The following is a 57,671-nucleotide window of genomic DNA, read 5'->3' as shown; positions in this document are numbered from 1 at the left end:
CAGATCTTCGTCCACCGTTTCATAATTCGAATAAACCAAAATCGGCGTTTGACTGCCCCACCGCTGCTCGGCCTCCGTCATGGCTTTTCGCATCTTTTCCGCCTTCTCCGGATACCACACGTCGTCCTGATCGCAATACATCACATAATTGGCCGATGCCACCCGGGTCAGCGCCATAAAATTGCCTACCGGCCCCTTTGCGGCGGCCGACGCCGAAACAGCTTCAACTTTCCCCAGATAACGCTGAACATAATCCGCAATCATCTCCGGCGTCCGATCGGTTGAGCCGTCATCGCGAATTAAAATCCGGATATCCTTTTCCGTTTGGCCAAGCAGCGAATCCAGCTGTGCGCTCAAGTAGCGTTCACCGTTATAGGTTGCCACCAAAATATCAATCATTTTAAATGCTCCATGACCAAACTCAGCGTGTTTTCAAAAATCTCCGTTGTGAAATGCCGATTGTAAAATTGCTGAACGGCATCATGATCCACCTGTGCCGCCTGGACTGACAAAATTTGACAAACGTTTTTCAGATCATTGCGTTCAACGTTGACGCCTACCCCTTCATCTTTAACAAATTGCCAGGTATCTCCGCGGATATTGTTAATCACCGGCAAGCCGTAATACCAATAATCAATGGACTTGGTTGTCAGGCCGACTTTTACAGTGTCAATCATCAAATTAAAACCAAAGGTGCACTGTTCGAAAATCTGTTTTTTCTGATCGTCATTATAAATCGGTCCGTAAAACTGATAATCAATTCCTCTTTCTCCCAGCAAATCAAGTAATCTTTGTCGGTTTTCGCCTTCCCCGACAATATGCAGTTTCACCGATTTTAATGGTTTAAGTTGTTCGAGAATCGACACCATCAAGTCGATATCTACGATGTGGTTGAGCGACCCTAAATATGCCAGATGAAGCACGTCGCGCTGTTTTTCATGGCGCATTTCCGGAGCATCCGGGCCTTTGATCCAGTGGAGCGTCCGTGCTGACGCCGACAACGCAATGATCTCACGATACAGGTCACATTCGGTGATCACTCGATCCGCCTCGGGCAAATAGCGATCCCGCAAATTGCGCCAATAGCGCAGCGGCGGCCAATTTTTGATCCCTTCAATCGGGAGAGATTCAGGCCAAAGATCGACAATATCCACCACCAACGAACATCCCGTTTCTTTTTTGACCTTTACCATTTCCGGCAGCAATGAATTTGATGGGATCATCACATACAGCAAATCAAAAGGATGCGTCTTAAGATAATGCCTTACGTCTCGCGCAAAACGATGATGAGACCATAACCGGGCCAAAGATAAATTTTTCTGATACGGCTTTGTCGGTATATAAATATGATCAGGCTTATGTTCCGACACCCGTTCTTTGGTTAAATGAAAAAAATCTGAAAGGATCCATGCGACTTCGCCGCCTTGTTTCTGAAAGAAATGTCCGACAGCCTCTGCCCGATCATAATCCCCTGATAAATTGGTTATTACTGCAATTTTCATCCCTTTGTCTTCACCTTTGCTCATCGCTCAAAAGCCTATCATTTATCTATCAAATAGAAAATGAACATAACAAAAAACTCCGAAGTCCGAAGACTCCGGAGCTGACTGTCGAAAATTATTCGCCCATCTGTTTTGCAACTTCTTCCGCGAAGTTTTCTTCTTTCTTTTCAAGGCCTTCACCCATTTCAAAGCGGGCAAAGCGACGAATTTTAACATTTTCACCAATGTTCATGATCTGTTCTTTCACCAGATCGTTGATGGACTTGTCCGGATCCTTAATAAAGGGCTGTTCCATCAGGCAAATTTCACTGTAGAACTTTTTCAATCGCCCCTCGACCATCTTTTCGATGATTTTTTCCGGCTTGCCTTCGTTCTGTGCCTGAATGGTCAGAATTTCTTTTTCGTGTTCCATTTCTTCTGCCGGCACGTCTTCCGGAACCAGGTATTTTGGGTTGGCCGCGGCCACATGCATCGCAATGTCTTTTGCAAAGTCGTGAAAGCCATCCGTCTTGGCCACGAAGTCGGTTTCGCAGTTCACTTCGACCATGGCGCCGATTTTTCCGCCCATGTGAATATAGGAAACAACGATGCCTTCCGCTGCAATGCGGCCAGCTTTTTTAACCGACTTGGCCATGCCCTTTTCGCGCAGAATTTCGACAGCCTTTTCAACGCTGCCATCCGCTTCTTCAAGAGCCTTTTTGCAGTCCATCATCCCGGATCCGGTTTTTTCTCTGAGTTCTTTCACTAATTTTGCTGAGATCGCCATATTTTCCTCCGCTCCGCTAAAATTTAAGCTTCTTCTTCCGCTTCGGCTTCGGCAGCCGACACCGGCGTTTCTTCCGCTTCGGCATCCGAGATCTGTTCGCCCTGCTTGCCTTCGAGCACGGCATCTGCCAAAACGCGCAGAATCAGCGCAACGGCACGGATGGCATCGTCGTTCCCCGGAATGATATAGTCCACATCATCCGGATCGCAGTTGGTATCGACGATGGAAATGATCGGAATGCCGAGCTTGTGCGCTTCCTGAATCGCAATGCGTTCTTTCTTGCAGTCGATGATGACCATGGCACCGGGCATCCCGTGCATGTCTTCGATCCCGCCGAGGAATTTTTCGAGTTTTTCCCGTTCGCGGCGCAGACCGATCACTTCTTTTTTCGGCAGCAGGTCAAAAGTGCCGTCTTCTTCCATGCGCTTCAGATCTTTCAAACGATTGATACGCTTGTTGATGGTTTCCCAGTTGGTCAGAGTCCCGCCGAGCCAACGGTGATTCACATAAAAAGAACCGGAGCGCTTGGCTTCGTTTTCGATGCTGTTCTGCGCCTGTTTTTTAGTGCCGACAAAGAGAATATCCTTGCCTTCCGTCGCCAGATCGCGCACAAAATGATACGCATCACCGATCATCTTCACCGTCTGCTGCAGATCGATGATATAGATGCCGTTTCTTTCGGTGAAGATGTAAGGTTTCATCTTCGGATTCCATCTTCTGGTCTGATGACCGAAGTGAACGCCAGCTTCCAAGAGCTGCTTCATTGTAACAATTGCCATTTTTTACCTCCTGGTTTTTCTTCCATTTTCCTCTGCAAACGCCGAGACCCGATCCCGGGCACCAGGCCGTTCTCCGAAAATGTGTATAATAACTTTTATAATATAGCATAATCTCCGGGCGGATGCAAATTTTTTCTCGTCTTTCGTCATCAAATCAAAAACTGATCGTATGAACGCCCCTTTCCCTGGGTTTTAAAGACCGAATCAACGTAATTTTTGTCGATAACAAATGCGTCTTCGTCATAATCGCTAGCATAAAATGAAATCTCTTCGAGCAATTCTTCAAAAACAGTGTGTAGTCGTCTCGCACCGATATTTTCGTCTTCTTCATTCTTTGCGTAAGCAATCGATGCGATCGCTTTGAGCGCTTCTTCTTCAAATCGCAATTCAATGCCCTCCGTCTGAAGCAAATACGCATATTGTTTCACGATCGCATTTTCCGGCTTCGTGAGAATTTCCACGAAATTTTCCTCTGTCAGGCTTTCAAGCTGCACCGAGACGGGAAATCGTCCTTGCAGCTCGGGAATCATGTCCTCGATGTTCGCGACGTTAAAAGCCCCGGCACCGATGAACAAAATAAAATCTGTTTTGACCGGCCCGTATTTGGTATTGACCGTGCTCCCCTCAACGATGGGCAGAATATCCCGCTGGACACCTTCGCGCGACACGTCCGGACCGCCGCGACGGCTCCCGCTGTCGATGATCTTGTCAATTTCATCGATAAAAATAATGCCATTTTGTTCCGCCTCGCGCACCCCGATCTCCTGGACTTCATCCATATCAATCATCTTCTGCGCTTCCTGATTGGTAATGACCTTCCGCGCTTCAGAAACTTTCATTGTGCGTTTTTTCTTCTTTTTACTGCCGCCGGTCAGCCCCTCAAAAATATTGCCGATTTCAATGCTCATATCTTCACTCATACCGGCCATGATGCCGATGGATTTGGCGCCATCATCATCGAGCATCACGTCAATCATTTCGTCTTCCAATTTGCCGTCGGCCAGCTCCTCGGCGATCGCCGAGCGTTTTGTTTCGATTTGATGCTTTTCTTCTGGCGAAAGCTCAGGCTGTGCCTCTTCGGCAGTCGCCGGCGATTTGTTTTGACTCAGCAAGTCAAAGGGGTTGATCAGCTTTTCCTGCTTCTGCGCTTTTTTGCGTCTCGGCACCAATGCGTCCAAAATAATCCGATTGGCTTTTTCTTCCGCCTGTGTCTTGACATCGTCCATCCTTTCCTGCTTGACCATGCGAATCGATGTCGTCACCAAATCGCGGATCATCGATTCCACATCGCGCCCAACATAGCCCACCTCGGTAAACTTGGTCGCTTCGACTTTAATAAAAGGCGCCGACACAAGTTTAGCGATGCGCCGGGCGATTTCCGTCTTTCCAACGCCCGTCGGCCCCATCATAATGATGTTCTTTGGTGTGATTTCCTCCCGAATTGCATCTGGCAGAAGTGATCGGCGGTAGCGATTGCGCAGCGAAACCGCTACCGCTTTCTTCGCCTTTTCCTGGCCGATGATATAGCGATTGAGTTCGTCAACAATCATTCTCGGCGTCAGTTCTGACATTTCCCGTTTCATGCTTCATCCTCCAGGGTTAACACACGAATATTGTCGTTGGTGTAAACACAGATCTGCGACGCGATCTTCAGCGCTTCGTGGGCAATCTCCTTTGCCGAAAGATCCGAATGCGCTTTCAATGCCCGAGCCGCCGCCAGCGCATAATTGCCGCCGGAACCGATAGCCGCGATTTCGTCATCCGGTTCAATCACTTCGCCCGTTCCGGAGATAACAAGCAGGGTATCTGCGTCCATCACGATGAGCAAAGCTTCCAGCTTGCGCATGATTTTATCCTGGCGCCAGTCTTTGGCCAGTTCTACAGCCGCGCGTTTTAAATTCCCGTTATAGGTTTCGAGCTTGTGTTCAAACAATTCGCAGAGCGTAAACGCATCGGCCACCGATCCGGCAAAACCCGCCAGTACCTTTCCATTATAAAGGGTGCGTACCTTTTTGGCCGTCGCCTTCATGATGACCGCTTCGCCCATGGTCACCTGCCCGTCGCCGGCAATGGCCACCTCGCCATTATGGCGAATACCGACAATCGTCGTTGCTTTTAACATAGATCCTCCTTTATGATTGCTTCTGTTTGGTATTTCGTTTTTTCGGCTGCGGTTCACACTGTGCGCAGTAAAGGCGCTTGCGTTTGCCAAATCCCTTTTGGAACATCGTGTGGCCACAAGTCGGGCAGCGATCCGCCACCGGTTTATCCCAGGAGGTGAAATCACAGTTGGGATAGTTCACGCAGCCATAAAAGGTCCGTCCTCGCTTTGACATTCGCTTGACAAGATCGCCGCCGCACTTCGGGCAGATACCCGGCGTCTTTTCAAAATAAGGTTTCGTATTCTTGCACTCCGGGTAACCCGGACAGGCTAAAAATTTACCGTAACGTCCATTTTTGATCACCATGTGCCGGCCGCACTTTTCACAGACGATATCTGTTTCTTCGTCTTTGATTTCAACTTTTTCGGCTGTTTCCTGGGCATGATCCAGCTCCTTCTTAAAGGGGCCATAAAATTCATCCATGAGTTTTACCCAGTTTTGCGTTCCGCTGGCCACGTGATCCAGGCCGCTTTCCATTTTCGCCGTAAATTGCGGATCGACAATATCGGGAAAGAAAACTTCCATCATCTCCGTGACCGTGACGCCAAGTTCCGTCGGCCGGAAGCGTTTGTCTTCCACCTCTACATAGTTGCGGCTTTTAATCGTCGCAATCGTCGGCGCATAGGTACTCGGTCTTCCGATCCCCATATCTTCAAGCAATTTGATCAGCGACGCCTCGTTGTATCGCGGCGGCGGATTGGTAAATTTCTGTTCTTTGTGAATTTTGACCAAATCTACCGCATCCCCTTTGACCAGTTCCGGCAGTGGATTGCTCTTTTTTACCGCAGAGCCCAACACTTTTGTAAATCCCGGGAAGAGCAGCGTATCCCCCTTCACTTTAAAAATCAAAGTATCGCAGGCAACATCCGCCTTGATCACATTGTAGGTTGCCGCCGCCATCTGGCTGGCCACCATTTGTTTCCATATCAAATTATAAAGCTTATATTGATCGGCATCCAGCGCGTCACAAATCGAATCCGGTGTGTCCAACACGGATGCCGGACGGATCGCTTCATGGGCATCCTGCACATTTTTATTGCTGCGCTTGGCCGTCCGTTGCTTGCCCAGAAAGGTCTCGCCAAAAGTTTTTACAATAAAATCCTTGGCCTGTTCGATCGCTTCCGGCGCCAGCCGGGTCGAGTCCGTTCGGATATAGGTGACCCGGCCGCTTTCATAAAGCGCCTGTGCCACGCGCATCGTCCGCTGACTGGTGAATCCCAGTGCACGGTAGGCTGTCTGCTGCAGCGTGCTCGTCGTAAACGGCAGCGGCGGCTTCTGGCTTGACTTCTTCTTTTCGACCTTGACCACCTGCATGGCCGGACAGTTTTTAACAATTTGTTCCAACCGATCGGCTTCTTCGGCATTTTCAATCTTCAGGCGTTTGCCGTTTTCCGAATAGAACGTCGCCAGAAAAAGCATCGGACCGCCTTGCTTGCGTAGATCCAAATTTAAATTCCAATATTCTTCCGGGACAAACGCTTCGATTTCCTTTTCGCGGTCGACAATGATTCGCGTTACCACCGACTGCACACGCCCGCCAGAAAGCCCGCGTTTGACTTTCTTCCACAAAAAGGGACTGACAGAATACCCCACCAGGCGGTCCAGCACCCGCCTGGCCTGCTGGGCCTGCACCAAATCCATATCCACTGAACGCACATGGTCAATAGCTTCATTGATAGCGCGCTTGGTGATTTCGTGAAACTCGATGCGGCATTCACTGCCGGGATCCATGCCCAACGCATTGGCCACGTGCCAGGAAATGGCTTCGCCTTCCCGGTCCGGGTCTGTCGCGAGTAAAACCGTATCGCTTTTTTTCGCCTGCTGTTTAAGCTTTGTCAGCAGTTTTCCCTTGCCGCGGATGGTGATATAGTCCGGCTCAAAGTGATTCTCTACATGAATGCCGAGCCGGCTCTTGGGCAAATCGATCACATGGCCCATGGTTGCTTCGACTTCATAACCTTTCGGCAAATATTTTTTGATGGTTTTGGCCTTTGCCGGTGATTCGACAATGACTAATGTTCTCATCGCTGATCTTCTCCTGCGTTCATTTCGCCTCGTTTGCTTCCGCCCAGGCTTTGCCCACCGCTTCGGCTACCCGTTCAGTCACCCGTTTATCAAAAGGACTGGGAATAATGTGATCTTCATCCCGTTCATCCTCGGTGATGATGCCGGCAATAGCATAAGCCGCAGCCGTTTTCATGGCCTCGGTGATGCGCTTGGCTCGAACGTCGAGCGCCCCCCGGAAAATCCCCGGAAAAGCCAGCACATTATTGATTTGATTGGGGAAATCCGAACGCCCGGTGCCAACGATGCGCGCCCCGGCGCGCTTGGCCGCGTCCGGCATGATCTCCGGAATCGGATTGGCCATGGCAAAAATCACAGCATTTTCAGCCATCGAAGCGACCATGGCTTCGCTGACAATATTTGGCGCCGAAACGCCGATCAACACATCCGCACCGGCCATGGCATCCGCCAAATGGCCGCGGCGCCGTGTTCGGTTGGTGTGTGCTGCCAGCCACTGCATATAGGGATTGAAGCCTTCTTTATCCCGCGTCAATATCCCATTGATATCCGACATGATGATGTCCCCGACGCCGAGAGTCATCAGCATTTTGGCAATGGCCGTTCCTGCCGATCCCGCGCCGTTAATCGCCACGGTGATATCGGCCAATTCCTTGCCGACCACTTTCATCGCGTTGATCAAACCGGACGCCACCACGATGGCCGTTCCGTGCTGATCGTCATGAAATACCGGAATATCCAGTGCTGCTTGCAGCCTTTCCTCCACTTCAAAACACTTCGGCGCCGCGATATCCTCCAGGTTAATCCCACCGAAAGTCGGCGCAATGTTGATCCCCGTCTGCACAATGACGTCCGCGTCCTGGGTCGACACGCAGATCGGAAACGCATCGACATCGCCAAATGCTTTAAAAAGAACCGCTTTGCCCTCCATCACCGGCATCGCTGCATACCCGCCGATATTGCCGAGGCCCAGCACGGCCGACCCGTCGGAAAGCACCGCCACCAAGTTGCCCTTTGCCGTATAGGCATAAACCGCGTCCCGGTTTTCCGCAATTTTGCGACAAGGCTCTGCCACCCCCGGCGTATAGGCAATGCTCAGTTCCTCTTGATTGGTCACCGGCAGTTTTGAAGCAATCGCCACCTTCCCCTGATGTTTTTGATGTGCCGCCAACGCGGCCTTGTTGTAATCCATTTTTCCTCCTATCGATATTCTCTGCTCGCGAATTTTCAGTGCTTTTTACTTAATATCTTTGCTGTGTTTTCATTCACAATTTGATTTCTACAATTATAACCATAAAGCGAATCGCTTCACAATAGGCCGGTTGTTAGTATAATCATCGATTCTTAATTAATTATTTTTCTTTCCTTCGCTTCGTGTTATAATCCCCATCGGAGGTATTTTTATGAAATGGAACCGAAATGTCGCAGCGTTTGCTCCGTCGGCACCCTATCTTGTAGATCGGGCGGAAACTACCTGGGATGAAATTCCCCAAACGCAAAAGCGCGGACAAGCTTATATTTATGTTTCCGTAATGGACAACTCGATGTATGATCGTTATACCAAAGGAGATCTGGTCATCATCAAGCTGACAGATGATTTATCCGAAAACTTAACTGGCGATGCGCTGGTTCAATTGCCCGATGCGTCTGTGTGTCTGAAAAAAATTGAAGTGACCAGCCGCAGGATCAAACTCATTGACCGCAATGAGCTCGATCCGCAAAGCCTGAGTTATCCCAAAGCAGAAGTAACTGTCCTCGGTTTCCCGACTTCTGTGATCCGGGCATAAAAAAAACAGACGCAACGTCTGCTTGTTTTTTAATATGGTGCGAGAGACGGGAGTCGAACCCGTACGTACGAAGTACACACGCCTCTGAAACGTGCTTGTCTGCCTATTCCAACACTCTCGCAAACACCTTGTCTGCTGAGCACTTATTTATATTAAGCTTTTTTTTATTCATTGTCAAGTATAATTTTTGCATTATTTATTTTTTGAAAGGCATCCTCATGACAAAGACAGAACTTAAAATCATCGGCGGTTTGATTATCCTTGCACTGCTGATCCTTGCCGGTTACTTTATTTATCGACAGATCGACAATCGACAACTGGTTTTAAAGGTGACCGCGCAACACAAGACCGTTGCTGTTCTCCCTATGAATCAGGACTACCGACACACCTTTAAAACCAAAGCCGGCCAAAATACAGTCGTCATCAAAAACGGTCGCGCTTATGTGAGCAAGGCAGACTGCAAAAATCAAATCTGTGTTCACAGCCATCCTATCTCTGAAAACGGCGAAACCATTGCGTGCCTGCCTCATCGTTTGATTTTAACCATTACCACGAAAGGAGGAACTCTTTGATGCCTTCCATATCCCGCACTCACCGCCTCGTTTTAATTGCTCTGCTGACCGCGACCGCTGCGATCTTGGGTTATCTGGAATCGCTGCTTCCTTGTTTTATCCCGATTCCCGGCGTCAAAATTGGTCTCCCCAACATCGTCACCATGATCGGTCTTTCCCTTTTCAACACGCCGATTGCACTGGGGATCTCCATCGTTCGCGTTCTCCTGACCGGTTTTATGTTCGGCTCTCTTTCTTCCATTCTTTATGCGCTGGCCGGAGGTGTTATCAGCTGCAGCGTCATGGGCGCGCTGACTCATATCAACCATCAGCGACAGATCCAAGGGCAGGCTGCTCCCTTTTCGTTTATAGGCATTTCCATTATCGGCGCCATGACTCACAATATCGGACAGCTTTGCATCGCCACCATTATCGTCCAAAATCTGCGGCTGATGCTTCTTTATCTGCCGTTTCTTCTGCTGATCGCCATTCCCATCGGCCTGCTTACCGGGATCATTGCCCGTCGACTGCTGCCCTATTTAAATCGGAGCCTCCCACAAAAATCACATAGCAAAAGCCCCAGGTGAGTTTATGGTCACCCGGGGCTTATTTTATGGCTCTCTTGTTTCTTCGCTTTAATCTTCTTTTTCCCGATTGCGAATCAACAGACGAAAAGGCGTTCCGTCAAAATCAAAGGTCTCATTGATTTTATTCTCAAGATAACGCTTATAGGAAAAATGCATCAAGGTATCGTCATTAACAAAAACCACAAAGGTCGGCGGCGCAATACCTACCTGCGATCCGTAAAACAATTTCAGCCGGCGTCCGTTTTTAGATGGCGGCTCTTTCAAACTGACAAAGTCAATCAACGCCTCGTTGAGTTTTGCCGTGGGAACGCGTTTGCGGCTTTGCGCCACCACGTATTGGATCTTATCGTATATTTTTTCAGCGCGCTTCCCGGTTTTTGCCGAGATAAACAGCATCGGCGCATAAGGCATAAAGGCCAGTGAATTGCGAATATCCTTGGTCATTTCCTGCATGGTTTTGGTATTCTTTTCGATCAGATCCCATTTATTGACCACGATAATCGTTGGAGTGAAGCGGTTGTGGGCAATGCCGGCAATTTTACTATCCTGCTCGGTAACGCCGGTCTGCGCGTCTACCATCATCAGTACTACATCGGCCCGATCCACTGCGGCAACGGCGCGAATGATGCTATAACGTTCCACTTCGTCGGCAATTTTACTTTTGCGCCGAAGCCCGGCCGTATCGATAAAGGTGTACGCCACACCGCCGCGCTCAATCTTGCTGTCGATGGCATCTCGGGTCGTGCCCGGGATATCCGAAACGATCATTCGATTTTCACCGATAAGCTGATTGACCAAGGTGGATTTGCCAGCGTTGGGTTTGCCCACCACGGCAATGTGCAGACTGCCGTCTTCGTCGTCCGCCATTTGATACAAAGTCGCCGTATTGTTCACGATCACATCCAGCAGATCACCCAGACCGAGGCCCTGCTCGGCAGAGATGGGCAGCGGATCCCCCAAGCCGAGATTATAGAATTCGTAAAGTCCTTCTTCCAACTTGACCGAATCGAGTTTATTCACAACCACAATTACTTTTTTATTCTGCTTTTGAAGCATAGCGGCGACATCTTCGTCAGCCGTGGTCATTCCCTCTCTCCCGTCACACAACAATAAAATCAAATCGGCTGTTTCAATGGCGATCTCCGCCTGCACGCGCATTTGATGCATGATGGTGTTGTCGTTCTTAAGTTCTATCCCCCCGGTGTCGATCAGTGTGAACCGATGGTTCTGCCACTCGGCATCTGCAATGATGCGGTCTCGCGTCACGCCGGGCGTATCTTCCACAATGGCGATCCGTTCACCCACCAATTTATTAAAAAGTGTCGATTTGCCGACATTTGGTTTGCCGACAACAGCAACAATTGGTTTCATTTGCTTCTCCCTTTTCTATCATCACAATCGCTTTAACACCTGATCTGACATCAGGCTTCCGGTTCATAACCGGAAGCCGCTCCAAAAGCTTCGTCCGTCGGATCCGACACGCCGAGAACCCGGTTCACAAAAGCCCGTCCGTCCACCGGTACAATTGTCACCGGTTTTCCCCACTTGGCGCTCAGACTCTCTGTGGTGACCTCGTCCAAAAATAAATGGGTGCCGAATTTGACCATATTTTCCGGCAAAAAATACTGATCGCAGGTATTTCCGTCAATTTGAGATAGAATATCTCGGCCGGTAACCAGTCCAGCCACCGTGATGGCTTTGCCAAAAAAACGATTTTGAATGGCCGTCACTTCAAATGTAATATTGGGAAACGCCACATGAATGGCTTCACACGCTTTTTGCAGCATGGGTTTCGCCAATACGCCGGTGATGATGCCGATCTTTTTCGCCGTTGCATTCTGCACTGACTGGGCCGACGCTGTCAAACCGCTTCGCACTTCCTGCTCGAAGGCGGCAAGCATCCCGACTCCGTTTTCCAGTTGGGTAAAATCTTCGTAGTATTTGGCCTCAGGAATTGGCATTTCGGCCAACAGAAAAAATTCATCCGCCGGATAAGCAAAATGGACACCGTGGGCTGCCATCATTTCACGCTGGCAGGCTTCAATAATGGCAATGGTTTCCTGCGCTTTTTCCCGGTCAACCGATTTTAGCGGTGTCAGTCCCTTTCGGAATTTGGTCATCCCCAGCGGCACCACGGATACCGAGCGCATCTGCGGGTAAAGCCCAGCCAGATCCCTCAGCGTGCGCGTGAGCTCTTCTCCGTCATTGACTTCCGGGCACAGCACAATCTGTGAATTCATTGCAATCTCATGTTTTTGAAAGAATTGAAGATCGTCCATCACCGATCCGGCAAAGCGATTATGAAGCATCTGCCGGCGAAGTTTCGGGTTGGTTGTGTGCACTGAGATATTGATCGGCATAATATGATAGCGAACGATGCGCTCTTTCTCTGCCTCGGATAAATTAGTCAGCGTGATGTAATTGCCGTATAAAAATGACATGCGTTCGTCGTCATCTTTGATATAAAGGGTGTCGCGCATTCCCGGCGGCATCTGGTCGATAAAGCAGAAAATACAGTCGTTGCTGCAGCGTCGGATCTGATGAGCAGGCTTTTCGATCAAGCCCAGGTCTTCCCCCGGGTCTTTTTCGATTTCAAGCTCCCATCGTTCGCCGTCCGGCTTTTCAATTTCGACAAGTAAATTTTCGTCTGCGACAAAAAATTCGATATCGAGCTCGTCAAGCACGGGGTTGCCGTTAATCGCAAGCAAAAAATCCCCGGCTTCCACGCCCATTTCTTCTAATATGGAATTGTCCCTTACAGCTTCAATTCTGTATTTCATTGGGACCCCTTTCATCGAGATAACGGCGGCCGCCATCATCTTATTAAAACTATTTTGATCTTGGTGCTTTCATTAAAAAGCTATGCTATAATAACACACAAGAGGTTAATTCCCAATGGAAAATTTTCAGCACAAAACCGAAGACAAACTCATTATATTACATGTTCTGGATAAAATCAAAACGGGACTGACCCGAGAGCAGCTCGCTTTTATCATTCTCCAAAATCTTCAAACGGCTTATCTGGATATCCAAATGTATATCGATGCCCTGATTGCCGAAAAGATGATCTGGGATCATTCCGGCAAACTCATCATCTCCTCCGAAGGGTCAGCAATGATTGCCCAGTTGGTTAATAAAATTCCCGCCTTTACCCGAGAGATGCTCTCGGCTTTTATTGCCGGCAACAAGCAGGCTATCTTTAAAGAAACGCGAACCGATGCCTCCTACGATGAGGCCGGCCCGGGCGATTTTCAGGTGCATCTGGGGCTCAGCGAGAACAATCTCGATTTGATGCAGATCTCTGTAAGCTGCCCCAACAAAGAGGAAGCGCGCGCTCTCTGCGATGCGTGGAAAAACAATACCCAGAAAATCTACGCACAAATCATGAATGTTTTAATCGACGGATAAATTAAACCGCACATAAAAAGGCTCCGGCCGCTTCAATTAGGAGGCGGCCGGAGCCTTTTGTTTTTATTCCGGGCACTGGTATCAGTCATGTTTAAAATGGCGGCCAAGCCACTTGGTCGCCTCCACCACAACCAAGGGAGACAGCGCTGCCAGTGCCACAATCAGCCACTGCATCGGCGCAAGCATCTGCACTTTAAAGAACACGTGCAGTCCCGGTACCAAAATCACAATCAGCTGGACAAACGCCGAAATGCATAAAGCTCCCCACAGATAACGATTCGTGAACAAATTGTGGAATGCCGTTTTACTTTCACTGCGCACGTTAAGCACATGCGTCAGCTGGGAAAGCCCGAGCACGGCAAAAACCATCGTCCGGCCGGCCAGCAAATTATAACGATGGGTGCCATACCAGAAAACCGCCAGAGAAATCAGCGACAGCACAATTCCCTGAAAGACGATGCGCCCGCCAAGACCACCGGCGAAAATGCTTTCATTGCGGCTGCGCGGTTCATAATCCATAATATCGTCGTCGTTTTTTTCGACGCCAAGCGCCAATGCCGGCAGCGAATCCGTCACCAAATTGATCCAAAGAATGTGCACCGGCAAAAGGGGCTGCGCCCAGCCGATGATCGTCGCGACAAAGAGAATCAAAATTTCGGCGATATTGCAGCTGAGCAGGAAATGCACCGCTTTTTTAATATTGTTGTAAATCCCGCGGCCTTCCCGCACCGCCGAAACAATCGTCGCGAAGTTATCGTCCGTTAAAATCATATCGGCCGCTTCTTTGGAGACGTCGGTCCCAGTGATGCCCATCGCACAACCGATATCTGCTTTTTTTAGCGCCGGCGCATCGTTCACGCCGTCGCCGGTCATGGCCACCACGTCTCCCCGCCGCTGCCAGGCATTAACAATCCGCACCTTGTGCTCCGGTGAGACCCGCGCGTAAACGCTGGTCTTTTCAATAGCCTCGTCCAATTCTGCATCTGACAAAGCATCCAACTCCACGCCGGAAAGCGCCTGCGAATTTTCGTCGTAAATATCGAGATCTTTGGCAATGGCCACCGCCGTATTCTTGTGATCGCCGGTGATCATTACGGTTTGAATCCCCGCATGGTGGCACTCATCAATAGAAAGCTTCACCTCTTCGCGCGGTGGGTCGATCATCCCGGTAAGCCCGGCAAAAATTAAATCTGCTTCCACTGTGCCAACTTCCGCCGCAGGTCGCTCCGGATATTGCCGGAATGCATAGCCCAAAACCCGATAGGCGTTGTCAGCCATCTCGGTGTTGGCAACCATAATTTCTCTGCGTGCCCCATCGTCTAACGGCAGTACGTCATAGCCTTTAAGATACTGGGTGCAGCGCGCCAAAAGCACATCCGGTGCGCCTTTGGTAAAGCTCATAAACGTATCGTCGTATGCGTGGATGGTCGTCATAAGTTTTCGATCTGAATCAAAGGGGATCTCCCCGATACGCGGAATTTCATGCATGTTTAGCGCCTTGTCAAACCCCAAATTATCGGCATATGCCACCATGGCGACTTCTGTCGGATCCCCAATTTCCAAAACCTTTTCGTTTTCTTCGATAATGGATGCATCATTGCAAAGCTCACCGATACGCACCACAAATTTTTCTGACGGTATAAAACCATCTTCTTTGATCTTTTCCGCATCGATGATGCCTTCATTGGCATAAACCTTCTTAATGGTCATGCGGTTTTGGGTCAGGGTGCCGGTTTTATCGGTGCAGATCACCGAGGCGCAGCCCAACGTTTCCACGGCAGGCAATTTGCGGATAATGGCATGTTTGGCAGCCAGTCGCGTTGTGCCCATGGCAAGCACCACCGTTACCACTGCCGGAAGCCCTTCCGGAATCGCCGCCACCGCAAGTGAAACGGCTGTCAAGAACATTTCGATGAGATTACCCCCGCGGAGCCACCCGACAGCAAAAATCACAATACAGGCTGCCAAGGCGGCGATTGCCAGGGTTTTCCCCAGCTGGTTGATGCTGCGGGTCAGCGGGGTTGCCGATTTTTCAGAATTTTGCAGCATCCCGGCAATTTTGCCAATTTCGGTATCCATTCCGGTGCCGGTTACCACAAACCGGCCTCGGCCATAGGTCACGGCCGAACTCATATAAACCATGTCGACCCGGTCGCCCAGCGGTGTTTTGTCATCAAAATCGCCGGTAACCGCCTTCTCGACGGGCATCGATTCGCCCGTCAATGCTGATTCCTGCACCTGCAGACCGGCCTCGGCCACAATGCGCCCGTCAGCCGGAACGGCATCCCCGGCATCCAGCACCACAAGATCCCCCGGCACCAAATCTTCCGAACGCACCACCGTCTGCGCGCCGTCCCGAATCACCTTGGCTTCCGGGATGGTCAATTGCTTCAAACTTTCCATAGCCGATTCAGCTTTGCTCTCCTGCACCACACCGATCACCGCGTTGAGCACCACGATCATTAAAATCAGAACCGCGTCGGACACTTCGCCCAAAAACCCAGAAATGATCGCCGCGGCAATAAGCACCACGATCAAAAAATCCTTAAATTGTCCCGCAAAGCGCACAATCAGAGATTTCTTTTTTCTCTCGGCCAATTTATTTTTGCCATAGGCGGCGAGGCGGCGCGTCGCTTCTTCGGCGGTTAACCCGCAAAGGTGATCTGTCTTATAAATTTGCTCCGTCTCTTCAACCGATAACAAATAAGCTGATTTTTCTGTTTCGTTCAATTTTCCCTCCTCAAACGGCAGATATTCCGATGTCCCTTCGTTAAAAAAGACCTTTGTTTCAACACAGTATTGCATTGAAACAAAGGTCTTACTCGCAAATAATCATTTGATATCTGACCGGGGCCATGCCCGAAATGACGATCAGATAAACCCATAGGTGAGTTACTCCCCTTTGAATGTACCGTAGTATAGCAAAGCTTTTGACGAATGTAAAGTTTAAAAAATTCAGCGTGCCGGATTCTTAATTAAGCTTCCAGTGCCCGGATGCGGTCGCACACCAGAGTCAGCTTTTCCCGGTTTTCCCGATCCTTGCCTTTTTCCTTTTCGATCACGGCATCCGGCGCATTGGCCAAGAATTTTTTGTTTTTGAGTTTCCCGCTGGTCTGCTTCAGATCTTTTTCGATCTTGGCCCTTTCTTTGTTTAGCCGGGCCAGTTCCTTTTCTTTGTCTACCAAATCGTTAGGTGCCAAATAAAGGGTGGAATCTTCCACCACCGCCGCGACATAATCCGCCTTGACTTCATCCAAGTCAATGGCGTGCACCGCAGACACGCCGGCCATCTTGCCCAGCATATCCAAAGCGGCTGTCAAAACCGCAATATCCTCTGCATTATCGGTCGTCACAAAAACATCGGCCCGCTTTTTGGACAGTACGCCCGTTTCCTTACGAATCTTCCGGATCGCACGGATCGCGTCCATCAAATAAGTCACCTGTTTTTCTTCGACCTCAAAAATCAGCGCATCGTCGGCCTTCGGCCAAGGCGCTACAATGATGGCCTCATCCGACGCCGGCAAATAATGATAAATTTCTTCGGTGATGAAGGGTGTCACCGGATGCAAAAGCTTTAAAATATTCTGCAACACATAATTCAGCGTGGTCAATGCGGCCTTTTTGCCGACGGCATCATCCGAATTAAAGCGCGGCTTGACCATTTCGATGTACCAGTCACAAAATTCATTCCAGGTAAAATCATAGATCTTAGAAGCGGCGATCCCCAGCTCGTACTTTTCCATATTGGCCGTGGCTTCGGCGATGGTCTGATTGAGCCGGCTCAAAATCCATTTGTCGGTAGGCTCCAGCCGCACATTTTTGACGTCGAGATCCGTGTCTTCTGTCATATTCATCAGCACAAAGCGAGACGCGTTCCAGATTTTATTCAGAAAATTGCGGCTGGATTCAATTTTATCCTGAGTCCAGCGGATGTCATTGCCCGCTGAGTTCCCGGTAATGATGGCAAAGCGCAGCGCATCCGCCGAATAGTCCTCAATCACTTCGAGCGGATCGATGCCGTTGCCCAGTGATTTGCTCATTTTTCGGCCCTGAGCGTCGCGGATGAGCCCATGGATATACACATCCGAGAAAGGCACTTCGCCCATGGCATCCAGCCCCATAAAGATCATCCGAGCCACCCAGAAGAAAATAATATCGTAACCCGTGACCAGCACATTATTGGGATAGAATTTTTTGAGATCCTCTGTATCCTCCGGCCAGCCAATGGTCGAGAACGGCCAAAGAGCCGAAGAGAACCAAGTGTCGAGCACATCCGGATCCTGCGTCAGATGGGTGTAGCCGCATTTGGGGCAACCCGTCGGCGTTTCTTCCGCCACGATCAGCCCGCCGCAATCGTCGCAGGTCCATGCCGGGATACGGTGCCCCCACCAAAGCTGGCGGGAAACGCACCAGTCTCGCACATTTTCCATCCAGTTGAAATAAATCTTCTTGAACCGTTCGGGGATAAACTTCGTCTTGCCCTCCCGCACCGCCACAATGGCCGGCGCCGCTAAGGGCTTCATGTCCACAAACCACTGCTCGGAGGTCATGGTCTCCACCGCGGTGTGGCAGCGGTAGCAATGCCCCACATTGTGCACATGGTCTTCGGTTTTGACCAAATAGCCCTCGGCGTCCAGGTCCGTCAAGATGGCCTCGCGGCAGTCATAGCGATCCATGCCGGCGTATTTCCCGCATTTGTCGTTCATCGTGCCGTCTTCGTTCATGATGTTGATCTCTTCGAGGTTGTGGCGTTTCCCGACGGCGTAGTCATTGGGGTCGTGGGCCGGGGTCATCTTCACTACCCCCGTCCCGAAGGCCATATCCACATAATCGTCGGCCACCACAGGGATGCGCTTGTTCACCAGCGGCAAAATCACTTCCTTGCCCACCAGAACCGTGTAGCGCTCGTCAGCGGGATTCACCGCCACTCCGGTATCCCCGAGCATGGTCTCCGGCCGGGTGGTCGCCACCACCACTTCACCGGTTCCGTCGGCAAAGGGATAACGCAGATGCCAAAGATTGCCGTTTTTTTCTTCGTATTCCACTTCGGCATCGGAAAGGGCCGTTTGGCAATCCGGGCACCAATTGATGATGCGGTTGCCTTTGTAAATCAAACCGGCTTCGTAAAGGCGCACAAAGGTGGATTTTACCGCTTTGGAACAGCCTTCATCCATCGTAAAGCGTTCCCGGTCCCAATCGCAGGATGCCCCGAGTTTGGTGATTTGCCGACGGATGCGTTTGCGATAAAACTTTGCCCAATCCCAGGCATATTCCAGAAATTCCTCCCGGGTTAAATCACTTTTGGATCGGTTTTCTTCTTCTTTGATTTGATTGAGCACCTTGACTTCCGTTGCAATGGACGCATGGTCCATTCCCGGCACCCAAAGCGCCGCATAGCCTTGCATCCGTTTGAAGCGAATCAACGCATCCTGCAGGGTGTCGTCAAAAGCATGCCCCATATGCAACTGCCCCGTAATATTCGGAGGCGGCATAATGATAGTGTAGGCCTCGCCGTCCGGATGAACCTCCGGCTTGAAATAACCGGCATCCCGCCACCAATCATAAATTCTATTTTCAACCTCGTGGGGTTCGTAAACTTTCGACATTTCCTTTTTCATGCATTGATCCTTTCCTGCGCAGCGAACAAACGCTTGTATTGAATGGGGATTCCCTTGATTTTTAATAGCCTTAATATTCTATCGCAAGTATTTTCTTTTTTCAATCACCGACAAAAAGTTCTTCATGACACTGGAGCGCCTTCCTTGCAAAAAAGACCCGAAGGTCTCCCTTCAGGTCCTGTTTTTTTCAATTACTGCCCATCAATAACCGTGGCAAATTTCGCATTCTTCGCGAGATATTCTTCATAGGAAAGGCCGCTGGTGTTCACCTTTGTCGCCAGATCCTTCCCCAGATAACGAATGTGCCAGGGCTCATAGCTGTAGCCGGTGCTCGCCTCCTTCCCTTTAGGAAAGCGAACGATAAAGCCGTATTCGTGGGCATGGGCCGCGAGCCATTTTCCTTCGTTGGTTTGGATAAAGCGCTCCTGCAAATCACCGCTCATCGACCGACAGGTCACATCCATGGCGAACCCACTTTGATGTTCGCTTTGTCCCGCCTTAGAGCTAATGGCATTGGCTTTGGCTCCACCCATCGAGGCCGCGTGATTGTTAAAAATTTTCTGCTGATCGGCATACGAACGGTACCCGGAAGAGCAATACAGATTCACGCCGGCCTTTTTCCCGGCATTAAACATGGTCGCCAAAGCCTGAGCTGCTTCTTTGCGCAGATACACCGTGCGATAACTCGCCGCGTTTACCTTCACCAGATCTTTCGGCACATAAGAAGGCGACAGCATATGCGTTTTATTAATGAGCTGGGCGGTATTACCGGTCTGCGATGCAGCGTTTTTAAGCCTTGTCTGCGGCGACAGGGCCGGCTGCTTTTGGCTTTGAGTATCGGCTTTTGTCTGTTGCTTTTGTACCGTGTGACGCTTTCGACGCGTGCAGGTACGCACGCTTGTCACCACCAAAAAGATAACCAATAATAAAAGCACAATCAACAATATTTCTCGTCGTCTTTTTTTTGTCAGGCTTTTATTAACCACAGCACCCTCCCTGCATTTTCTCTCATTTTATCGCTTATTATTTTATCATCACTCAACCCAGCATAGTGAGAAATGACATCTGATTGGATTCCGGCAATTCCGACAAACAGCCAAAAGCCGCCAGTGCATCCATATTGGCTTTATTCACATGGGCGCGGTTTTGCATATCCTCCTGGGACATGAAAGGTTTCCTTTTGGCCTCTTCATAAATGCTTTTAGCCACCACCTCGCCCATACCGTCCACTGCGGTTAACGGCGGAATCAACGTTTTGCCATCGAGCGTAAAATAACGGTAATGGGATTTATAAATATCGACATTGGCAAAGCTGTAGCCCCGGCAGAACATTTCCCAAGCCAGTTCCAGCGAAGTATAAAGGTTGCTGTCTTTATTACTGGCCTTATTGCCCTGGACCTTGATTTCGTTCATCTTGCGCACGACGGCGTTCTTGCCCGCCTTCATAACGCCGAGATCAAACTCCTTGGCGCGAATGGAAAACCATGCCGCATAATAGGCCGGCGGATAATACACTTTATAATACGCGATGCGAACAGCCATCATCACATAGGCCGCCGCATGGGCTTTCGGAAACATGTATTTGATTTTTTTACAGGAATCGATATACCATTCCGGCACGTTATTTTCCCGCATATAGGGTTCCTCGTCATCGAGTAACCCCTTACCCTTGCGCACGTGCTCCATGATCCAGAACGCACGCTCCGGCGCCAGCCCCATCGAGATGAGCCCGAGCATGATATCGTCACGGCAGCAGATCACTTCCTTCAGCGTGGTCGTCCCGTTTTCGATAAGCGTCTGGGCATTGCCCAGCCACACATCCGTCCCATGGGATAGCCCGGACAGCCGAATCAAGTCGGCGTAAGAATCCGGATGGGCATCGAGCACCATCTGCCTGGCAAAGCTGGTTCCGAATTCCGGAATGCCGCAGGTGCCCAGCGGCACATCAAAATCGTCATCGATCAGATCCAGAGAATCCGTGCCTTCAAACAAGCCGATAATCTTGGGATCATCCAATGCGATCGTCGTCGGATCCACGCCGGTAATGTCCTTGAGCATGCGCAGCATCGTCGGGTCATCGTGGCCAAGAATATCGAGTTTGAGCAGCCGTCCCTCGATGGAATGATAATCGAAATGCGTCGTCAGGGTGCCGCTATCCTGGTCGTTAGCCGGATACTGAACCGGCGTGAATTGGGTGATTTCTTTATTCTTCGGCACGACCATCACCCCGCCGGGATGCTGGCCCGTCGTGCGCGTCACACCGGCTGTGCCTTCAATCAGGCGATCCATCTCCGCATGGCTGACGACGATTCCCCGCTCCTCCAGATAATTCTTGACGTAACCAAAGGCCGTCTTATCGGCCAGGGTCGCGATGGTTCCAGCGCGAAACACCTTGCCCTTGCCGAAGATCACCTCGGTATAGCGATGGGCCTCGCTTTGGTTGTCTCCGAAATTCAAATCGATATCCGGTTCCTTGTCGCCTTTAAACCCGAGAAACGTTTCAAAGGGAATATCAAAGCCATCTTTATTGAGCGCATGGCCACATTCCGGGCAGATTTTGTCCGGCAGGTCGGGTCCCACCCCCACCTTGGTAGAGTCGAACCATTCCACATGCTTGCACTTAGGACAGACATAATGCGGCGGCAGCGAGTTAACTTCGGTAATGCCGCAGAGCATCGCCACCAGCGACGAGCCCACCGATCCCCGGGAGCCAACCAGATAACCGCAATCCAGCGAATGCTTAACGAGCTTTTCCGCGATCAGATAGAGCACCGAATAACCGTTGCCAATGATGGAGGTGAGCTCTTTGTTGATGCGTTCCGCCACAATCTCCGGCAGCGGATCGCCGTAAAGTTCTTTCGCCTTAGCGTAAACAGCGTTGCGAATTTCATCATCCGAGCCTTCGATCACCGGCGGGAAAGTCCCGTCGGGCACCGGCTTCACATCATCAATCAGGTCCGCCACTTTGCGGGTGTTGGTCACCACCAGTTCATAAGCCGCATCATCCGGCAGATAATCGAACTCGTCGAGCATTTCCCGAGTCGAGCGATAATACAGCGGCGGCTGCTCGTCTGCATCGCGGTAGCCCTGCCCCGCCTGAAGAATCTTTCGATATTGTGCATCTTCCGGCGCAACAAAATGCACATCCCCCGTGGCCACCACCAATTTATTTTCCTGGCGGCCCAGCGCGATGATGCGCTTGTTGATCTCGATCAGATCGTCTCGGGTTAAGTCACCGTTTCGCGTGAGATAAGCGTTATTGCCCAAGGGCTGCACTTCGTAATAATCATAAAAATCGAGGATCGGGCGCAGCCTTGCCTCGTTCCAATTTTCCTTGACCGCCGTATAAAGCTCTCCGGCTTCGCAGGCCGATCCGATCAAAAGATGCTTGCGCTTTTTCTGAAGCAATGATTTTGGAATACGCGGTTTCTTATAAAAATAATCCACATGGGAAGCCGATACCAAATCATAAAGCGCCCGCACCCCATCCTGATCTTTCGCGTAAATAATCACATGATAAGGCCGTTCAGTCTTGATGATCTGCTCCAACCGCATCAGCCGATTCAAATCCGCCGCGTGATCGCAATGCTGCTTTTCCGCCAGCCCCATCAGACGCACGAAAATTTTGGCCGAGCAAATGCTATCATCAATGGCGCGATGGTGGTGCCCCATATCGATCTTGAAATAGCTTGCCAATTTTTTCAAATTATGGCGCGCAATATTCGGAATCAATGTCCGGGCCATCGGCAGGGTATCCACATAGGTGATCGTATTGGAGATCCCATAGCGCTCTAAGGCAATGCTCATAAAGCCCATGTCAAAAGAAGCGTTGTGCGCCGCGAGGATTTTGCCGTCGCAAAAATCGAGAAAAGCGCGAATCGCTGCTTCCTCCTCTTCTCCCTGGGCTACCATCTGATCGGTAATGCTCGTCAGTTCGGTAATTTTCTGCGGGATCGGCCGATGGGGATTCACAAACGTCTGAAACGTATCCAGCACATGTTTATTCTTGATTTTGACGGCCGCAATTTCGATAATCACATCACGCCCGGCATAAAGACCGGTGGTTTCCAAGTCGAAAAAGACAAATTCGCCGTCGAAAGGTTCATCCTGATCGCCGGTAATAATGCGGATATCGTCGTTCACCAGATAGCCTTCGAGACCATAGAGCACCTTAATGCCCTTGCCCTTGGTCTCCTTCATGATTTCCGGATAAGCCTGCACCACGCCGTGGTCGGTGATCCCAAAAATATCGTGGCCGAAATCCGCCGCCTGCTGCACGATCTTCTTGACTTTGCTCACCGCATCCATCGCTGAATACTGGCTGTGCATGTGCAGCTCCACGCGCTTGATCTGCGCATCATCTGTGCGCACCGGGCGATCCACTTCCTCAATCACCCGGGGCATCAGCTGCTTTTCGTGAGCATATTCGTCAAAGGACACCTGGCCTTCCACTTGTACCCAAATACCGTTTTTCAGCCGTTCCCTAATCGCGCTGGCATTTTTCCCTGCAAAAATCTTGCAGGAGATCGATGCCCGTTCATCGGTGATATTAAACTCGAATAATTGTTTGCCGTTGCGTAATTCCCGGGCATTAAAGCCGAAGATTCGCCCGCGATAGCAATGCCGTTCTTTATCAGTCGTCAGATTATCCTCAAAATCAATGGTATCCAGGCCTTCCGGTTCGGCTGTAAAACATTTGCCCATGATCATCGAGCCGGTAATCGGTTCAAAATCCATTTTGCCTTTTTTTGAGGACGGGGACGGCGTGCCCGTTCCTTGTTTCATAATCGCAACATTTTGGGCCATCGCGGCCTGCATCCGCGCTTCAATTCGCGATTCCGATCTCGAAAGAGTCTTTGGAATGGGCAGCGGTGCTGCTTCGTCCTCCTCGGATTTTTGCATCTCCGGCACTTCCGTTAAACCTTCAACGGGCATGCCGGATGGCAGCTCGGGTGACAGCTCTCCAGGAAATTCTGCAACAGTCGGAATGGCTTCACTCTCGGCCATTTGATCGATAAAGGCTGCTGCAGGATCTTCTCTATTTTCACCCGGCAAATTCACAGGGGTCTTCTGTGCTTCCTCAAAAACTGCCGGATCCACTTGGGATTTCAACGGCACTTCAACCACCACCCCAACCGATTTTGCGTAATCAAAAACGGCGGAAAGTTCTCGCTGCACCGCCATGCGGTCACAGGAACTGCCGTCTTCACTTTTAAAGATCAATGTCAGCGTCTGCTGTGCTTCGGAGATTTCCACCTTTTGCGGCATCAACCGATATTTGGCTACCACCTGTTTAAACGCCGCCTGTTTTTCTGCAATTAAACTCATCGTATCTCTTTCTTTGAATGGCTTGCCGTCGGCCTATATCTTGTCAATTTCCGTCATCAGCGCATCGATAATTTCAGATTCATCCACCGTTTTAAAGACTTTGCCCTTTTTGAACAAAACGCCTTTGCCTTTGCCGCCGGCCACACCGATATCCGCTTCTTTGCCCTCGCCCGGGCCGTTCACCACACACCCCATGACCGCCACTCTGATATCCTTTTCAACATGCGCCAATCGCTTGTTCATCTCTTTGGCAATGCCGATTAGGTCAATCTCCGTGCGTCCGCAGGTCGGGCAGGAAACCACGTCGACTGTCGGCCGCTTGGCCGAATAACGCCCCACCGCTTTGAGAATGCTTTGCGCCGTTTCAACTTCGCTGACCGGATCCCCGGTGACAGACACACGCACGGTGTCGCCAATGCCCGCCAGCAATAAACGTCCCAATGCGATGGATGACTTGATCGCCGCACTTTTTAAAATGCCGGCTTCCGTCACGCCGAGATGCACCGGATAATCGTATTTCTCTGAAAACAGCGTATACGCCTCAATGGTCGTCAGCACGTCCGAGGATTTCATCGATACCACAATATCGTGAAAATCATCCTCCAGAAGATAGGCCATGTGCCGCTCCGCGCTGGCCACAAGCGCCTTGGCTGTCGGCCCGCCGTATTGTGTCAACAGATCTTTTTCCAGCGAACCCCCGTTCACGCCGATGCGAATGGGAATCCCGCGTTCTTTTGCCGCAGTCACCACAGCGTGAACCTTTTCGCGCCCGCCGATATTGCCCGGATTGATCCGCAGCTTGTCGACCCCCTCTGCGATGGCCGTTAGCGCAAGATGATAATCAAAATGAATGTCGGCCACCAACGGAATCTCAATCTGCGAGCGGATCGCCGAAATAGCCTCCGCCGCCGGTTGATCCGGAACCGCGACGCGAACAATGTCGCAGCCTGCTGCCGTCAATGCCTTGATTTGATTCACAGTCGCAACGATATTCCGGGTATCCGTATTGCACATGGATTGGATCGCCACCGGATTTTCCCCGCCAATCTTCACACTGCCAATCACCACTTCTCGAGTCGGTCTTCGCGTTGTTCTTTGTGTCAAGTTGTCTCCGTTCATTTCCATCTTCCTTTTACGCTTAATGCAAATAGCGCAGCACGTCATGAACCGCGATCACGACTGCCAGCGCCATCAGCGCCGCAAAGCCAATACCGTTAATCCAAGCCGCCTTTTCCGGATCCAAATCTCTTCGGATGATCGCTTCAATCGCCGCGATGAGGATCTGACCACCGTCCAATGCCGGCAGCGGCAACAAATTAAGCACCCCCAGGTTTACTGAAATAAAAGCGATGAAACTAAGCATCGCCTGCAGCCCATAATGATAAAAACTGCCAACCATACCGACCAACCCCACCGGTCCGGCAAAATCGTTGAGTCCCGCTTGCCCGGCGAGAATCATTCGAAAACTTTGGTAAATGACCGTGGTAAATTGGGCGACACTGGCAAAGGCACCCTTGATCGCGGAGGCAGCACCATGGCCTCCCAGCAGATAAACCACCATCATCGTTAGAACAGCCAAAACAAAATTCATTGCCGGCCCCGCCAGAAGCACGAGGATTTTTCGTCCTTTGGACAAATGCATAAAAGACCGATTAGCCGGCAAACTGGGACCCGGCACCGCCTCGTCAGCCAAACCGTCTCCAGACGGTTCCGCTTCGCCCCACATGCGGCAAAAGCCGCCGATCGGCAACGCCCGAATCGTCAAGCGTGTTTCTTTCCCCTGATGCGCAAATAGTTTAGGCCCCATGCCAATCGCAAATTCAATAACATAAATGTCGGCTCTTTTGGCCACGATAAAATGACCAAACTCATGCACCGCCATCAAAACGGTCAGCATAAATAAGGTCAATATGATAAAAAGAAAAGTCTCCATTAATATTAAACCAAACTCGAAAAAGTCAACTGGGCAAATAAATACACAATGGGCAAAACAAAAATAATGCTGTCAAAGCGATCGAGCACGCCACCGTGTCCCGGCAATAATTTTCCATAATCTTTAATCTCTAATTTCCGCTTGATCAGCGATGCGGTCAAATCACCGCATTGGGAAACAATTGCGCCGACAAACCCCAAAATACCGTAGAGATAAAGCGGCAAGTCAAAAGCAAAATAATGCTTGAGCACAAAACCGTAAATCACCATGGCCATAATGGTTGCCGCGGTTCCTCCGACGGCGCCCGCCACCGTTTTATTCGGACTGATTTCCGGCGTTAGCGGCGTTTTCCCCAAAAATTTCCCGATAAAATACGCAAAAGTATCCGTCACAAAGGCGAGGATAAACACCATCCACAGATAGTAAATTCCCTGAGGTATGGCGTCAAAAAGCTGAAGATGCCCGAGCATGGTCGGCACCCAAACCAACCCGAAAACCGTTGCCATAGCGCGATAAGCATTATGTTTTCTGCCCGTGATTTCAATGACAAAGGTCAAAATAAAGGCAATCAACAATGTCGGAAGTGCCAACTGATAATCAAAATGCATCACGGTCACCAGCAATGCCGAAAAGATAATCGGCCAAAAGTAACCGGCTTTAATCGGCAATTGATGATTGATGGCGTGAATGTATTCAACCATCCCGACAACTACCAGCGCTAACGTCAAAGCGTAGACAAACCAACCGCCTAAAACTAAAAGTGCAATCAAAATCGGCAGTCCGATCACGGCCGTCACAATGCGTTTTACCATTATTCTATGCCCCCATATCTTCTGTCCCGCTGCTGATAGGCCGCAATTAACCGGCAAAAAAGTGTTTCGTCAAAATCTGGCCATAGTACCGGATCAAAAATAAATTCCGCATAGGCGTTCTGCCAAAGCAAAAAATTGCTCAAACGTTCTTCGCCGCTGGTGCGAATCACCAAATCAGGATCGGGCAGCCCCGCCGTATAAAGATGATCGGCAAACACCTGCTCCGTGATGGCCTCGGGCGCAATGCCCTCTGCCACAATCCGGCGAACCGCCTGCAAAATGTCTTCCCGTCCGCCGTAATTCAACGCAATATTGAGCGCCATACCGGTGTTGCCCTTGGTTTGTTCAACCATATTAGCCGCCGCTTTCTGAAGACGTTCGGGCAAAATCGATTGGTCGCCAATCACCCGGACCTGCACATCATGATCGTCCAGATTGGTCACCTCTTTAATGAAGTAGTCAATGGCGAGATTCATCAATCCGGAGACCTCCTCTTTGCTGCGCTTCCAATTTTCCGTTGAAAAGGCATAGAGGGTCAAAACCTGGATGCCCATATCCGACGCAGTGCGAATTGTCCCCCGAACCGCTTTCATTGCCGTATAATGGCCGAAAATACGAGGGCGTTTGCGCTGTTTAGCCCAACGGCCGTTGCCATCCATAATGATGGCTACATGAGCCGGCAATCTATTTTCATCTATCTGACAGCCGTATATTTCCATCACGTTTGTCTCTCTCCGTTTTCTGCTTTGATCAGCCGATTTTTTCTTCCAAGGCTTCCGAAGCCTGTTTCTTTTCAAGATTTTTCCACGAAGTCTCGATCATCAACTTAATTCGATTGATCTGATTGACTTCCGACGCACCGGGATCGTAATCGATGGGGGAAATATTGGCATAAGGATAACGCTTGCGGATGGGCTTGATCATCCCCTTGCCCATCACGTGGTTTGGCAAGCAGGCAAAAGGCTGCACACAAACGATATTTTCAACTCCGCCTTCGATGAGCTCCATCATTTCCGCCGTTAAAAACCAGCCTTCGCCGCCCTGGTTCCCCAGGGAAATAAGCTCTGTCGCTTTCTGCGCCTTCTTATAAATTGTCGACGGGGGCCCGAAGTGACGGCTTTTGATCAAAGCACGCTTCATGTTCTTGCGATACATTTCAATCACGCGAATGATGAGTTTGCCATTGCGCTTGGCACTGGCTTTTCCCGATAAAACATCGTGCTTATAGATAGCATTATAGGAACAATACAAGAAGAAGTCAATGATATCCGGCACGACTACTTCAACCCCTTCGTCCTCCAGCACCTGCACCAGGTTATTGTTGGCCGTCGGATGATATTTCACCAGAATCTCCCCAACGACACCAACTTTAGGGATGGTCTTTTCGATCCGCGGCAACGTATCGAACTGAGAAACAATTTCCCGAACATTGCGCCTAAACACAGACGGTCTCGGGTGAATGATGCTGTTTCGCACCTTGCGCCGCCACATCTGATAGAGAGCATCCGTCGCGCCGGCTTCCTTTTCGTAGGGTCTGGTGGCGTAAAGCACGCGCTGGAACAAATCGCCATAAACCGCGGCAACAGCGATACGGTTGGCCATCTGCGGCGTGATCTTAAAGCCGGGATTGCTTTCTAAACCGACGGTATTGATCGAGATCACGGGGATTCGTTCCATCCCCGCTTCTTTGAGCGCCTTGCGGATAAAGCCCACGTAGTTCGAGGCGCGGCAGGGTCCGCCGGTCTGGGACATAAGCACCGAGACGTTGTTCAAATCGTATTTGCCGGATTTAAGCGCGGCCATGATCTGTCCGACCGTCAGAATGCTCGGATAGCAGGCGTCATTGTTGACATAACTGAGCCCCGCATCGACGGCTTTGTCGTCCACGCTGGGCAGCACTTCCACATTGTAGCCACTGGCATTGAGCGCCACGGAGAACAAATCGAAATGAATCGGCGACATTTGCGGGCAGAGAATCGTGTGCTTTTTCTTCATGTCTTTTGTGAAGGTAACACGTTGGGTCAATTCCTTCCCCGGCACCACGATATCGTTTTCCCGGCGTTCTTCCATCGCCGCCTTCAATGAACGCATTCGGATGCGGATGGCGCCAAGGTTGCTGACCTCGTCAATTTTGATCAGCGTGTAAATTTTGCTCTTGTGTTCAAGGATTTCCTGGGTTTGCTCGCTGGTCACCGCGTCGAGCCCGCAGCCAAAGGATGTCAGCTGAACCAGCTCTAATTCATCGTGCTTCGTGACAACTTCAGCCGCCTTATAGAGTCGGCTGTGGTATTTCCATTGATCCAGCACGCGGTAGGGCTGGGCTGTGTCTGCGTTGGCCAGACCGGCCACTGAATCTTCGGTGAGCACGGCCATGTCGAGCGCCGTGATGATATTGTCGAGACCGTGATTGATTTCCGGATCAACGTGATAGGGTCGGCCGGCCAGAACGATGCCGCGCTTGCCATGTTCTTTTAACCATGCGATGGTTTCAAGCCCTTTGTCGTGCATATCTCTGGCAACATGATGCTTTTCACCGTAGGCATGGCGCAGTGCCGCAGCTACCTCATCCTGCGAAACCCCCTCCGGTTCAAAGATTTCACAAAGCCGTTCTTCCAAACGATCACTATCTTCCAAAGAAAGAAAGGGATTCATAAAGTCGATGTCGTTTTCGGCTAGACTATCCATATTGTATTTGATGGTTTCCGGATAAGACATGACAATCGGGCAGTTATAGCAATTATCCGCCGAATCAAATTCTTGTTCTTCATAAGCCACGCAGGGATACCAAATTTTGTGAATCCCCTGATCGATCAGATCCTGAATGTGCCCGTGGGTCAGCTTGGCCGGATAACACACAGAATCCGAAGGAATCGAGCTCATACCCTTTTCGTAAATTTTGCGCGTAGAACCAGCTGAAAGCAGCACCCGATAGCCCAGCGAAGTTAAAAACGTAAACCAAAAGGGATAGTTTTCGTATTGATTGAGCGCCCGGGGAATGCCGATGGCGCCGCGAGGCGCCTGATTTTCCGGCAGGGGCTCATAATTGAAAAGGCGTTCGTATTTATATCGGTACAAATTGGGAATACTCTTCTTGTGCCTGCTGCCCCCCGCGCCCACTTCACAGCGGTTGCCGGTGACATGACGGCTCCCATCTGCAAAAATATTGATGGTCAGCTGACAGTTATTGCTGCAGGCGCCGCACCGACGATGCTTGATGGTCACATCAAATTTATCTAAATCTTCAAGGCCAAAAATGGTGCTTTTTTCACCTTCGTGCCAGCGTTCTCTCGCGATTAACGCCGCACCGAAGGCGCCCATCAAACCAGCGACATCCGGACGGACCACGTCGCGTTCGGTAATCTTTTCAAAAGCGCGCAGCACCGCGTTGTTGTTGAAGGTCCCGCCCTGCACCACAATGTGTTCGCCAAGCTCCTTGGGGTTGTGCACCTTGATGACCTTCTGCAGCGCATTTCGAATCACGGAATAAGAAAGGCCGGCGGAGATATCCCCAACAGAAGCGCCTTCCTTTTGGGCCTGTTTGACCTTGGAATTCATAAAGACCGTGCAGCGCGTTCCCAGATTGGAGGGACTTTCCGCGTTCATGGCCGCCTCGACAAAGTCCGAAATCGGCAGATTGAGCGACTTGGCAAAGGTCTCAAGAAAAGAACCGCAGCCGGAGGAACAAGCCTCGTTCAGCACGATATTGTCAATGGTGCCCGAGCGAATCCGCATGGCTTTCATGTCCTGGCCGCCGATATCGAGAATGAAATCCACCTGCGGACGGAAATACTGCGCGCCTTTAAAATGGGCCATCGTTTCAATCTCGCCGATGTCCACATGCAGCGCCGACTGAATGAGCCCTTCACCATATCCGGTCGAAGCCGCCTTGGCAATATAAACATCTTCCGGCAGCTTGTCGTAAATATCCTGAAGAATTTCAATGGATTTATCCAACGGGCTGCCTTCATTGCTCGAATAATAGCTGTAAAGCAGTTCGCAGTCCTTGCCGATGATCGCCGCTTTGGTGGTGGTCGATCCAGCGTCGATGCCAAGATACGCCGGTCCGCTGTAGGTCGACAAATCCCCACGCTTGACCTTGTCCTTGTTATGACGTTCGATAAAAGCCCGGCGTTCTTCATCGTCTGCAAAGAGCGGTTCTAGACGGCCGACACCGGAATCATCCGCAAAGGGATTGTCCAGCCGGCCGATGATATCGGCAAAATCGACAGCCTCTTTTTTCTCGCTGGCATAAGCCGTGCCCAACGCCACAAAAAGATTAGAATTTTCCGGAAATTCCACCTCGTCCGGCGTGAGCTCCAGAGTTTTGATAAAGCGCTGCCGCAGCTCCGACAGGAAATAGAGCGGCCCGCCTAAAAAAGCCACATGGCCTTTGATGGTGTGCCCGCAGGCCAGGCCTGAGATTGTTTGATTGACCACTGCCTGAAGCACCGAGGCCGCAATATCGGCACGCTCTGCCCCTTCGTTGATCAGCGGCTGTACGTCGGTTTTAGCAAAAACGCCGCAGCGCGACGCGATCGGATAAATCATTTTGTGCGCTTTGGCCAACTCGTTCAACCCGGCGGCATCCGTTTTTAAAAGCGAGGCCATCTGATCGATAAAGGCCCCTGTCCCGCCGGCGCAGGTCCCGTTCATGCGCTGTTCGATGCTGCCTTCAAAGAAAGTGATCTTGGCATCTTCGCCGCCGAGCTCAATGGCACAGTCCGTTTTCGGAATCTTTTTCTCAACGGCGAGCGTCCCGGCCACCACTTCCTGAATAAAAGGAATTTCAAGCCATTTGGCCGCGAGCATCCCGCCGGACCCCGTCACGGATATATGCGTTTGCACATTGTCCAAGGTTTCATAAACCTCGCGAAGCAGGGCGCTCATCGAGATTTTAATATTCGAGCGGTGCCTGCGGTAATCACTAAAAACAATTTTGTCTTTCTCATCGAGAACGACCACTTTAATCGTGGTCGAGCCGACATCCAACCCCATCCGATAGTTCATTTCAGCTACTTCTTTCTATATGATTCATTGCTTTTTTATACTTTTTTCCGGCGTTACACCCAAAATCTTGTGGCACGCGCACGCCTTCACTACTTTATAGCGTTTCTAAACCAATACTATCTCAGGATTATACCTCAAAAGGGTTAGTGGATGCAAATGGCGTCGCCGCCATTTTAGCTGAACCTTCAGAAAAATCACTTTTTTCGTTATATCTTTCCTACTTTCTTTCAGATTCTTTGCGTTCACTTGCCAAAGGATATGCTATAATAAACAAAATTATTTAACAACTTTTTGATCTTTTCGGATTTTTTATTTTATATTTTACCATATCCCAATACACTGAGGTCTATCATGAGCAATTCTATTCATAAATCTATTTTTGGACAGCGGCTCAAACAATTAATGAAAAATTTTAACGAAACCACCTATTCACTGTCAGAGCAGTTCAATTTATCCCCGCCCAGCATTTCCCGATACACTCGGGGCGAAATGGCGCCCAAAATGACCACGGTTTACGCCTTGGCCGATTATTTTGACGTGAATCCGGAATGGCTGATGGGTAAAACCGTCTCGATGTATGAATCAGAAATTTTAGGGGATACCCCCGCAGCGGGGCACGCCTTCGATATTTCCGTATTTGATGAAATTCGCTATGACCGGCCAATTTTTTCCAACCACAAAGCCGCCGACCACCTCTCGATTCCCATTGATAAACTCACCGAATGGGGGCCTGTCTTTGGCTATCGGATTCCCGACGACGCCATGCAGCCGGCATACACCGCCGGCGACCTGGTCGTGATTCGCTTGAATACCGGGCTCACATCCGGCGCGACTGTTGCCCTTCACGTCAACAAGGAACCTATGATCATCCGCAAAATTATTTTAATGGGCAACAAACTCATCACCCAACCTTTTAACGCCGATGCGGATGCTGCCGTTTACGATATCCGCAAACACCACGTCCAGATGATCGGCACAATCGTTTACCGCCGCCACGTTGAGGAAGCCTATTTCCCATACTGAATGCACTGTCCCCCAATGTATTCTCTGAATCCGCGCATAAAAAAACCAGGCATATGCCTGGTTTTTTAATGACTAAGCCTATAAGCCGAGTTCTGTCTTGATAATCATCTATCTGGTTCCGCTGTCACCGGCGGACTCAAGCGACCTACCATTGAGCAGCGACGGGCCGCCGCCTTTTAACACTCTTTCTTGGTCTTGCTCCGAATGGGGTTTACCCAGCTGGCAAATTACTTTAACCACTGGTGAGCTCTTGCCTCACCCTTTCACCCTTGCCGACATGCGGCGGTTTGCTTTCTGTTGCACTTGCCTTGAAGTCACCTTCACCGGACGTTATCCGGCATTCTGCCCTGCGGAGCTCGGACTTTCCTCAGGTTTCCCCGCGATTATCCGGCCTAGTCAGATTTCTATTATAACGATTTTCCAAATTAATGCAAGAGGTCGTTGTCTCCCTTATCATTTAGACCACTTGGTCAATCCTTAAATGTCCCCATTTCGAAAGCCTCCTGCGCATCATCATCCATCGGCGCCTCTTCAGGTGCCGCCGTTTCTTCGCCGTTATTCAGATAATGATCGCGCACTTTGCCTTCAACTTCATCACAAAGATTGGGATTATCTTCGAGCATCTGGCGAATATTGTCACGCCCCTGGCCCAGCCGCTCTCCGTTATAGGAGAACCAGGATCCGGACTTCTTAATGATGTCGAGCTCGACTGCCATATCCAGCACATCCCCTTCATGGGAAATCCCCTTGCCGTAAATAATGTCAAATTCCGCAGTTTTAAACGGCGGTGCCATTTTATTCTTAACCACCTTGCAGCGGGTGCGGTTCCCGATCATTTCACCGTCTTTTTTGAGCGTTTCAATCCGGCGCACATCCATGCGAACCGAAGAATAAAATTTCAGTGCGCGACCACCGGTCGTCACTTCCGGATTACCGTACATCACGCCGACCTTTTCTCGCAACTGATTGATAAAAATCGTCGCAGTATTGGAATTTTTGATAACGCCCGTCAGCTTCCGCAATGCCTGAGACATCAGTCTCGCATGCAGCCCGACATGGGAATCCCCCATGGTCCCTTCAATTTCGGCTCGGGGCACCAGCGCCGCCACCGAGTCGATAACCGCCACATCAACGGCACCGCTTCGCAGGAGCGCTTCCAAAATTTCCAAGGCTTGTTCCCCGGTATCCGGCTGGGAAACGACCAGATTATCAATATCCACGCCAAGGCTGGCCGCATAAATCGGATCAAGCGCATGCTCTGCGTCGATAAAGGCCGCATTGCCGCCTTTTTTCTGAGCTTCGGCAATAATGTGCAGCGCCAGTGTCGTCTTCCCTGAAGATTCCGGCCCGTAAATTTCGATAATGCGCCCCTTAGGCACGCCGCCGATCCCCAGCGCCATATCAATACGCAACGACGATGTCGAAATGACATCAACATCCCTGGTGCCACTGTCGCCAAGGCGCATCACAGCACCTTTCCCATAAGCTTTTTCGATGTTTTTTAAGGCATTATCCAGGGCTTTCTTGCGTGCTTGTGCATCCGTAATATCCATCACCGGATCTAAGGACTTTTCTTTCTTGGCCATACGAGCCTCCTCTTCGTTAATGTTGAATCTTTATTGCAAGTTCAGAATCGCTTCTCTTACCATACAAAGTGCTTTATTGGCCGAGCGTTTTTGAATGGTTTGCCGACTGCCCGCAAATTTGCACTTTTCAATCCGTGTCCGGCCGTCAGCGTGCACGCCGACATACACCAATCCCACCGGCTTTTCCGCGCTGCCACCGTCTGGTCCGGCGATACCGGTCACCGATACGTTGACATCACATCCCGAGAGCGTCGCCAGATGTTCGCACATTTCCCGAGCTGTCTCTTCAGAAACGGCGCCTGCCCTATCCAGCGTTTTTTTCTGAACGTCGAGCAGTTTCATTTTGGCTTCGTTAGAATAGGTAACCACGCCCATTTTAAAAGCTTCCGAAATTCCCGGGATCGTCGTCATCTGAGATGCAATGAGACCGCCGGTACAGGATTCCGCCGTGGCCATGGTCCAGTGCTTCTTGAGCAGCAGATCCTCCACTGTCTCGGCCAATGTTTTTTGGGCATGGGCAAAAATATGACGGCCAAAACGCCGATCCATTTCTTTTGTATATTTATCCAGCAGGCCATTGATAGCTTCCGCATCGGTGCCGTTGGCTGTGATGCGCACCAGCACTTCTCCCGGCTTGGCATAAGTCGCAATGGTGGGATTGGTTTGATGATTCACCAGATCCAAAATCATTTCTTCCACCATGGATTCCCCAAAATCACATATATTAAAATAACGGGAAATCACCAGCTGGCTGGTGCGATTCTTGAGGATCGGCATCACATAAAGATCGAACATGACTTTCATTTCACTCGGCGGTCCGGGCAGAAGAAAAACACTAACGCCGTTCTTTTCGATGTGAATCCCCGGTGCCGTCCCCTGGATATTATCGATCGCCTTGGCGCCGACGGGAATATCACACTGTCTGAAATTATTGTCCGTCATGACGGAATTGCGCCGGTCGAAGTGTTGTTTCATTTTGTGGACCTGCGCTTCATCCCGCTGCATGGGCATACCGAAAAAAGCCGCCACGGTTTCTTTGGTTAAGTCATCCTGTGTCGGTCCGAGCCCTCCGGTCACCACAACGATATCACTGCGTTTAACCGCCGCTTCAAAGACGTCCTTTAATCGGTCCGGATTGTCGCCCAACGTCGTTTGAAAATGAACTGAAAATCCATTTTGGGATAATTCTCTGGCAATGTATTGGCTGTTGGTATTGAGGGTATCTCCGGTTAAGAGTTCCGTGCCGACGCAAATAATTTCACAATTCATTGGTCCTTTTCCTTTCCAGACTTTTTCTTTAAAAAAACGCCTGTCGTGCAGGCGCTTTGCATTACATGGTTTTAATAACTCCTTTGTTGAGTCTGAAATAATCGACTCCGGAAATCAAGGTCAGCGCCAACGCTACATAAATCATGACCTGACCAAAAATACCTAGTGCCGGGAAAGCCGCAACCGGCCAGCTATAAAGAATCAGTGCAATGATCGCAATCATCTGCGACATGGTCTTGGCTTTGCCCCATTTGCTCGCAGCAATGACCACGCCATCATTCGCCGCCAATGTTCTGAGACCGGTAATGGCAAATTCCCTGGCGATAATCACAATAACCACCCATGCCGGGATTGCCTGTGTCTGAACCAGACAGATAAAGGCGGATGCCGTGAGCAATTTATCGGCCAGCGGATCCATAAACTTGCCAAAATCCGTAATTAAGTTGCGGCTTCTGGCAATGTGACCATCCACATGATCGGAATATGCCGCGATCGCAAAAATAATCAGCGCCGCCAACTCATGATGCGGAAATCCGACAGCCATTGCCGCCACAAAAAACGGAATGCAAATCATTCTGAACAAAGTAATCTTATTCGGTAAATTCATTTTCTCCCAACTCTCCTATTAAATCATATTCTATTGAATCAACAATTTTTACTTTAAAGAATTGTCCCACGGGCAGATCGGATCCTTCAATCATCACATCGCAGTCCACTTCCGGCGCGTCCCCCTGTGTCCGACCGACCGAAACCCCGTCCGCTTGATTTTCATCGATTAAAACTTCCACCGTTTTCCCGATCATGGTTTCATTGGATGCTGCGATAATGCCCTGTTGTTGCTCATAAATCCGACGCAAACGCGTTTCCTTGACAGCTTCGTCAATTTGACCGGCCATAACATATGCCGGCGTTCCCTCTTCCCGGGAATAAGCAAAAGCGCCCAGCCGTTCAAAGCGAAGCGCCTGAAGATCCGCCAGCATTTCCTCAAACTGCATATCCGATTCGCCGGGGAAGCCGGTGATCACCGTCGTTCGCAGCACAGCATCCGGCAACATTTTTCTGATTAATTTTACTTTATCATAAATTTGCGCTTTGTCAATGTGTCGCCCCATGCGTTTTAAAATTTCGTTTTCTGTGTGCTGAATGGGCATATCAAAATAGCGGCAGATATTTTCATGCTGTTTGATCACCGTCAACAATTCTTCAGTAATGCCCTCCGGATACAGGTAGAGCAAGCGGATCCATTTGAACGAAATTTTTTCCGACAGCAGTGTCAGAAGGGACGCCAGGTTTTCATTTCCCGGCAGATCACTGCCGTATTGCGTCAGATTTTGTGCCACCAAAATCAATTCCCGCACACCGCTGCTGTATAAAATTCGGGCCTCAGCCAAAATCGCTTCCGGGGTGCGGCTGTGATGCCGTCCGCGAATGGTTGGAATCGCACAATAAGTGCAATAGTTATCGCAGCCCTCACTAATCTTTAAATACGCCGTCACCATCTTATCCTTCAGATAACGAGGCGCTGCACTGGCCGCAAAATGCGCACTGACAAAAGTCTTTTCTCCCGATTGGTGTGAAATCACCTCCGGCAGATCGTCAATCTGATTGACGCCGATAAAATAATCTACTTCTGGAATTTCTTTTCGCAATTCCTTCACATAACGTTGCGCCATACAGCCCGCCACCACAAAACATTCACAGTTGCCCTTTGTTTTAAACGGCAAATATTCAAATATTTTGTCAATGGATTCTTTTTTAGCCGCCTCAATGAAGCAGCAGGTATTGACAATGATCAGGTTGGCCGCGTCCGGTTCATCGCTCACACGGTAACCCGCCTGCAAAAGCCCTCCGGCCATCTGTTCGCTGTCCACCGCATTTTTATCACACCCCAATGTCGAAATAAAAACAGCAGGGCTATCAGCCATGGTATTCCTCCTTCGTGATCAACAATTGCCGCGGTTTGCTACCATTGGGGCCCGAGACAATACCTTTCATCTCAAGCTCATCAATAATGCGGCCGGCCCTGGCATAGCCTACCCGCAGTTTGCGCTGAATCATTGATGTCGAGATCTGACCATTCACAAAGGCCAGCTCCGCCGCCTGTGGGAACAAATCGTCAGCAGTTTCTTCGGTTTGTGCCTGTTGATTTTGAACCTGTGCCGCTTCGATTTCATTTTCGATATGGTTGTCAAAAACGGGCTTTGCCCCGCCGGAAACTGCTTTTACCACGCGGTTGATTTCCGCATCGGACACAAAGGTTCCCTGCACGCGCAGCGGCTTGGATTTGCCTGAAGGGAAATAGAGCATGTCGCCTTTCCCCAAGAGCTTTTCCGCCCCAACCTGATCCAAGATAGTTCGACTGTCCGTATTGGATGCCACCGCAAAGGCAATGCGGGACGGAATATTGGCTTTGATCAACCCGGTAATCACATCCACCGACGGCCGCTGCGTTGCAATCACCAGATGCATCCCGCAGGCCCGTGCCAACTGTGCCAATCGACAAATGGCGCTTTCAATTTCCTTGGGCGAGGTCATCATTAAATCGGCTAATTCATCGACAATGATAACAATTCGCGGCAATTTTCTCTCACCGGCCGCTTCCCGCATTTTATTGTAGCCCGCGATATTACGCACGCCTGCCTCTTTAAAGATCTGGTACCGATCCGTCATTTCTTTCAACGCCCAATTAAGCGCAAAAGCCGCCTTTTTCGGATCCGTCACCACGGGTATGAGCATATGCGGGATACTATTGTAAATATTGAGCTCCACCATTTTCGGATCAATCATAATAAAACGCAGATCATCCGGCGACAATCGATAGATCATGCTGATGATCATGGTGTTGATGCACACGCTCTTTCCGGAACCGGTTGCGCCAGCAATGAGCAAGTGCGGCATCTTAGAGATATCGCCGATGATGTTTTGACCGGACAGGGTTTTACCCAAAGCGAATGGCAGTTTCGCTTCCGTCTTTTGAAACGCCGGCGTATTAATGATCTCACCCACGGCAACCACGTCGCTTTCTTTGTTCGGCACTTCGATGCCGACGGCTGATTTTCCCGGAATCGGAGCCTCCATCCGAATACCGGACGTTGCCAGTCGCAACGCCAAGTCGTCGGCCAAGTTGACGATTTTCCCCACTTTGACCCCGGCTGCCGGCTGCACTTCAAAGCGCGTAATCGAAGGGCCGACGTCGACGCCGACAATTTTGGCATCAACCCCAAAGTCCTTCATGGTATTTTCAATCTGTCCGGCCTTTTTCATCACATCACTTTTGCGATCGCGTCCGCTGTGAACCCCCGGATCAAGAAGCGCCACGTCCGGCTTATGATAAACCGGCGTCGACGCCTGGGATGCCAGATCCAAATCAAAAGCTTCCGACTCCTCTGCCTCTCTACCGAAATCCAGATGATCTTCTGTTGTTTCTTCCTCGGGGAACAGATCCTGCGGCGCTTTAGCCGTCGCTATGACCTGGTCTCTTTCCGCCTGCGCCTGTGTTGCTGCCGCTTCGTCCAGCCCTTCAATAACGTCGTCAATATTAACGTACTGCGTATTGACGGATACTTCGCCGATATCACTGGGATTAAATAAGCTATCATAATCCTGATCTTCCAGTTCCACTTCCTGACGCTCTGCTTCTGCCGCTCTGCGGCGCTGTGCAAGTTCCCGATCTTCCTTCAGCTCATTCACTTTACCGATAATGGCCGCTTTTCCTTCCGTTTTTAAGCGATCGTAAAATTCAGGCGAAATGGTTTTAACAATCATATAGATTTCATAAATCATCAATGCCAGAACCAAAATAATCGTTGCCGGCTTTTTAATGATCGTCAGCAAAATATAGGTGAGCACCAAGCCGAAGATGCCCCCATACGCAACGTTACTGCCAATCGGCACGGTGAACATATCGATCAGGGTATAGCGAAACATCGATTGCCATCCCATGCTGAAGAAAATCAACAGATTGGAAATCAGCAGAAATACATAACCCATGACCTTGGAATGTTTCTGCCACTTTCCCGCGAAGAACAAAATGCCCGATACGATAGCATAGATGCAGTAGATGACCGTCACATTTCCCATCAGATATTTCACAATCCCCTTCCCCCAAATGCGGTCAAAAAGATTAGGGGTCGCTGTCGAATAGGAATAGGCGCTAATCAATGCAATCGCGATTAATGCCAGACCCAGTATTTTCATCTGACCCGAGGTCAGCGTTTTTTTCTCGGCCATTTTTCTCGTTGTTTGACTTTTGGATGCTGGCCTCTTTTTTTGTTTGGTGTTATTTTTTGTTGTCTTTTTTGATTTTCTTTTATCCAAAACCTTCACCACCCATTTCTCATCGTTCTATTGAAAACGGGACACCTTATCGGGTCCCGTTTTAATGTGTATTAATTATAACATGTGCGTGGCCGACAATCCTGAAAATTATCGACCTGTGTGACCAAATCCGCCGGCTCCCCGATCCGTTTGGTCCAAGGCGTCAACGGTCTCAATCGCAATGATCTCGGGCTGCACCACCGGTGCAAATACCAGCTGGGCAATGCGGTCTCCCGGATGAACGGTAAAAGGCTCATCGATCAACACGATCATCAGCGCCGCGATCTCGCCGCGATAGTCTGCGTCGATCGTGCCGACGCCATTGGCCATGGCCACACCGTATTTGAACGCCAAACCGCTACGTGCGCGCACCTGCGCTTCATAGCCCGCCGGCATTTCCAAATAAATGCCGGTGGGAATTCGATAAACGCGATGCGGCACGAGCACCATTTCGTTCTCAATGGCTGCCCGCAAATCCAGTCCTGATGCCCCTGCCGTTTGGTAAACCGGCGCAGGAAAATCAGAGCGATTGACCAGACGAACCTGACAATGTTCCTTGCGCATCGCTTTATTCGTCCTGGGGCAGGCAAGCCTTACGCGAAAGATTAATGCGGCCCTGAGCGTCAATTTCCGTCACTTTAACCGTAACCATGTCGCCGACCGACACCACATCTTCAACATTTTCCACACGGTGATTGGCCAGTTTGGAAATATGGATCAGACCGTCTTTGGACCCCGGAATATCGACAAAAGCTCCGAATTTCATAATCTTCACGACTCTGCCGGTCACCACATCGCCGACTTCCACTTCGCGAACGATATCAAAAATCATATCGTGTGCTTTTTTAGAGGATGCGCCGTCCGTCGCCGCAATATAAATCGTGCCGTCTTCTTCGATTTCGATTTTCGTATCCGTCGCATCTTGAATCCCAATGATGGTTTCGCCGCCTTTCCCGATGACGTCGCGGATTTTTTCGGGATCAATGGTCATCGTTGTAATGTGCGGCGCATAGGGCGACAATTTTTCCCGCGGCTGCGCAATCGCGTCATTCATCACACCGAGAATGAACAAACGGCCTTCCCTTGCCTGGTTGAGCGCCTTGGTCAAAATTTCACGATCAATGCCGTGAATTTTGATATCCATTTGAATGGCCGTAATACCATCTTCCGTTCCGGCGACTTTAAAGTCCATATCGCCCAGAAAATCTTCCATTCCTTGAATATCCGTTAAAATGGCCAATTTCTCATCTTCTTTGATCAGTCCCATGGCACAACCGGCTACCTGTTTTTTTATGGGCACACCTGCTGCCATCAAAGCCATTGAAGAACCACAGACTGACGCCTGCGAAGTAGAGCCGTTGGAGCTCATGACTTCTGAGACTACGCGAATCGCATAAGGGAAATCCTCTTCAGAGGGCAAGACCGGCAAAAGCGCCCTTTCGGCCAACGCCCCATGCCCGATTTCACGGCGTCCCGGTCCGCGGTTAGGTCTCGTTTCACCGACCGAATAGCTCGGGAAATTATAATTATGCATGTAGCGCTTTTTGCTTTCCAGTTCGAGGCCGTCCAATGTTTGGGCTTCTTTCAAAAGGCCGAGGGTTGCCACCGAGCACACCTGGGTTTCGCCGCGGGTGAAGAGCGCCGAGCCATGAACCCGGGGGATATAATCCACTTTGGCTACCAACGGGCGAACCTGAGTCATTCCGCGGTTATCCGGGCGGATACCGTCATCCAGAATCAAACTGCGGACTTCTTTCTTTTTAAGATTATTGATAACCATATCAATATCTGCAGCGTTGTCCGGATAAATTTCGGCAAAATGTTCGCTGACTTCTTCGATGAGCGTGTCCATGTTCTCAATGCGTTCTTTTGCATCCTCGGTGTGGACCGCGTCATGCATCCGCGTGCCGATATAATCGGTAATTTCAGTTACCATTTCCTCTGTCGGCAGGTAAAGTTTATAGTCAACTTTAGGTGCCCCTACTTCCGCCACAATTTGATCAATAAAGGAAATTATTTTTTTGATTTCTTCATGTGCGTAAAGAATGGCATCAAGCATGATGGCTTCTGGAACTTCGTCGGCGCCCGCTTCAACCATCATAACCGCTTCCCGTGTGCCGGCAACCGTGAGGTGCATTTCGGATTTTTCATATTGGACTACCGTCGGGTTGAGCACAAATTCACCATCAATCAAACCCACTTGAACAGCCGCCGTCGGGCCATCGAATGGAAGGTCGGAAATGGATAAAACAATAGACGATCCCAGCATGCCAACCAGTTCCGGCGCGTTATCGTGTTCGACAGACATCACCATCGTCACGACATGAACGTCGTTGCGGAATCCCTTCGGGAAAAGCGGGCGAATCGGTCTGTCTATCAACCGGGAATTTAAAATCGCCTGATTGGACGGACGGCCTTCCCGCTTTAAAAACCCGCCGGGAATTTTGCCGACGGCGTATTGCTTTTCTTCATAATCCACTGATAACGGGAAAAAGTCCATGCCTTCCCTCGGTTTTTTGGATACCGTGACATTACATAACAAACTGGTATCACCGTAGCGAACCATCGCAGCGGCTTTTGCCAGCCGTGCCACTTCTCCGATTTCAACCCGAAAAGGGCGGCCTGCAATCTCCGTTTCAAATACTTTCATCTTTCCTCCTCGTTCGATAACCACACTTTCAGAGCTTTCCCTGAAAATGCAAAAAGGCGGAAGAGCTCCGCCTGTTTAATCATTATTTTCTCAAGCCCAGTCTCGCGATCAGTTCACGATAACGGGTGATGTTTTTCTTTTTCAGATATCCCAAAAGATTGCGGCGCTGCCCAACCATTTTAAGCAGCCCTCTTCTGGAATGATGATCTTTTTTGTGCACGGCAAAATGAGCATTCAAATCATTGATGCGCGCTGTAAGCAGCGCAATCTGAACTTCCGGAGAACCGGTATCTCCGGCATGTGTGCCGTATTCCGCAATGATCCGTTCTTTGTTTTCTTTTGTAATCATGATATCTCCTTGATTATTTAGAATTCCCTGTTCATAGTAGGCCGTCGGAGTGTCGGCAAACCAAGAGCAGGCTAACCATCGAGCATTTTACCATTGGCAATCTGAATTGTAAAGCACAAATCAAATTTTTCGCTGTCAATGCTCATCATTCAGCGTTATCCTTTTGACAAGCCTGCAACACTGTCTTTTTATAATCCGCAATCAACGCCTCACATAAATCCAAAGTCGCATTTGGCGAATATGTTTTTGCCTCAGTGTTCATATTTTCAGCCATTTCCTGGATAATCAATTTATGATCGATGAGATAATCTATCAAATCCGTGAGCGCATCAATTTTTTCAAGGCAAATGCCCATCCCTGAGGCTTCCAGATATTCTGCATTATCCTCTTCCTGGCCGGGGTAGCAATAAGGAATGATCATCGGAATGCCTTTCACCATTGCCTCTGCTGTCGTCAACCCGCCGGGTTTGGATACGATCACGTCAGACTCGTCCATCAGCGCCGGAATATTATCCACAAAGCCAAACGCCCGAACCAATTTATTACTTGTGTGTTTTTGAGTGTAGTGCTCCAACTCGTCCATCAGACTGCCGTTATTACCGCACACCGCGATGATGCGGATCTTTTCCCGGCTTCTTATCAGCGCCTTGAACGCTTTTTTCATATGATGTGTCCCGAGACTGCCGCCCATCAAAAGCACGGTCCCTTTTACATCTTTGTCAATCGCTTCGCAGGGTACCTTTTCTTTTTCGAAAGCTTCCCGGACCGGTATGCCGTAGGGATGGATAATCTCTGCCGGGACACCGCGTTCTACCATTCCTTTTTTGGTGTAGGGACTGCCGACGACATAAGCATTGATTTTCGGATGGGTATAAACGCCATGGAATTTATAGTCCGTCACAAAAGAAATAATCGGAATATCGAAAGCCCCCATGTCTTTGATCCTGCCCAAAATATTGGTCACAAAGGGATGGGTGGATACCAAAAGCACCGGCTTGTTGGCCACCATCATCGGCATGATATCCGGATTCATAAATCGTGCCACCAGACTGAAGATGCCTCTTCGCCGCAGCGTATCTTTGTCTAAATCATTATAAAGCAAATGATATAGTCGCGGCACTTTCTCCACCATTTGCTTATAGCCCTTTGTCAGCAATTTATTAAAGGTTTTGGATGTATCGGCAAAGGCATCAATAATTTGAACCGTATACCCGCGCTCACTCAGTCCTCTTTGAACCGTTTGAGCCGCCAAGTTATGTCCGCCGCCCGTCGATGCCGAAAAGATCAAAACGGTATCGCCGCCCTTGGCTTCCATTTGTGATGCTGAGGTCATCTTTAATCGTCGAATTCTTTGGTGAACCGATAGTTGACCCGCATCAATTTACCACCGACTTTTTTTTCACTCTTCTTTTCCAGCCAATAAAACACACCGAAAACGGCCGATAATCCCACGCACACTGCGCCGATCGCCGTCATCACTTTTTTAAACATTTTTTGCCTCCTGTTCTTTCCCCTGATAAAATTTTTGGTTTTTCCGAAATAATGTTCCAGTTGGCTCGCCATCCATAATGCGGTAAAGCACATTCACATCACTTCCTGAGGTAATAATGGTTTCAAGACCGTGATTCGCGGCATACCGGACCGCCTTGAGTTTTGTTACCATGCCGCCTGTCCCCAAACCGGACCCGGATACACCTCCCAGCTTCATAATCTTTTCCGTCACTTTTTCCACAATGTCGATGCGTTCAGCTTGAGCCTCTTTTCCGGGATCCCCGGTATAAAGACCATCCACGTCTGAAAGAATGATCAAACCGTCAGCCTCAATCAATGCCGCTGTCATCGCCGATAAGCGATCGTTGTCACCAAAGCGTTCCTCCTCTATTTCATCGGTCGAAATTGGGTCATTTTCATTGACAATCGGAATGATTCTGCGCTTCATCAATTCGCTGAAGGTATTGCGGGCATTAATGCGTTTAATCGGATTCGAAAACACATCCTTCGTCAAAAGGATCTGGCCGATATTTTGATAATAGCTGTCAAAAGAACGGTGATACAATTCCATCAGAAGCCCCTGCCCCACAGATGCCGTCATTTGCTTTTCTTCCAGGGTGATCGGCCTTTGGGACATTTTCAGACGGTGCATCCCACAGCCGATTGCCCCGGATGACACCAGCACAATTTTCCGGCCTTCATTCTCGAGATCGGTTAAAACCCGGGCAAGGGCGTCCATTTTTCTTAAATCGATAGTTCCATTGTCGTGAGTCAGCGAGGTGGTGCCCACTTTCACTACGATGGTCTGCGCAGCCGTAAAATCATTCTCCATGATCTTTACGCTCCTTTATTTCCTCTGTTGATGCTTTTCAGTTTATCAGAAATAGTTCACAAAGGCAAGAAGCCATCCGGCAGCGGATGGCTTCCTAATTTTCGATATTCAAAATTGGTTTTGCCGTCTGTTATTCCTCATCGTAGGTTTCCAGCCAGCGTCGCAAAATCTGACAGAGCTGCCTGGCGTCTTCTGGCGACAGGTGCAGGCATTGCCCCATCTGTTCCGGCACACACAGGGCTTTATCCTGCAGAGCTTCGCCCTTGTCTGTCAAGGTAACAATTAATGAACGCTCATCAATTTCCGAACGATTTCGCGTTACATAGCCTTTCGCTTCTAATTTTTTAAGAACAGGTGTCAGCGTACCCGAATCCAGATAAAGCCGCTTGCCCATCTCCTTAACAGATATTTTTCTTTCCTCCCAAACAACCATCATCGTGATATATTGGGTATAGGTCAAGTCGATAGCGTCTAAAAAAGGCTTATAGGTTCGGATGATTTCCCGTGAACAAGCATAAAGCGGAAAGCACAGCTGATTATCTAATCTTAAACGCGCGTATTTATCACTCATATTATTTTCCTCCCGCAACGACGCTCTTCGCAAATGCGCCGGCATTCTTTAAATCAACCGTGTCCGGATGCGATTTAAACAGACCGTGAAAAGCCCCTTTGCAATGAAATTCTTCATCAGCCATGACAATGCCCTTGGCGGTCGCCAGTTTTTTGACTTGACGATACGTGCCGGAAATCAGCGCTGCGCTGCTAAAATTAACAATCTTCCCAACCTTGACATCCAAATCCGAAATAAATTGCTTGACCGCTTTGTCGACTCCGGCCTTATAAACCGATGATCCCAAAAATAAAAGGTCCACATCTTCCGTCAAGGGGATCGAAATATCCTCTGGCGCGACGCCAATCGCCCGACCGATGGCCTCTGCCAGTTTCCGTGTATTCCCACTTTTCGTATAATACCGAATTGCAATTTTCATGAAGATCGTGCTCCTTCTTTAAAATCTATTATACTTATTAGTTGTGTTCAATCAAATACTATCATTCACCCCAATTCCTGTCAAGCACCAAATTCTTTCGCGCCAAACCTTATTTAAGCTTTAACGATTCATCTCCGTCAACACATCGCCCGTCAGATCGTCCGCTGCCGTTCGCATCACCGCCGCCATTTGATAACGCACCAGCCAAAAGGGACGTTTCAAATCCCCAAAATGCTTTTCCGCACCGGCCATCATCGGCAAAACATAATGTTCTGTCTCTTCAATATAAATCTTTTGCTGTGATGCCGTAAACCCTTCCGACATTGTTGCCAGATTATGGCAGCGATCCAGCGCCTTGATCAGTGCTGTGCTTCTGCTTTGCGCAACGGCATGATAATAGGCCGGCATTGCCGATGTGTCTGTCTTTCCCCGACCGCGATAGGTCAGTGTGTCCACCGTTTCCCGAACGCTCAGCGAGAAAGAATCGGGCAATTCATGCAGTGTGCTGTCTTCCAATACATCGTGCAAAAGAGCTGCTGCCAACAGTTCATCCTCTAAAAAACCAAGGGCTGCCGCATGCAAGGCCACCGTTACCGGATGAATCATGGCCGGAATGGCTTTAGCCTTTTTATTTTTCCGAAACTGTCCCGCGTGAACGGACGCCGCCAGATCCAAAGCCTGTTCCGTTTGCCCAAGCCCATCCCGCATTATCAGCTGCTTCAATACATCGACACTTTTATTAATTTGATTTTTCAATGAGAACGCCTCCCATTCTTTGAATGAATGTTTTCTAAACAATAAAATTAGAACGCAAAAAACGCCCGCAGTCAACGGGCGTTTTTGATTTTATTTTAATCCGAATTGGCTTTTCTGGCTGACGGCACCGTTCGCAAAAGTGATACTGGCATTCGATCCCGAATCCCCATTACCGTTCCAATAATAAACTTCCGTTTTGATGTCTTTGTTTGACTGATCTTTATAGGTCGATTCCGATAACTTCTGGCCGTCCACATTGCTGAACTGCTGCTTAACCTGATCATAGGTCATGCCAGTCGTAATCGCATTGTATTGTGCCAAAGTCGCTGTAGTGGACGTTGCATTATTATTCGCGTTGTCATTGCTTGTGTTATTGTCCGCCGTCGCGTTATCGTCAGATGACGTATTTTTTGAGCTACTTTTATCGGATTTTGTCTTAGAAGATGTTTGGGTTTTCGACTGGCGATCACTTGCCGTTGACTGCTGATGACAATAATAAACAAATGCTCCTGCCGATGCTAGGGCAATAATCACGATCAAAACCATCGGCAACAGCCATTTCTTTTTCTTTTTCGCCGGCTTGTTCGCTTTATCAGCCTTCTTGATTTCCCGGGCTGTTACTTCCGAAACTGGTGCATCATGATAAAGCGCATTTAAATTAGCCTGCGTTTCCGATTGTGCATCTTGTTTTGCGTTCATCGGCGCTTCCTGCCAGCCATCTTCTGCAGGTGGTTTCTCTTTAGTTTGATCTGTCCGGCCGTCATCGGGCAAAGTTTCCGATTCATTTGGTAAGCGGGCTCCCTGGTCAGCTTCCGACCCGGCATATGGTTTTCGCTCAGGGCTCTGTTCCGCTGACTCATCCGCTTCTGCTGCCTGTTCCTCGACTTTTGCAGCTTTTAGCTCATCCATAACACGTCTAAAAATCGGCGCTACCTGATGTTTATAATCGTCAATCAACGACGGGTCATCCACCTGAATAACCATTCGGGTTTTCCCCGTTTCCGGCGTCATATAATCAATGCCAATCGCTCCCTTTTCAGGATGATGTCCACTGATATGCAAACTTGCTTCGTCAACAGTAACATCCTCAATACCCATGTTAGATAGGGCCGCTTCGGTCGAGCGCATCCAAACATCCAGCTGACCTTTCGCTGTCAATGCCTGTCTCATGTTTTTCCTCCTGGTGCACCATTTAATTTATAATAAAATACGTATTGCTTTTATTTTAGGCTTTTTAATAACCACTGTCAAGACAAATCGATTTCATTCTTCACGTTGCTCCCTATTTTTGCAGTACGCTTTTTGAGGAATTTCCACTTGCAATTTCATTTTGACTGAATTATAATAAGAGCGTTCTTGGCACAGGGGTATAGCTCAGTTGGTAGAGCAGTGGTCTCCAAAACCACGTGCCGAGGGTTCAAATCCTTCTGCCCCTGCCATTTTTTATTTTTTGAAGAATGCCTGAAGCCCGCCTAAAAGCGAGGTCTCAGGCTTTTTTATTGGTACTTTCTTCAAAAGTTTCCGTTCCGTACAAAACCCCTATGTATTTGGATGCTCTTGCCTTTCACTTGAACCAATCGTCGCGAGGTTGTCGTCACCCACATGCAGTCACCCGCCATTTTACAGACCTCGATTCTCACATTTGTCCGATGCTATCCTCCTGAATTTTTTGGATTCTATTCGAATCAACCCGATGCGGTTTGTTCTGAATAAAAAGTTTTCCATCTTTTTTCTTTTATACTATAAATACAACAAACACAACAAATACAACGTCATTATTTGATCCTCAATCCGTTAATGACTTAAGCGGACAATTTCCCCCATCCAAATTCAGATGAAAGAGGTCGACCCAAAAATAACTTTTCAATTTTTATTGATTGAGCGAATAAATCGTAATCCCGTTAAAGAGCAGCACATTATCCTCCGAAAGGGAATAATCCAATAGTTCCTGTTCAAACGGATAGGCAGAGAATACGCCAAAAATCCATGTATAATCTTTATACGTTTTTTTCAAACGCTTAATCCCCTGGGTCTTTTCGACAAAATAATCAAATTTCTTTTTGGTATAAGCTTCGCTGGTGAAGACGCAATCCCCAAAGAATATTTTCTTCTGCTCATCATCGACCGCGACAATTGGGATCTTATTATTGTCATCATCAAAGTATTCCCCAACCACATCCGTTCGCATAGGAAGACTGTCTTGAGCGGCGGCGACCAAAAAGATTTCCCCAGCCACTTGGCAGAACCATTTTTGAATATATTGAGCAAAGTTTTTCTTAAGGACCTGCTTGGCACCCTTGGATCGGTTGTCTTTAATATCTTCGTAATATGGGAAGACAAAGGTATACCAAAAATCGAACATCGGATCGGCGATATGATATGCCACACGTTGTTTGCCAAAAAGTTTTTTCTTCCCGATAGAGACTGTCTGGGTCACATAACCCAGCGTTTCCAGATTGGTCAGCGCGTCTCGTACTTTTCCGATCTTAAAGCCGGTGAAAGCTGCAAGTTCTTCTTGTGTGAAACGATCTGCAGCCAGTGCAGACAGCAGGCTGTGATAAACCGATGGTTCCCACACTTCTCGTTCAAGCAGCCGGCTCACTTCGTCAAAAAAGATCCCTTTTCCGTTTAAAATATTCGCCTCGATGGTATCCCGCACCTGTTTGTCGTTGATGCAGCGATCAAAGATATACCAATAAGCCGGAACGCCGCCGGTCACTGCGTACATCAGCATGAGCTGGCTGAAATCATGATGGGGGTATTCGCGCATCATTTCCACAAAAGTCACCGGCGCAAGGGGAATCTGACAAGTCACTTCAGATGCAAAGCTTTTATCCGCCATCATATTTTGCTGTCCGGAAGCATTGCCGATAACGAGGATCAACGTCACGCCGTTGGGTTTGAAAAATTGCTGCCAGGCCTTACGAATCGTTTTGGCAAAATCACCGCTAGCATCCAACAGATATTCAAAATTATCGACAATCAGCATTTTCCCGCCGGTTTCCGTCTTTTCGGCATACAAACGAAACAATTCTTCCCAGGTAATCTTGTTGTCGCCGGATTTGGCATCCCCGTTCAAATGTTGTTTAAACGCCTGCTCAAAAGCCAGGCGATTCATCTGATCAGACACACTTCTCGCCGCAAAATACAAATGATTTTTATGCTCCGCAAAGGTTTTAATAAAAGCTGTCTTTCCCACCGCATGACGCCCGCTGATCAAAATAAAGGCATCCTCTTTCTTCCATGCCTGATTTAACGTTTTAAGCTCTTTTTTTCGACCGATCAATTGCATTGCGCTTTCCTCCGCACTTTTTATTTTAGTATAGCACAGTTAAAGCCAAAGATTCTAAACATTTGCAGAACTTCTGAAATTTCAAAAGCCTGTCCCCGCCTTACGGCATCAATAACGTCAGCACATGCATCTCTTCGCGCTTCACATAGCGCAGTCCCGAAAGACGAAGCCACCTCAGGCGATCGATGGCCTTTTGCATGTCATCGGCCGAGGCAAAGCGTGCCGAAAAAATTTTCTCCCCGCGATAATGGGCCATTAAAACGGCCCGCAGAAATTTACCCAACTCCCCCGCATGATAATCGTGCTGTTCCCGGACATAATAATTATCGCGGGTGGCTTCGCACGTCGCAATTTCTCCCAGAGGCGCATCTATCGTGTGGTTTTTGAGCAGCGCCCGGGTTGTAATGCCGAAGAAGGCATGATCCACATAACCTAACGGCGCTTCGCTGTCAAAGGTCGGATCGTCCCAGGTCACGTCGACAAAATAATAATTCCCGTCCATCTTCACCAAGTTCCACTCGTGCGCGCCCCGGCCGGCCGCCCGGCCGTCAACCACCGTGCAGTAAATCCCTGCCTTTTTCAGCAGGTATTGCATCGCGCGCGAATAACCGGCACAAACCGACTCGTGATCCACTAGCACCGAAGCGATATTTTGATGGTCCTTGGAGCCGCTGCCATAGCGGGTGTCCTTCACAATAGCGTCGTGCACAGCCAGCACGGTATGATAATCGTCAGCACCTTTGGGGATCTGCGCCAAAATGCGTTTGGCCCCCGCATCAATTTGCTGCTGCTTGGCCTGCGCTTCCTGCCGCGTATAGGCATAAACCAATTGAACCCCTGAAACAATTTGATTAGCGCCGCCATAGGTATAGCGATATCCGGAGACCCAAAAGATCTGCGGATTATCCTGATAAAATGCCTGCCAAACGCGTTTAACGCCCCCAATATTCAACTGAACCCCCGAGAGTTCAACCGACGGCAGATGCGTTTCGGCCGCTTTTAAAAATTGCGAATAGGCGATTTGCTCCGAATCCGTTAAGCGCGCGTAGCCGCTTTGTGAATCGGCCGTGTAAATACTCTGGGACAACGCATGACGCTTGGCTTCCGACCGCGGGCGGATGCGGGCGGGCAAAAACCATTGCCGCCCGCCAAAAAAACAGCCCGCGATGAGCACAATGAGCATCCCCCCAATGACAATGCGCATTCCCTTTTTCGATTGGTTATTTTTTTGCTCCATTTTTTAGTTCCTGCTGAGGTCCATGCTATACAACACGACATTTAAAAAAAGACTGCCCCTGTCGACCGACAGAAACAGTCTGCACGGATCGCCGATTAAAAAATCGGCCCGTTGAGTTTTAATCCGCAGGACGCACAGGTCCAGTCATGGCCAATCGCCGTGGTTTTTCCGCCGCAATTCGGGCACACGCCTTCGCCGCCTTTTTTAAACTGGAAGTCCAAAACCTTCATATCGACAAATTCGTCCGGACCGTCCTGAACTTTTTTAAACTTCAGAATCGGATCTGGTGCATCGTGACTCACAGCTTCCCCTCCTTTGACTTCTCTTTAATATGATTTTATTTTACCACACCATCCTGTTTCATCAAAGAAATTTTGTTATTTAGTGACCTCACGCCGCCTTGGCACGATGGTACCGCTCAATCATTTCATCATATTCTTCCACCACATGGGCTTCCGGTTTGGTAAAGTGATTAATCATCAGAATGGTCAGGACGTTCAGCGCAAATCCCGGCAGAATTTCGTAAATCCCTGTACCGAACAGATGGGACGAGAGGCCGGTTACTTTCCAGACGATAACCATCGCTGTTCCAACGAGCATGCCGGACAGCGCCGCCTGCCAGGTGGTCCTGCGCGAGTAGAGGCCGAACAGAACAAGCGGACCAAAAGCCGCCCCAAAGCCGCCCCATGCATAGGAGACGAGCCCCATGACGGTCGCGTTGTTGCCAAAAGCGATAATCAGTGCCACCAGAGAGACGGCAATAACAGACCAACGCCCCAGGCTCACGCTTTGTTTATCAGTCAGCTCCTTCTTTAAGAAAATACGGGCCAGGTCTTCCGACAAAGCCGAAGAGCAAACCAAAAGCTGTGAATCGATGGTGGACATGATCGCCGCCATAATCGCCGCCAAAAAGACACCGCCGATCCACGCCGGAAAAAATTTGCGAATCATTAAAATAAAGACGGTTTCTTCTTTCCCACCAGAAAGTCCGTGAAAAAGCGGAATGGAAAGCAGTCCCACCAGCAAGGCGCCGGCCAGCGAAATCAAGCACCAGATAATGGCAATCCGTCTGGCCTTTGGAATTTCTTTGACCGAGCTGATGCCCATGAAGCGCACGAGAATATGCGGTTGGCCGAAATACCCCAATCCCCAGACAACGGCGGAAACAATGGTCGCAGCCGTGACGCCGCCGCCAAAGAGATTGAACGAAATATGCTGGCTGGTCATCGCCGCCTGGGTCGTGCCGAAACCGCCCATGTGAATCACGGCCAGCACCGGCACCACCGCAATGGCGATGACCATCAAAATGCCTTGGATCAAATCCGTCCAGCTCACAGCCAAAAATCCGCCGAGAAAAGTGTAGGAGACGATCACCACCGCGCCGATCACCACCGCGATATTATAGTCCAGGCCAAACATCGTCGAGAAGAGCTTTCCCGAAGAAACCATGCCCGAAGCGCAGTAAATCGTGAAGAAAAACAGAATAACCATAGCAGAAATGGTCCGCAGCGCACCGGTCGGATCTTTGTAGCGTCTGTCAAAAAAAGTCGATAGTGTCAGAGCCTCCGTTTCTTCAGTATAAACCCGCAGCCGTTCGGAAACGTATTTCCAGTTGATGCAGGTGCCGGCAAAAAGACCGATGCCAATCCAAAGCTGAGGCATTCCCCCGAGATAAATTGCACCGGGAAGTCCCATCAAAAGCCATCCGCTCATATCGGAAGCCTGGGCAGAAAAAGCCGTGACCCAGCTGCCCAGCGCACGCCCCCCTAATAAAAATCCTTCTGACGAATCGGACGATGCATCGTAAAACTTCAGTCCGATAAAAATCAGCACTGCCAAATATACAATAAAGATCCCCAACTCGACGGGATTAATCTGTCCCATGTGATGATCTACCTCCTTTGTGTGTTTTATCGCATAAATACTCGTCCATTCTACCCTAAAGGAAAATCAAAGTAAAGACGCGAAAATAGCAGACACAATAAAAGGCGGCTTCCGCCGCCCAGTATTAAATAAAATGGGTTAAAATAATTAGTTTGTCTATTTTAAAATCATCTGACCATGAATTGTCCGTTCTGCCAATCAACCGTCATCACATCGCCTCGGCTGAGTTCACCGCCGAGAATTTTCTTCGCCAACAGCGTCTCGATATGCTTTTGGATAAATCGACGCAGCGGCCGCGCTCCGAAGGAAGCGTCATATCCCTGGTCGATCACCGCGTCTTTGGCCGCCGGTGTCAGCTCGAAACGCAATTCCTGTTCGTCGAGACGGTTTTGAACCTGCGCCAGCATCAGATCCACGATCTTGCTGATCGTCGTCTTCGACAACGGTTTGTAAAGCACAATTTCATCGATCCGGTTAAGAAATTCCGGCCGGAAGGTCTGATTGAGCAGCTTCATCACCGTGTCTTCGGTCACGGGCTTAATGTTGCCGTCGGCATCAATCCCGTCGAGAATGTATTCGCTGCCGAGGTTGCTCGTCATGATGATGATCGTATTTTTAAAATCGACCACCCGGCCCTGAGAATCCGTCACCCGACCGTCGTCGAGGATCTGCAACAGAATATTGAATACGTCTCTGTGGGCTTTTTCGACTTCGTCAAGCAAAATCACCGAATAAGGCTTGCGCCGAACCGCTTCGGTCAGTTGACCGCCTTCTTCATAGCCCACGTATCCCGGAGGTGCTCCGATGAGCCGGCTGACCGAGAATTTTTCCATATATTCGGACATATCGATGCGCACCATGTTATCTTCCGAATCGAAAAGATTGGCCGCCACCGCTTTGGCCAGTTCCGTCTTCCCGACCCCGGTAGGCCCGAGAAAGAGGAAGGAGCCGATGGGACTGTTGGGATTTTTAATGCCGGCGCGGGAACGCAGAATCGCATCGGTCACCTTTTGAATCGGTTCATCCTGACCGATCACCCGCTCTTTAAGGGTTTCTTCCAGATGGAGGAGTTTCTCCCGTTCGCCGCTCATGAGTTTGGATAGCGGAATGCCCGTCCAATTCGAAATGATTTCGCCGATTTCTTCCTCGCCGACCCGTTCGCGGATCAAATTATCATCGTAGCCCTTGGCATCCGCCGCGTCTTCCATGGTTTTCATCTGATTCTGAAGCGCCGGCAGTCTGCCGTATTTCAGCTCAGCGGCCTTTTCCAGATCATTGTCGCGCTGGGCCATATCGATTTCGTGATTGACCTGATCAATTTGTTCTTTGATTTTCTGAACGCTGTCCACCGATTGTTTTTCATTGTCCCACTGGATCTTCATCGCGTTAAATTTTTCGCGTTCGTCGGCCAGTTCCTTTCGCAACGCCGCAAGCCGTTCCTGGCTCAGATGATCTTCTTCCTTTTTAAGCGCCGATTCCTCGATTTCCAGCTGGATGATCTTCCGATTGATTTCGTCCATTTCTTCCGGCATCGAATCGATTTCCGTACGGATCATTGCGCAGGCTTCGTCGATCAAGTCGATGGCCTTGTCCGGCAGAAACCGATCGGAAATATAACGATTGGACAGCGTTGCCGCCGCGACGATGGCGTTGTCCATGATTTTGACGCCGTGGAAAATTTCATACCGCTCTTTGAGCCCGCGCAGAATGGCAATGGTATCCTCCACCGTGGGCTCGTCCACCATGACAGGCTGGAAGCGCCGTTCCAATGCCGGATCCTTTTCGATATATTTTCGGTATTCGTCAAGGGTCGTCGCCCCGATGCAGTGGAGTTCTCCCCGGGCCAGCATGGGCTTGAGCATATTGCCGGCGTCCATATTACCGTCGCCCTTTCCCGCGCCCACCACCGTGTGCAACTCGTCGATAAAGAGCAGAATCTCGCCATTGGCGTCCTTCACTTCTTTGAGCACCGCCTTGAAACGCTCTTCAAATTCACCGCGGTATTTTGCCCCGGCTACCAACGCCCCCATATCCAGCGAAATGATGCGTTTGTTCTTGAGCCCCTCGGGCACATCGCCGGCGACAATGCGGGCAGCCAGTCCTTCCACGATGGCCGTCTTGCCGACTCCCGGTTCCCCGATAAGCACCGGGTTATTTTTGGTCTTCCGGGACAGAATGCGGATGGTGTGACGGATCTCGCTGTCGCGGCCGATCACCGGGTCAAGTTTATTGTCAATGCAGTCCTGCACCAGGTCATGCCCGTACTGGGCCAGCGCTTCATAGGTCGATTCCGGATGATCGCTGGTCACGTGTTGACTGCCCCGCACTTCCTGAACAATGGCTTCGATCTGTTGCTTATCCACCCCGTAACGGGCAAACAGTTGCCGCACATCACTATCGCTTGGCAGGGCAAACATCCCAAGCAGCAAATGCTCCACCGAAATGTATTGATCCTGCATCTTGCCGGCCTGCTTTTCGGCCTCGTTTAAAACCTGATTGGTCCCCTGACTCACATAAACCTGACCAGGTTCACGCCCCGGGCCGGAAACCTGGGGCTTTCTAGCAACTTCCGCTTCCAGTTCGCGGATTATAGTGCTCACGGGCTTGCCCAATTTGTCAAACACCCGAGCCACCACGCCACCCTCCTGATCGAGCAGAGCCAACAGCAGGTGGTCCGGTTCAATTTCGACATGGCTGTGGTTATTTGCAATTGTTTCGGCGCTTTTCAGCGCTTCAATGGATTTTTGTGTTAATTGATTCATATCCATGGGTTACCTCTTTAATCTTCATTAATTGTTTCGCCGAGAAAATGAGAATAGATGGCATCAATCTGCGCTCCGATGTTTCCCTGACCGTCCGTTTCAAAATAAGTGTCCATCGCCGTATTGATCATGCGCAGATAACGGGTTAGAAAATCTGTCAGCGTGTTCTCATCCCGGCTCACCGCTCCGGCGTGCCTAAAGGCCCGCACAAATTTGTGCTGGGTCTGATCGTCATCGCCATCCCGGTCAATTTGATGATGTCGGCGCTCCACCGTGCAGATCTGATCAAAAAAATCATCAAATCGTTCGTTGAGCTCCCGATTCCGTGTCCGTGAACTCACTTTCAGCACCGCGTACCGCACTTGGCCGTCGTTTTTAAATTCATAAATGTAGCGCACCTTCGGCCGGTATTTATATTTAAGACTCTTGCCAAAATAAATGCTGCTGTTTTGATTGATTTGACTGACCGCCAGCACACCGTTCATATTGGCATTGAGCGCTTCAAGCACCGATTGAATTTTTTGCTCCGGTGTCTCCATGCCGACATAGTCTGCCAAAATGTCGTTGATGAGCTGAGAACGATTGGTGTGATGCATATAGACCATATCATCAATCCGCTCTACAATCTCATCAAACAACATCAGGCTATAAACACTTTTTTTCATGTCCTCGCCTCGTTTTATTTATTATCATAGATTTCTTTCAATATTTTGTCAATTAATTTATATATTTTATCATTCAAATTATAAACTATTAAGATTTTAGATCGTCAAAACCAATAAAAAACCTCACCTGCCAAAATGATATGTACCCAAAATCCTGGACACATCATTGGAACCTAGGTTAGCAATAAATGGATGTTCTCCTGTATTTTACAGGAGGCATCCATTTTGTTTTGCTCTGGATCCGTTCGTTATTGTAGTAGTTTATATAGTTCCTTACTGCTTTGGAGAAGGAATCAAACGATGGGTA

The 57,671-nt window shown here is 49.5% G+C and carries 46 protein-coding genes, 2 tRNA genes and 1 other RNA gene (1 of these 49 running past the window's edge); 6 read left to right on the top strand and 43 right to left on the bottom strand.

Annotated elements, in window-relative coordinates:
* The 8 genes from V3C63_RS07110 to V3C63_RS07075 all read right to left on the bottom strand — a co-directional run.
* A protein-coding gene (locus V3C63_RS07110) for a glycosyltransferase family 2 protein (protein WP_329887103.1) crosses the window boundary here: on the bottom strand, positions 1-399 show its beginning. 522 nt of this gene lie to the left of the window's left edge; the window shows 399 of its 921 coding nt (coding positions 1-399); its start codon is at positions 397-399; its stop codon lies off the left edge, out of view.
* Positions 396-1,223 carry a glycosyltransferase gene (locus tag V3C63_RS07105; RefSeq protein ID WP_329887102.1) on the bottom strand — a complete coding sequence of 276 codons (828 nt, stop codon included), beginning with the start codon at positions 1,221-1,223 and terminating at the stop codon, positions 396-398. The genes V3C63_RS07110 and V3C63_RS07105 overlap by 4 nt, the downstream gene beginning before the upstream one ends.
* 394 nt (positions 1,224-1,617) lie before the next feature.
* Positions 1,618-2,268: a translation elongation factor Ts gene (gene tsf / locus V3C63_RS07100; RefSeq protein WP_273268965.1), complete on the bottom strand. Its 651-nt coding sequence runs from the start codon at positions 2,266-2,268 to the stop codon at positions 1,618-1,620.
* Between the two features lie 23 nt (positions 2,269-2,291).
* Entirely contained in the window at positions 2,292-3,047 is a 756-nt protein-coding gene (gene rpsB / locus V3C63_RS07095) for a 30S ribosomal protein S2 (RefSeq protein ID WP_329887101.1), read from the bottom strand.
* Between the two features lie 149 nt (positions 3,048-3,196).
* Positions 3,197-4,630, bottom strand: a complete 1,434-nt coding sequence (gene hslU, locus V3C63_RS07090) for an ATP-dependent protease ATPase subunit HslU (protein WP_273268962.1) — start codon at positions 4,628-4,630, stop codon at positions 3,197-3,199.
* Positions 4,627-5,169, bottom strand: coding sequence for an ATP-dependent protease subunit HslV (hslV, locus tag V3C63_RS07085; RefSeq protein ID WP_329887100.1), 543 nt, complete (start codon positions 5,167-5,169; stop codon positions 4,627-4,629). The genes hslU and hslV overlap by 4 nt, the downstream gene beginning before the upstream one ends.
* A gap of 10 nt (positions 5,170-5,179) precedes the next feature.
* Entirely contained in the window at positions 5,180-7,234 is a 2,055-nt protein-coding gene (gene topA / locus V3C63_RS07080; RefSeq protein ID WP_329887099.1) for a type I DNA topoisomerase, read from the bottom strand.
* Between the two features lie 19 nt (positions 7,235-7,253).
* Positions 7,254-8,423 (bottom strand): NAD(P)-dependent malic enzyme, encoded by a 1,170-nt coding sequence (locus V3C63_RS07075; protein WP_329887098.1) that lies wholly within the window; start codon positions 8,421-8,423, stop codon positions 7,254-7,256.
* A 211-nt stretch (positions 8,424-8,634) separates the two neighbouring features.
* Here V3C63_RS07075 and V3C63_RS07070 point away from each other — a divergent pair, with 211 nt between their 5' ends.
* On the top strand, positions 8,635-9,018 hold the full coding sequence (locus V3C63_RS07070; RefSeq protein WP_329887097.1) for a S24 family peptidase: 384 nt from the start codon (positions 8,635-8,637) through the stop codon (positions 9,016-9,018).
* A 35-nt stretch (positions 9,019-9,053) separates the two neighbouring features.
* Here V3C63_RS07070 and V3C63_RS07065 read toward each other — a convergent pair.
* Positions 9,054-9,139 (bottom strand) — tRNA-Leu (locus tag V3C63_RS07065).
* Positions 9,140-9,236: 97 nt separating this feature from the next.
* Between V3C63_RS07065 and V3C63_RS07060 the strand changes: the two genes are divergently transcribed.
* Together V3C63_RS07060 and V3C63_RS07055 are read left to right on the top strand one after the other, a co-directional pair.
* Positions 9,237-9,590: a NusG domain II-containing protein gene (locus V3C63_RS07060; protein WP_329887096.1), complete on the top strand. Its 354-nt coding sequence runs from the start codon at positions 9,237-9,239 to the stop codon at positions 9,588-9,590.
* Positions 9,590-10,156: a Gx transporter family protein gene (locus V3C63_RS07055; protein WP_329887095.1), complete on the top strand. Its 567-nt coding sequence runs from the start codon at positions 9,590-9,592 to the stop codon at positions 10,154-10,156. The genes V3C63_RS07060 and V3C63_RS07055 overlap by 1 nt, the downstream gene beginning before the upstream one ends.
* Before the next feature lie 48 nt (positions 10,157-10,204).
* Here the strand turns inward: V3C63_RS07055 and der are convergent, their stop codons facing one another.
* Entirely contained in the window at positions 10,205-11,527 is a 1,323-nt protein-coding gene (gene der, locus V3C63_RS07050; protein WP_329887094.1) for a ribosome biogenesis GTPase Der, read from the bottom strand.
* Between the two features lie 50 nt (positions 11,528-11,577).
* Complete coding sequence (locus V3C63_RS07045) at positions 11,578-12,936, bottom strand: DUF512 domain-containing protein (RefSeq protein ID WP_329887093.1); 1,359 nt, start codon at positions 12,934-12,936, stop codon at positions 11,578-11,580.
* Positions 12,937-13,051: 115 nt separating this feature from the next.
* Here V3C63_RS07045 and V3C63_RS07040 point away from each other — a divergent pair, with 115 nt between their 5' ends.
* Positions 13,052-13,564, top strand: coding sequence for a DUF4364 family protein (locus V3C63_RS07040; protein WP_329887092.1), 513 nt, complete (start codon positions 13,052-13,054; stop codon positions 13,562-13,564).
* Between the two features lie 81 nt (positions 13,565-13,645).
* On the opposite strand, the gene V3C63_RS07035 is transcribed toward V3C63_RS07040, so the two are convergent.
* The 9 genes from V3C63_RS07035 to V3C63_RS06995 form a co-directional block, all read right to left on the bottom strand.
* Positions 13,646-16,369 (bottom strand): cation-translocating P-type ATPase, encoded by a 2,724-nt coding sequence (locus V3C63_RS07035; protein WP_425355362.1) that lies wholly within the window; start codon positions 16,367-16,369, stop codon positions 13,646-13,648.
* 170 nt (positions 16,370-16,539) lie between these two features.
* Positions 16,540-19,182, bottom strand: a complete 2,643-nt coding sequence (locus tag V3C63_RS07030) for a valine--tRNA ligase (RefSeq protein ID WP_329887090.1) — start codon at positions 19,180-19,182, stop codon at positions 16,540-16,542.
* 191 nt (positions 19,183-19,373) lie between these two features.
* Positions 19,374-20,168 carry a M15 family metallopeptidase gene (locus V3C63_RS07025; RefSeq protein ID WP_329887089.1) on the bottom strand — a complete coding sequence of 265 codons (795 nt, stop codon included), beginning with the start codon at positions 20,166-20,168 and terminating at the stop codon, positions 19,374-19,376.
* Between the two features lie 52 nt (positions 20,169-20,220).
* Positions 20,221-24,510 carry a PolC-type DNA polymerase III gene (locus V3C63_RS07020; RefSeq protein ID WP_329887088.1) on the bottom strand — a complete coding sequence of 1,430 codons (4,290 nt, stop codon included), beginning with the start codon at positions 24,508-24,510 and terminating at the stop codon, positions 20,221-20,223.
* Positions 24,511-24,543: 33 nt separating this feature from the next.
* Entirely contained in the window at positions 24,544-25,635 is a 1,092-nt protein-coding gene (gene ispG / locus V3C63_RS07015) for a flavodoxin-dependent (E)-4-hydroxy-3-methylbut-2-enyl-diphosphate synthase (RefSeq protein WP_329887087.1), read from the bottom strand.
* A gap of 13 nt (positions 25,636-25,648) precedes the next feature.
* On the bottom strand, positions 25,649-26,407 hold the full coding sequence (locus tag V3C63_RS07010; protein WP_329887086.1) for a site-2 protease family protein: 759 nt from the start codon (positions 26,405-26,407) through the stop codon (positions 25,649-25,651).
* A 41-nt stretch (positions 26,408-26,448) separates the two neighbouring features.
* Positions 26,449-27,255 carry a phosphatidate cytidylyltransferase gene (locus V3C63_RS07005; RefSeq protein WP_329887085.1) on the bottom strand — a complete coding sequence of 269 codons (807 nt, stop codon included), beginning with the start codon at positions 27,253-27,255 and terminating at the stop codon, positions 26,449-26,451.
* A complete protein-coding gene (locus V3C63_RS07000) occupies positions 27,255-27,974 on the bottom strand; it encodes an undecaprenyl pyrophosphate synthase (RefSeq protein WP_329887125.1) in 720 nt (239 codons plus the stop codon). Before V3C63_RS07000 ends, V3C63_RS07005 begins: the two co-directional genes overlap by 1 nt.
* A 31-nt stretch (positions 27,975-28,005) precedes the next feature.
* Positions 28,006-32,262, bottom strand: coding sequence for an acyl-CoA dehydratase activase-related protein (locus V3C63_RS06995; RefSeq protein WP_329887084.1), 4,257 nt, complete (start codon positions 32,260-32,262; stop codon positions 28,006-28,008).
* 351 nt (positions 32,263-32,613) lie between these two features.
* Between V3C63_RS06995 and V3C63_RS06990 the strand changes: the two genes are divergently transcribed.
* Positions 32,614-33,285, top strand: a complete 672-nt coding sequence (locus tag V3C63_RS06990) for a S24 family peptidase (RefSeq protein ID WP_329887083.1) — start codon at positions 32,614-32,616, stop codon at positions 33,283-33,285.
* Between the two features lie 65 nt (positions 33,286-33,350).
* Here V3C63_RS06990 and rnpB read toward each other — a convergent pair.
* From rnpB to V3C63_RS06910, 16 genes are all read right to left on the bottom strand, one after another.
* Positions 33,351-33,684: RNase P RNA component class A (gene rnpB / locus V3C63_RS06985), an RNA gene on the bottom strand.
* Between the two features lie 71 nt (positions 33,685-33,755).
* Positions 33,756-34,871: a recombinase RecA gene (gene recA / locus V3C63_RS06980; protein ID WP_329887082.1), complete on the bottom strand. Its 1,116-nt coding sequence runs from the start codon at positions 34,869-34,871 to the stop codon at positions 33,756-33,758.
* 30 nt (positions 34,872-34,901) lie between these two features.
* Positions 34,902-36,140 (bottom strand): competence/damage-inducible protein A, encoded by a 1,239-nt coding sequence (locus tag V3C63_RS06975; protein WP_329887081.1) that lies wholly within the window; start codon positions 36,138-36,140, stop codon positions 34,902-34,904.
* Positions 36,141-36,201: 61 nt separating this feature from the next.
* Positions 36,202-36,747: a CDP-diacylglycerol--glycerol-3-phosphate 3-phosphatidyltransferase gene (gene pgsA, locus V3C63_RS06970; protein ID WP_329887080.1), complete on the bottom strand. Its 546-nt coding sequence runs from the start codon at positions 36,745-36,747 to the stop codon at positions 36,202-36,204.
* Positions 36,731-38,065: a 30S ribosomal protein S12 methylthiotransferase RimO gene (gene rimO, locus V3C63_RS06965; protein WP_329887079.1), complete on the bottom strand. Its 1,335-nt coding sequence runs from the start codon at positions 38,063-38,065 to the stop codon at positions 36,731-36,733. Before rimO ends, pgsA begins: the two co-directional genes overlap by 17 nt.
* Positions 38,058-40,370, bottom strand: coding sequence for a DNA translocase FtsK (locus tag V3C63_RS06960; RefSeq protein WP_329887078.1), 2,313 nt, complete (start codon positions 40,368-40,370; stop codon positions 38,058-38,060). The genes rimO and V3C63_RS06960 overlap by 8 nt, the downstream gene beginning before the upstream one ends.
* A gap of 195 nt (positions 40,371-40,565) precedes the next feature.
* Positions 40,566-41,021 carry a dUTP diphosphatase gene (dut, locus tag V3C63_RS06955; protein WP_329887077.1) on the bottom strand — a complete coding sequence of 152 codons (456 nt, stop codon included), beginning with the start codon at positions 41,019-41,021 and terminating at the stop codon, positions 40,566-40,568.
* A 4-nt stretch (positions 41,022-41,025) separates the two neighbouring features.
* Entirely contained in the window at positions 41,026-43,107 is a 2,082-nt protein-coding gene (locus tag V3C63_RS06950; protein ID WP_329887076.1) for a polyribonucleotide nucleotidyltransferase, read from the bottom strand.
* A gap of 82 nt (positions 43,108-43,189) precedes the next feature.
* Positions 43,190-43,456, bottom strand: a complete 267-nt coding sequence (gene rpsO / locus V3C63_RS06945) for a 30S ribosomal protein S15 (RefSeq protein WP_329887075.1) — start codon at positions 43,454-43,456, stop codon at positions 43,190-43,192.
* Positions 43,457-43,601: 145 nt separating this feature from the next.
* Positions 43,602-44,789 carry an MGDG synthase family glycosyltransferase gene (locus tag V3C63_RS06940; protein ID WP_329887074.1) on the bottom strand — a complete coding sequence of 396 codons (1,188 nt, stop codon included), beginning with the start codon at positions 44,787-44,789 and terminating at the stop codon, positions 43,602-43,604.
* A 2-nt stretch (positions 44,790-44,791) separates the two neighbouring features.
* Positions 44,792-44,947 (bottom strand): hypothetical protein, encoded by a 156-nt coding sequence (locus V3C63_RS06935; RefSeq protein ID WP_006598245.1) that lies wholly within the window; start codon positions 44,945-44,947, stop codon positions 44,792-44,794.
* Positions 44,940-45,779 (bottom strand): glutamate 5-kinase, encoded by an 840-nt coding sequence (proB, locus tag V3C63_RS06930; protein WP_329887073.1) that lies wholly within the window; start codon positions 45,777-45,779, stop codon positions 44,940-44,942. The genes V3C63_RS06935 and proB overlap by 8 nt, the downstream gene beginning before the upstream one ends.
* A gap of 130 nt (positions 45,780-45,909) precedes the next feature.
* On the bottom strand, positions 45,910-46,350 hold the full coding sequence (locus tag V3C63_RS06925) for a MarR family winged helix-turn-helix transcriptional regulator (protein ID WP_329887072.1): 441 nt from the start codon (positions 46,348-46,350) through the stop codon (positions 45,910-45,912).
* A 1-nt stretch (position 46,351) separates the two neighbouring features.
* On the bottom strand, positions 46,352-46,768 hold the full coding sequence (locus tag V3C63_RS06920; RefSeq protein WP_329887071.1) for an NADPH-dependent FMN reductase family protein: 417 nt from the start codon (positions 46,766-46,768) through the stop codon (positions 46,352-46,354).
* 120 nt (positions 46,769-46,888) lie between these two features.
* Positions 46,889-47,524 (bottom strand): HD domain-containing protein, encoded by a 636-nt coding sequence (locus tag V3C63_RS06915; protein ID WP_329887070.1) that lies wholly within the window; start codon positions 47,522-47,524, stop codon positions 46,889-46,891.
* 90 nt (positions 47,525-47,614) lie between these two features.
* Entirely contained in the window at positions 47,615-48,694 is a 1,080-nt protein-coding gene (locus V3C63_RS06910) for a hypothetical protein (protein ID WP_329887069.1), read from the bottom strand.
* 193 nt (positions 48,695-48,887) lie between these two features.
* On the opposite strand from V3C63_RS06910, the gene V3C63_RS06905 reads away from it, so the two are divergent.
* Positions 48,888-48,963 (top strand) — tRNA-Trp (locus V3C63_RS06905).
* Positions 48,964-49,394: 431 nt separating this feature from the next.
* On the opposite strand, the gene V3C63_RS06900 is transcribed toward V3C63_RS06905, so the two are convergent.
* The 7 genes from V3C63_RS06900 to V3C63_RS11805 form a co-directional block, all read right to left on the bottom strand.
* The gene (locus V3C63_RS06900; protein WP_329887068.1) at positions 49,395-50,816 is read right to left on the bottom strand and encodes an ATP-binding protein; all 1,422 of its coding nucleotides are present in this window, start codon (positions 50,814-50,816) and stop codon (positions 49,395-49,397) included.
* Between the two features lie 100 nt (positions 50,817-50,916).
* Complete coding sequence (locus V3C63_RS06895) at positions 50,917-52,053, bottom strand: transglutaminase domain-containing protein (protein ID WP_329887067.1); 1,137 nt, start codon at positions 52,051-52,053, stop codon at positions 50,917-50,919.
* A gap of 95 nt (positions 52,054-52,148) precedes the next feature.
* Positions 52,149-52,355 carry a hypothetical protein gene (locus V3C63_RS06890; protein ID WP_329887066.1) on the bottom strand — a complete coding sequence of 69 codons (207 nt, stop codon included), beginning with the start codon at positions 52,353-52,355 and terminating at the stop codon, positions 52,149-52,151.
* A gap of 88 nt (positions 52,356-52,443) precedes the next feature.
* Positions 52,444-53,937 carry a sodium/proline symporter PutP gene (gene putP / locus V3C63_RS06885; RefSeq protein WP_329887065.1) on the bottom strand — a complete coding sequence of 498 codons (1,494 nt, stop codon included), beginning with the start codon at positions 53,935-53,937 and terminating at the stop codon, positions 52,444-52,446.
* Between the two features lie 167 nt (positions 53,938-54,104).
* Positions 54,105-56,705 (bottom strand): ATP-dependent chaperone ClpB, encoded by a 2,601-nt coding sequence (clpB, locus tag V3C63_RS06880; RefSeq protein WP_329887064.1) that lies wholly within the window; start codon positions 56,703-56,705, stop codon positions 54,105-54,107.
* A gap of 11 nt (positions 56,706-56,716) precedes the next feature.
* Positions 56,717-57,364 carry a hypothetical protein gene (locus V3C63_RS06875; protein ID WP_329887063.1) on the bottom strand — a complete coding sequence of 216 codons (648 nt, stop codon included), beginning with the start codon at positions 57,362-57,364 and terminating at the stop codon, positions 56,717-56,719.
* A 178-nt stretch (positions 57,365-57,542) separates the two neighbouring features.
* Positions 57,543-57,671 (bottom strand): IS3 family transposase (locus tag V3C63_RS11805; RefSeq protein ID WP_425355363.1); only part of this gene is annotated, 129 nt, incomplete at its 5' end.

Origin of the sequence: Pseudoramibacter faecis, assembly GCF_036289405.1 — a bacterium.
Taxonomy (GTDB): domain Bacteria; phylum Bacillota; class Clostridia; order Eubacteriales; family Eubacteriaceae; genus Pseudoramibacter; species Pseudoramibacter faecis.
This window is presented reverse-complemented; position numbering and strand designations above follow the sequence as displayed.

Excerpts from the sequence above, each read along its gene's own strand:
- dut (WP_329887077.1), bottom strand. The coding sequence starts at position 41,021 with ATGCGCAAGGAACATTGTCAGGTTCGTCTGGTCAATCGCTCTGATTTT.
- V3C63_RS07040 (WP_329887092.1), top strand. The coding sequence starts at position 13,052 with ATGGAAAATTTTCAGCACAAAACCGAAGACAAACTCATTATATTACAT.
- V3C63_RS07070 (WP_329887097.1), top strand. The coding sequence starts at position 8,635 with ATGAAATGGAACCGAAATGTCGCAGCGTTTGCTCCGTCGGCACCCTAT.
- V3C63_RS06895 (WP_329887067.1), bottom strand. The coding sequence starts at position 52,053 with ATGGAGCAAAAAAATAACCAATCGAAAAAGGGAATGCGCATTGTCATT.
- V3C63_RS06975 (WP_329887081.1), bottom strand. The coding sequence starts at position 36,140 with ATGAATTGTGAAATTATTTGCGTCGGCACGGAACTCTTAACCGGAGAT.
- V3C63_RS07055 (WP_329887095.1), top strand. The coding sequence starts at position 9,590 with ATGCCTTCCATATCCCGCACTCACCGCCTCGTTTTAATTGCTCTGCTG.
- putP (WP_329887065.1), bottom strand. The coding sequence starts at position 53,937 with ATGGGACAGATTAATCCCGTCGAGTTGGGGATCTTTATTGTATATTTG.
- V3C63_RS07005 (WP_329887085.1), bottom strand. The coding sequence starts at position 27,255 with ATGGTAAAACGCATTGTGACGGCCGTGATCGGACTGCCGATTTTGATT.
- V3C63_RS07035 (WP_425355362.1), bottom strand. The coding sequence starts at position 16,369 with ATGCAATACTGTGTTGAAACAAAGGTCTTTTTTAACGAAGGGACATCG.
- rpsO (WP_329887075.1), bottom strand. The coding sequence starts at position 43,456 with ATGATTACAAAAGAAAACAAAGAACGGATCATTGCGGAATACGGCACA.
- der (WP_329887094.1), bottom strand. The coding sequence starts at position 11,527 with ATGAAACCAATTGTTGCTGTTGTCGGCAAACCAAATGTCGGCAAATCG.
- V3C63_RS06910 (WP_329887069.1), bottom strand. The coding sequence starts at position 48,694 with ATGAGACAGGCATTGACAGCGAAAGGTCAGCTGGATGTTTGGATGCGC.
- V3C63_RS06990 (WP_329887083.1), top strand. The coding sequence starts at position 32,614 with ATGAGCAATTCTATTCATAAATCTATTTTTGGACAGCGGCTCAAACAA.
- V3C63_RS06925 (WP_329887072.1), bottom strand. The coding sequence starts at position 46,350 with ATGAGTGATAAATACGCGCGTTTAAGATTAGATAATCAGCTGTGCTTT.
- V3C63_RS06940 (WP_329887074.1), bottom strand. The coding sequence starts at position 44,789 with ATGACCTCAGCATCACAAATGGAAGCCAAGGGCGGCGATACCGTTTTG.
- rpsB (WP_329887101.1), bottom strand. The coding sequence starts at position 3,047 with ATGGCAATTGTTACAATGAAGCAGCTCTTGGAAGCTGGCGTTCACTTC.
- ispG (WP_329887087.1), bottom strand. The coding sequence starts at position 25,635 with ATGGAAATGAACGGAGACAACTTGACACAAAGAACAACGCGAAGACCG.
- topA (WP_329887099.1), bottom strand. The coding sequence starts at position 7,234 with ATGAGAACATTAGTCATTGTCGAATCACCGGCAAAGGCCAAAACCATC.
- pgsA (WP_329887080.1), bottom strand. The coding sequence starts at position 36,747 with ATGAATTTACCGAATAAGATTACTTTGTTCAGAATGATTTGCATTCCG.
- recA (WP_329887082.1), bottom strand. The coding sequence starts at position 34,871 with ATGGCCAAGAAAGAAAAGTCCTTAGATCCGGTGATGGATATTACGGAT.
- V3C63_RS06875 (WP_329887063.1), bottom strand. The coding sequence starts at position 57,364 with ATGAAAAAAAGTGTTTATAGCCTGATGTTGTTTGATGAGATTGTAGAG.
- proB (WP_329887073.1), bottom strand. The coding sequence starts at position 45,779 with ATGGAGAATGATTTTACGGCTGCGCAGACCATCGTAGTGAAAGTGGGC.
- V3C63_RS06920 (WP_329887071.1), bottom strand. The coding sequence starts at position 46,768 with ATGAAAATTGCAATTCGGTATTATACGAAAAGTGGGAATACACGGAAA.
- rimO (WP_329887079.1), bottom strand. The coding sequence starts at position 38,065 with ATGGCTGATAGCCCTGCTGTTTTTATTTCGACATTGGGGTGTGATAAA.
- clpB (WP_329887064.1), bottom strand. The coding sequence starts at position 56,705 with ATGGATATGAATCAATTAACACAAAAATCCATTGAAGCGCTGAAAAGC.
- V3C63_RS07075 (WP_329887098.1), bottom strand. The coding sequence starts at position 8,423 with ATGGATTACAACAAGGCCGCGTTGGCGGCACATCAAAAACATCAGGGG.
- V3C63_RS06950 (WP_329887076.1), bottom strand. The coding sequence starts at position 43,107 with ATGAAAGTATTTGAAACGGAGATTGCAGGCCGCCCTTTTCGGGTTGAA.
- V3C63_RS06995 (WP_329887084.1), bottom strand. The coding sequence starts at position 32,262 with ATGAACTATCGGATGGGGTTGGATGTCGGCTCGACCACGATTAAAGTG.
- V3C63_RS06900 (WP_329887068.1), bottom strand. The coding sequence starts at position 50,816 with ATGCAATTGATCGGTCGAAAAAAAGAGCTTAAAACGTTAAATCAGGCA.
- V3C63_RS07010 (WP_329887086.1), bottom strand. The coding sequence starts at position 26,407 with ATGCTGACCGTTTTGATGGCGGTGCATGAGTTTGGTCATTTTATCGTG.
- tsf (WP_273268965.1), bottom strand. The coding sequence starts at position 2,268 with ATGGCGATCTCAGCAAAATTAGTGAAAGAACTCAGAGAAAAAACCGGA.
- hslU (WP_273268962.1), bottom strand. The coding sequence starts at position 4,630 with ATGAAACGGGAAATGTCAGAACTGACGCCGAGAATGATTGTTGACGAA.
- V3C63_RS07060 (WP_329887096.1), top strand. The coding sequence starts at position 9,237 with ATGACAAAGACAGAACTTAAAATCATCGGCGGTTTGATTATCCTTGCA.
- V3C63_RS06960 (WP_329887078.1), bottom strand. The coding sequence starts at position 40,370 with ATGGCCGAGAAAAAAACGCTGACCTCGGGTCAGATGAAAATACTGGGT.
- V3C63_RS07000 (WP_329887125.1), bottom strand. The coding sequence starts at position 27,974 with ATGGAAATATACGGCTGTCAGATAGATGAAAATAGATTGCCGGCTCAT.
- V3C63_RS07105 (WP_329887102.1), bottom strand. The coding sequence starts at position 1,223 with ATGATCCCATCAAATTCATTGCTGCCGGAAATGGTAAAGGTCAAAAAA.
- hslV (WP_329887100.1), bottom strand. The coding sequence starts at position 5,169 with ATGTTAAAAGCAACGACGATTGTCGGTATTCGCCATAATGGCGAGGTG.
- V3C63_RS07030 (WP_329887090.1), bottom strand. The coding sequence starts at position 19,182 with ATGAAAAAGGAAATGTCGAAAGTTTACGAACCCCACGAGGTTGAAAAT.
- V3C63_RS07020 (WP_329887088.1), bottom strand. The coding sequence starts at position 24,510 with ATGAGTTTAATTGCAGAAAAACAGGCGGCGTTTAAACAGGTGGTAGCC.
- V3C63_RS06935 (WP_006598245.1), bottom strand. The coding sequence starts at position 44,947 with ATGTTTAAAAAAGTGATGACGGCGATCGGCGCAGTGTGCGTGGGATTA.
- V3C63_RS07045 (WP_329887093.1), bottom strand. The coding sequence starts at position 12,936 with ATGAAATACAGAATTGAAGCTGTAAGGGACAATTCCATATTAGAAGAA.